This window comes from Fibrobacter sp. UWB5, from assembly GCF_002210295.1.
Taxonomy (GTDB): Bacteria; Fibrobacterota; Fibrobacteria; order Fibrobacterales; family Fibrobacteraceae; genus Fibrobacter.
Genome location: NZ_MWQH01000009.1, coordinates 57,672 through 115,342, shown reverse-complemented (window position 1 = coordinate 115,342; position 57,671 = coordinate 57,672). Strand labels below are relative to the sequence as shown.

Annotated in this window: 46 protein-coding genes and 1 tRNA gene (2 of these 47 cut by a window edge); 33 read left to right on the top strand and 14 right to left on the bottom strand. The window is 51.2% G+C overall.

The window, feature by feature from the left end; all coding sequences use genetic code 11:
* The 5 genes from B7989_RS12050 to B7989_RS12030 form a co-directional block, all read left to right on the top strand.
* Positions 1–3,059: the 3' portion of an MFS transporter gene (locus tag B7989_RS12050; protein ID WP_088628729.1), read on the top strand. The gene continues 394 nt to the left of window position 1, outside the view; the window shows 3,059 of its 3,453 coding nt (coding positions 395–3,453); its start codon lies beyond the left edge, outside the window; it ends in the stop codon at positions 3,057–3,059.
* 9 nt (positions 3,060–3,068) lie between these two features.
* Positions 3,069–3,398, top strand: coding sequence for a translation initiation factor (locus B7989_RS12045; protein ID WP_073317374.1), 330 nt, complete (start codon positions 3,069–3,071; stop codon positions 3,396–3,398).
* 101 nt (positions 3,399–3,499) lie between these two features.
* The gene (locus B7989_RS12040; protein WP_088628728.1) at positions 3,500–5,131 is read left to right on the top strand and encodes a FecR domain-containing protein; all 1,632 of its coding nucleotides are present in this window, start codon (positions 3,500–3,502) and stop codon (positions 5,129–5,131) included.
* Positions 5,131–8,244: a right-handed parallel beta-helix repeat-containing protein gene (locus B7989_RS12035; protein ID WP_144265051.1), complete on the top strand. Its 3,114-nt coding sequence runs from the start codon at positions 5,131–5,133 to the stop codon at positions 8,242–8,244. The genes B7989_RS12040 and B7989_RS12035 overlap by 1 nt, the downstream gene beginning before the upstream one ends.
* A gap of 174 nt (positions 8,245–8,418) precedes the next feature.
* Positions 8,419–10,185 carry a glycoside hydrolase family 9 protein gene (locus B7989_RS12030; RefSeq protein WP_088628726.1) on the top strand — a complete coding sequence of 589 codons (1,767 nt, stop codon included), beginning with the start codon at positions 8,419–8,421 and terminating at the stop codon, positions 10,183–10,185.
* Positions 10,186–10,222: 37 nt separating this feature from the next.
* Here the strand turns inward: B7989_RS12030 and B7989_RS12025 are convergent, their stop codons facing one another.
* From B7989_RS12025 to B7989_RS12010, 4 genes are all read right to left on the bottom strand, one after another.
* Entirely contained in the window at positions 10,223–11,206 is a 984-nt protein-coding gene (locus tag B7989_RS12025; RefSeq protein ID WP_088628725.1) for a YdcF family protein, read from the bottom strand.
* Complete coding sequence (gene rimI, locus B7989_RS12020) at positions 11,199–11,642, bottom strand: ribosomal protein S18-alanine N-acetyltransferase (RefSeq protein ID WP_088628724.1); 444 nt, start codon at positions 11,640–11,642, stop codon at positions 11,199–11,201. The genes B7989_RS12025 and rimI overlap by 8 nt, the downstream gene beginning before the upstream one ends.
* 29 nt (positions 11,643–11,671) lie before the next feature.
* The gene (gene tsaB, locus B7989_RS12015) at positions 11,672–12,304 is read right to left on the bottom strand and encodes a tRNA (adenosine(37)-N6)-threonylcarbamoyltransferase complex dimerization subunit type 1 TsaB (protein ID WP_088628723.1); all 633 of its coding nucleotides are present in this window, start codon (positions 12,302–12,304) and stop codon (positions 11,672–11,674) included.
* Between the two features lie 154 nt (positions 12,305–12,458).
* Complete coding sequence (locus tag B7989_RS12010; protein WP_088628722.1) at positions 12,459–13,493, bottom strand: D-alanine--D-alanine ligase; 1,035 nt, start codon at positions 13,491–13,493, stop codon at positions 12,459–12,461.
* Between the two features lie 217 nt (positions 13,494–13,710).
* Here B7989_RS12010 and B7989_RS12005 point away from each other — a divergent pair, with 217 nt between their 5' ends.
* A complete protein-coding gene (locus tag B7989_RS12005; RefSeq protein ID WP_088628721.1) occupies positions 13,711–14,631 on the top strand; it encodes an NAD(P)-dependent oxidoreductase in 921 nt (306 codons plus the stop codon).
* A gap of 54 nt (positions 14,632–14,685) precedes the next feature.
* On the opposite strand, the gene purF is transcribed toward B7989_RS12005, so the two are convergent.
* The 4 genes from purF to B7989_RS11990 all read right to left on the bottom strand — a co-directional run bounded on the left by purF (position 14,686) and on the right by B7989_RS11990 (position 19,191).
* Positions 14,686–16,071 (bottom strand): amidophosphoribosyltransferase, encoded by a 1,386-nt coding sequence (gene purF, locus B7989_RS12000; RefSeq protein ID WP_088628720.1) that lies wholly within the window; start codon positions 16,069–16,071, stop codon positions 14,686–14,688.
* 212 nt (positions 16,072–16,283) lie between these two features.
* Complete coding sequence (locus B7989_RS14030; RefSeq protein WP_158212915.1) at positions 16,284–16,433, bottom strand: hypothetical protein; 150 nt, start codon at positions 16,431–16,433, stop codon at positions 16,284–16,286.
* Positions 16,434–16,443: 10 nt separating this feature from the next.
* Positions 16,444–17,700 carry a hypothetical protein gene (locus tag B7989_RS11995; RefSeq protein WP_144265049.1) on the bottom strand — a complete coding sequence of 419 codons (1,257 nt, stop codon included), beginning with the start codon at positions 17,698–17,700 and terminating at the stop codon, positions 16,444–16,446.
* Positions 17,701–18,297: 597 nt separating this feature from the next.
* Positions 18,298–19,191: a geranylgeranylglycerol-phosphate geranylgeranyltransferase gene (locus B7989_RS11990; protein WP_088628718.1), complete on the bottom strand. Its 894-nt coding sequence runs from the start codon at positions 19,189–19,191 to the stop codon at positions 18,298–18,300.
* Between the two features lie 182 nt (positions 19,192–19,373).
* On the opposite strand from B7989_RS11990, the gene B7989_RS14370 reads away from it, so the two are divergent.
* From B7989_RS14370 to ftsE, 16 genes are all read left to right on the top strand, one after another.
* A complete protein-coding gene (locus tag B7989_RS14370; RefSeq protein WP_088628717.1) occupies positions 19,374–19,601 on the top strand; it encodes a DUF4258 domain-containing protein in 228 nt (75 codons plus the stop codon).
* A 2-nt stretch (positions 19,602–19,603) separates the two neighbouring features.
* Complete coding sequence (locus tag B7989_RS11980; protein WP_088628716.1) at positions 19,604–19,873, top strand: hypothetical protein; 270 nt, start codon at positions 19,604–19,606, stop codon at positions 19,871–19,873.
* A gap of 115 nt (positions 19,874–19,988) precedes the next feature.
* The gene (locus tag B7989_RS11975; RefSeq protein WP_088628715.1) at positions 19,989–21,032 is read left to right on the top strand and encodes an FISUMP domain-containing protein; all 1,044 of its coding nucleotides are present in this window, start codon (positions 19,989–19,991) and stop codon (positions 21,030–21,032) included.
* Positions 21,033–21,361: 329 nt separating this feature from the next.
* Complete coding sequence (locus tag B7989_RS11970) at positions 21,362–21,637, top strand: hypothetical protein (protein ID WP_088628714.1); 276 nt, start codon at positions 21,362–21,364, stop codon at positions 21,635–21,637.
* Positions 21,627–22,787, top strand: coding sequence for a ribosome small subunit-dependent GTPase A (gene rsgA / locus B7989_RS11965; protein ID WP_088628713.1), 1,161 nt, complete (start codon positions 21,627–21,629; stop codon positions 22,785–22,787). Before B7989_RS11970 ends, rsgA begins: the two co-directional genes overlap by 11 nt.
* A 5-nt stretch (positions 22,788–22,792) precedes the next feature.
* Positions 22,793–23,200, top strand: a complete 408-nt coding sequence (locus B7989_RS11960; protein WP_072799492.1) for a hypothetical protein — start codon at positions 22,793–22,795, stop codon at positions 23,198–23,200.
* A 7-nt stretch (positions 23,201–23,207) separates the two neighbouring features.
* Positions 23,208–23,816 carry a hypothetical protein gene (locus B7989_RS11955; protein WP_088628711.1) on the top strand — a complete coding sequence of 203 codons (609 nt, stop codon included), beginning with the start codon at positions 23,208–23,210 and terminating at the stop codon, positions 23,814–23,816.
* Between the two features lie 23 nt (positions 23,817–23,839).
* Entirely contained in the window at positions 23,840–24,475 is a 636-nt protein-coding gene (locus B7989_RS11950; RefSeq protein ID WP_088628710.1) for a nicotinate-nicotinamide nucleotide adenylyltransferase, read from the top strand.
* A 123-nt stretch (positions 24,476–24,598) separates the two neighbouring features.
* Positions 24,599–25,618: an RluA family pseudouridine synthase gene (locus tag B7989_RS11945; protein ID WP_233144409.1), complete on the top strand. Its 1,020-nt coding sequence runs from the start codon at positions 24,599–24,601 to the stop codon at positions 25,616–25,618.
* Positions 25,619–25,759: 141 nt separating this feature from the next.
* Positions 25,760–25,832: transfer RNA gene (locus tag B7989_RS11940), tRNA-Asn, on the top strand.
* 80 nt (positions 25,833–25,912) lie between these two features.
* Positions 25,913–26,968, top strand: a complete 1,056-nt coding sequence (locus B7989_RS11935) for an FISUMP domain-containing protein (RefSeq protein WP_158212914.1) — start codon at positions 25,913–25,915, stop codon at positions 26,966–26,968.
* Positions 26,969–27,005: 37 nt separating this feature from the next.
* Positions 27,006–27,404 carry a hypothetical protein gene (locus B7989_RS11930; protein ID WP_088628707.1) on the top strand — a complete coding sequence of 133 codons (399 nt, stop codon included), beginning with the start codon at positions 27,006–27,008 and terminating at the stop codon, positions 27,402–27,404.
* 3 nt (positions 27,405–27,407) lie between these two features.
* The gene (locus tag B7989_RS11925; protein ID WP_088628706.1) at positions 27,408–28,826 is read left to right on the top strand and encodes an MBOAT family protein; all 1,419 of its coding nucleotides are present in this window, start codon (positions 27,408–27,410) and stop codon (positions 28,824–28,826) included.
* Positions 28,827–28,915: 89 nt separating this feature from the next.
* Positions 28,916–29,740, top strand: a complete 825-nt coding sequence (locus B7989_RS11920; RefSeq protein WP_088628705.1) for a hypothetical protein — start codon at positions 28,916–28,918, stop codon at positions 29,738–29,740.
* Positions 29,740–31,035 carry a peptidylprolyl isomerase gene (locus B7989_RS11915; protein WP_088628704.1) on the top strand — a complete coding sequence of 432 codons (1,296 nt, stop codon included), beginning with the start codon at positions 29,740–29,742 and terminating at the stop codon, positions 31,033–31,035. The genes B7989_RS11920 and B7989_RS11915 overlap by 1 nt, the downstream gene beginning before the upstream one ends.
* Before the next feature lie 35 nt (positions 31,036–31,070).
* Entirely contained in the window at positions 31,071–31,760 is a 690-nt protein-coding gene (gene ftsE, locus B7989_RS11910) for a cell division ATP-binding protein FtsE (protein WP_088628703.1), read from the top strand.
* Here the strand turns inward: ftsE and B7989_RS11905 are convergent.
* The 4 genes from B7989_RS11905 to B7989_RS11890 are packed head-to-tail and all read right to left on the bottom strand — an operon-like array spanning position 31,757 to position 35,586.
* Entirely contained in the window at positions 31,757–32,518 is a 762-nt protein-coding gene (locus B7989_RS11905; RefSeq protein ID WP_233144408.1) for a pseudouridine synthase, read from the bottom strand. The two genes, ftsE and B7989_RS11905, sit on opposite strands and share 4 nt — an antisense overlap.
* Before the next feature lie 5 nt (positions 32,519–32,523).
* Complete coding sequence (locus tag B7989_RS11900) at positions 32,524–33,372, bottom strand: arginase family protein (protein ID WP_088628701.1); 849 nt, start codon at positions 33,370–33,372, stop codon at positions 32,524–32,526.
* An 18-nt stretch (positions 33,373–33,390) separates the two neighbouring features.
* Positions 33,391–34,311 carry a radical SAM/SPASM domain-containing protein gene (locus tag B7989_RS11895; RefSeq protein ID WP_088628700.1) on the bottom strand — a complete coding sequence of 307 codons (921 nt, stop codon included), beginning with the start codon at positions 34,309–34,311 and terminating at the stop codon, positions 33,391–33,393.
* 3 nt (positions 34,312–34,314) lie between these two features.
* Entirely contained in the window at positions 34,315–35,586 is a 1,272-nt protein-coding gene (locus B7989_RS11890; protein ID WP_369829066.1) for a chloride channel protein, read from the bottom strand.
* A 170-nt stretch (positions 35,587–35,756) separates the two neighbouring features.
* Between B7989_RS11890 and B7989_RS11885 the strand changes: the two genes are divergently transcribed.
* Genes B7989_RS11885 through B7989_RS11865 form a run of 5 tightly spaced genes read left to right on the top strand, consistent with a single transcriptional unit; the run spans position 35,757 to position 45,458 of the window.
* Positions 35,757–37,730: a hypothetical protein gene (locus tag B7989_RS11885; RefSeq protein ID WP_088628698.1), complete on the top strand. Its 1,974-nt coding sequence runs from the start codon at positions 35,757–35,759 to the stop codon at positions 37,728–37,730.
* A 5-nt stretch (positions 37,731–37,735) separates the two neighbouring features.
* Complete coding sequence (locus tag B7989_RS11880) at positions 37,736–38,482, top strand: transglutaminase family protein (protein ID WP_233144407.1); 747 nt, start codon at positions 37,736–37,738, stop codon at positions 38,480–38,482.
* 35 nt (positions 38,483–38,517) lie between these two features.
* Positions 38,518–41,277, top strand: a complete 2,760-nt coding sequence (locus B7989_RS11875) for a TIGR02171 family protein (protein WP_088628697.1) — start codon at positions 38,518–38,520, stop codon at positions 41,275–41,277.
* A gap of 3 nt (positions 41,278–41,280) precedes the next feature.
* On the top strand, positions 41,281–44,001 hold the full coding sequence (locus B7989_RS11870; RefSeq protein WP_088628696.1) for a TIGR02171 family protein: 2,721 nt from the start codon (positions 41,281–41,283) through the stop codon (positions 43,999–44,001).
* Entirely contained in the window at positions 43,995–45,458 is a 1,464-nt protein-coding gene (locus B7989_RS11865; protein WP_088628695.1) for a hypothetical protein, read from the top strand. Before B7989_RS11870 ends, B7989_RS11865 begins: the two co-directional genes overlap by 7 nt.
* Before the next feature lie 49 nt (positions 45,459–45,507).
* Here B7989_RS11865 and B7989_RS11860 read toward each other — a convergent pair whose 3' ends face one another.
* Positions 45,508–46,971, bottom strand: a complete 1,464-nt coding sequence (locus B7989_RS11860) for a glycoside hydrolase family 5 protein (RefSeq protein WP_088628694.1) — start codon at positions 46,969–46,971, stop codon at positions 45,508–45,510.
* 208 nt (positions 46,972–47,179) lie between these two features.
* Here B7989_RS11860 and B7989_RS11855 point away from each other — a divergent pair, with 208 nt between their 5' ends.
* Positions 47,180–48,562, top strand: a complete 1,383-nt coding sequence (locus B7989_RS11855; protein ID WP_088628693.1) for a glycosyl hydrolase family 8 — start codon at positions 47,180–47,182, stop codon at positions 48,560–48,562.
* A 79-nt stretch (positions 48,563–48,641) separates the two neighbouring features.
* Entirely contained in the window at positions 48,642–49,847 is a 1,206-nt protein-coding gene (locus B7989_RS11850) for a PD40 domain-containing protein (protein WP_088628692.1), read from the top strand.
* Here the strand turns inward: B7989_RS11850 and B7989_RS11845 are convergent.
* Positions 49,840–50,607 (bottom strand): TrmH family RNA methyltransferase, encoded by a 768-nt coding sequence (locus B7989_RS11845; RefSeq protein WP_233144406.1) that lies wholly within the window; start codon positions 50,605–50,607, stop codon positions 49,840–49,842. The genes B7989_RS11850 and B7989_RS11845 overlap by 8 nt on opposite strands.
* Before the next feature lie 26 nt (positions 50,608–50,633).
* Here B7989_RS11845 and B7989_RS11840 point away from each other — a divergent pair, with 26 nt between their 5' ends.
* From B7989_RS11840 to gyrA, 4 genes are all read left to right on the top strand, one after another.
* A complete protein-coding gene (locus tag B7989_RS11840; protein WP_088628691.1) occupies positions 50,634–53,339 on the top strand; it encodes a TIGR02171 family protein in 2,706 nt (901 codons plus the stop codon).
* Positions 53,336–56,020: a TIGR02171 family protein gene (locus B7989_RS11835; RefSeq protein ID WP_088628690.1), complete on the top strand. Its 2,685-nt coding sequence runs from the start codon at positions 53,336–53,338 to the stop codon at positions 56,018–56,020. The genes B7989_RS11840 and B7989_RS11835 overlap by 4 nt, the downstream gene beginning before the upstream one ends.
* A 114-nt stretch (positions 56,021–56,134) precedes the next feature.
* A complete protein-coding gene (gene surE / locus B7989_RS11830; protein WP_088628689.1) occupies positions 56,135–56,944 on the top strand; it encodes a 5'/3'-nucleotidase SurE in 810 nt (269 codons plus the stop codon).
* Between the two features lie 10 nt (positions 56,945–56,954).
* Positions 56,955–57,671, top strand: partial view of a DNA gyrase subunit A gene (gene gyrA / locus B7989_RS11825; RefSeq protein WP_088628688.1) — the beginning only. It continues 1,986 nt past the right edge of the window; 717 of the gene's 2,703 nt are visible here — the first part of the coding sequence; its start codon is at positions 56,955–56,957; its stop codon lies off the right edge, out of view.

The window sequence follows — 57,671 nt, the reverse complement described above, 5'->3', positions numbered from 1 at the left end:
TGCTTGCAAATGGCGCCGGCCGCTTTACGATCGTTACCTTCGTAAGTTTGCTGTTGTCTGCTGCGGCGACCGCGGTGGCGTTTGAACAGATTGCTCCGCAGACGCTTGACTTTGCCCACTTGATGCAGGGCGTGCTCCCGATTATTGCGGGCATTGCCGTCGTGGAACTCCTTGGTACCGTGTTCGCATTTGCAATCCCCTCTATTGGCGCCTACGACGCCGAAATGAAGTTCCCCTGGAGCCGTTACTACAACTTTGCCTTTACCCGCCGCAAGTTCAAGAAGGCCTGGAAGAACCGTGCGCTCCGCCAGTCGATTATTGGCCTTTCGATGTTCTGGGTCATGATCTTCTTGCTGCTGTTCATTGTGCAAGACATGTTCGGTTCGGGGTCGCTGTTCGATAAGGACTTGATGGCGAACTATGCGATTGTGGGGACGATTGTGGGCCTGGTGCTCGGTTCCTACTACGCCATGCGCATGTCCAGGGCCTTTATCGAAATGGGCCTTATTCCGCTGGGAACGGCCGGTGCTGCCGCCTTGATCTTGATTATTCCGTTTATTCCGCGCCCCTATAATGCGATTGCTTTTGCCTTGCTCGGTTTCTGTGGCGGTTTGTATGCGCTTCCGATGTTTGCGATGCTCCTGTACAATACTAAGCCGCGTTCGGCTGGCCACGTGCTTTCGATTAGCAACGCGGTGCAGAACATTTGCATTATCGCTTTTGACGTGCTTTTGATTGTGGCGCTCAAGTACTTGAAGTTTGAGCGCATGGACCTGTTCTTTATTCTGGGCATTTACTGCTTGGCCGGCACGGTGTGGGCTCTTTGGGCCATGCCGCATACATTGCTCCGCCAGTTGCTGCGTTCCGCGCTTTCGATCCACTACAAGTTCTTGGTGTCGGGCGTGCAGAATATTCCGTGGGAAGGCCCGGTACTGTTGGTGGGTAACCATATCTCGTACATTGACTGGGCGCTGATCCAGATGGCAAGCCCGAGACCCATGCGCTTTGTGATTACGCGCCGACCGTATGAAAAGTGGTACGTGCGTCTGCTGCTTTCGCAGATGAAGACTATCAACCTGGATATTTCGAACCCGGCTCCTGCAATGGAAAAGGCGCGCCATGCCCTTTTGCGTGGCGAAGCGGTGGTGATGTTCCCCGAAAATGCAATGACTTCGACGGGTAACATGAACCGCTTTAGGCTGGATTATTCGGCGGCGATTCGCGATGTGCCCAAGGTAAAACTGCTGCCGTTCTACGTGCAGGGCCTGTGGGGCAGTTCGTATTCCATGGCCGATGCGGGCTTCAAGGATTTGGTGCATTCGGGCGGACGAATTGTGACGGTTGCTTTCGGTAACGAACTCCCGCTCGAAGCAGACCCGGTAACGATCAAGCGTGCTGTACAGGAACTTTCTATTACCGCTTGGGAAACATACATCCGTAAGCTCCGTCCGGTGGCTTCTGCCTGGATCCGTACGGCAAAGAAGGTGGGGAGTGGTCCTTCGGTGTATAGCCCCGACGGCAAGCACTTGTCTGCCCATACGCTTACGACTGCAGTTCTTTCTTTTGCGAAGGTTATTGATAAATTAACTATCGGCGAAAAGCAGGTGGGTGTGTTGATTCCGCCTTCGGGCCCGGGCATTATTGCCAACATGGCATGCCTTGTGCGCGGCAAGACGGTCTACAACCTGAACTACACCAATACGCCTGAAACCATGGACTATTGCTGTGGTGTTGCCGATGTCAAGAGCATTATTACGGCCAAGGTCTTTGTCGAGAAATTGAAGCAGAAGGGCATTAACATGGACATTCTGCTTTCGAAGTACAAAGTGTACTATATGGAAGACCTTAAGGAGATGATTCCGAAGAGAACCATGATTCTCAACTTCTTGAGAGTACTCGTATTGCCGGCCTGGTACCTGGAATTGCGTTTCTTCAAGAAGGTCACGCTTGACGATGTGGCTACGGTAATCTTTAGTTCGGGCTCCGAAGGTAGGCCGAAGGGTGTGGAACTCACGCATTACAACTTGATGGGTAATATCAAACAGTGCGAAAGCGTTTTGAATCCCTGCGCCGATGACGTGTTCCTGGGTTCGCTCCCGCTGTTCCATGCATTCGGTTTTTCGATTACGACGATGCTTTGCCTTGTGGAGGGCGTGCCGGTGGCCACCTGTCCCGATCCGACCGATGCAAAGCTTGTGTCGCGCATTTGTGCTCAGTTCAAGGTGTCGTTCATGGTGGCGACGGGCACGTTCCTTCGCATGTGGGGCGTGAACCGCGCCGTGCATCCGCTGATGTTCTCGAGCGTGCGCCGCATTTACGCCGGTGCCGAAAAGATTCGCGAGGATGTTCGCCAGCTTTACCGCACCAAATTCAAGCTTGAAATCTTTGAAGGCTTCGGCTGTACCGAAACGACTCCTGTGGCAGCCGTGAATACCAAGGACGTGTTGATGGACGACTACAAGACGGTTCTGGTGGGCAACAAGCCGGGTACCGTGGGCGCACCGCTGCCGGGTACGCAGTTCCGCATTGTGGATCCCGATACCATGGAAGAATTGCCCATTGGCGAAGACGGCCTGATTTTGATCGGTGGCGCCCAGATTATGAAGGGTTACCTCAAGAATCCCGAAAAGACGGCGCAGGCAATTGCGATTATCAATGGCCGCCGCTGGTACAAGACGGGCGACAAGGGCCATGTAGACGAAGACGGTTACTTAACCATTGTGGACCGCTATAGCCGTTTTGCAAAACTCGGTGGAGAAATGGTAAGCCTCGGTTCTGTGGACTTCAAGATTTCGGAAACGACGTTCTTCGAAGGCGTGGACCACTTTACGGTGGCCGTGCCCGATGGCTCCAAGGGCGAAAAGATTGCCCTGTTGTTTGCGGGCGATATTTCTGAAGACGAGGCCAAGGACAGGCTCAAGCAAGTGGGACTTCCGCCGCTGATGCAGCCTTCTTACGTGCTCAAGCTCGATGATTTGCCCAAGTTGGGCTCCGGAAAGTGCGATTTCCAGACCGGCAAGAAGATTGCCATGGAAAGATTGGGACTTAAAAACGATTAGAGGTTGGTAATGGGTATTGAGGAACGTTCTACATTGGTTTATTCTACCGCATTGGGGGGCCGTGTCAAGCAGGAAAAGCCCAAGGCGGAGCGTCCGCAGGGCGATGGCGTGGTAAGAATCCAGCTCAAGCGCCTCGGGGGCGGAAAAATGGCCAGTGTAGTGACTGGCGTGCCGCTCGACGAAGCCGAACTCAAGGAATTGGGCCGCGAACTTAAGCAAAAGTGCGGGGTAGGCGGCTCGGTCAAGGATTTTGTGATCGAAATCCAGGGCGACAAGCGAAATTTGCTTAAAACCGAGCTTGAAAAGCGCGGTTATACGGTGAAACTCGCCGGTGGCTAAAAAAAGCCTGTTTAGGGCTTGATTTATATCACCTCGTAAAAAAAAGTAATGCTTTTTGCGTAAAAAAAGAATATCTTTTTACTTGATATAGAAAGGGGCTAATGATGGTCAGAGTTTCCATTTCAAGTAAGACATTTTTACGCTCGATGATGATTCTTGCCGTAATGCCGGCAATGGTATTTTCTGCGACAGCGGTCGGTAAAGTCCGTATGGCCTTGGGTGAAGTGGACCGCTGGAAAGCTAAACAGAACGAATGGATTCACATTAAGACTGGTGCCAAGGTGTATCAGTCCGACAAGGTGCGTACGGGTGTCGAATCCGAAGTCGTGTTCGGACTCCCTGACGGCAGCTCCATTATGATTGGCGAAAACACCATCGTCGAAATGGAAAAACTCTTTGAACCCAACGACGAAGGTGGCTTTGAAACTAAGATCGATGTCGAAAAAGGTTTCTTGAACTTTGCCGTCCATAAACTCAAAAACAAAAAATCCAAGTTTATCTTTAAGACCGGAACCGCAACCGCATCGATTCGCGGTACCGAAGGTTACATTGGCGGCGAAGGCGTGTTCTTTGCTGGCCTTAAGACTGGTAAGCTCGAAATTACGCCCGCAGGCTCTGACAAGCCGGTGTTTATCGGCGCTGGCGAAACCACGTTCGGGACGGATTCCCTGGTGGTCGTAAAACTGGCCTCTTCGGGCGAAGCCCGCTTTGCCAAGCGCTTGAGCAAGATCTTGGCAGACAAATCCAAGTCGGTGAAGGACTTGCAGACTGAATTGCAGAAGGCCGACTCTACCTTCCAGCAGGAACTGCGCGAAGAAGCCCAGAAGGCGGCTGCAACGCTTCCGGCAGATGGATTTATTCTGACCACGACCTCTCCGGTAGAAATCTGCGAAGGCGGTCTTTCGGTCGATGGTTCTTACCGTACCTCTGACGAAAATGCATCGCTGATCTTGACGGTGGGCAAGGGTTTTACTTCCGAAAACTTGATCCGCGCCGCTGACGGCAAGGCTCACACCTTCTCTGAAAAGATTGCCATTAGCGACGAAAACGGCCTCTGGACCGCTGACAAGGCAACGCTTGAATTCAAGGGCGCCGGCCTCACGAATTCCAAGACGATCGACTTGCAGATCAATAAGGCTTGCTCCGAAGTCAATACCAAGGCTCCGACCGCCGCCATTTCGTCTTACGACTCCTTGCACTGCGTTGCAAACGTGTCGGTGGGCGACATGCAGAACGATGCTGCCGTGATGGCCATTGAATCGGACGGTAGCCAGATTTCGGAAGAAACGATTACCAAGAATGCCCAGAAGAGAGTTAAACTCCAGAATGGCCGCCACGAATACGTCGTTCGCGTCGAAGACCAGGCCGCCAACAAGGTCGAACTCACAAAGACCATGGGCTGCTATCCGAACAAGCGATTCACGATTGATGTCTTTGGAAAGCCTCGAGAAATCTTGAAGGTTCCGCCTCCGCCGCAAGATATTCCTGATCGCATTTCGCAAACGCTCCAGTTTAGAATCCGGATTCCTGAAAACGATCCTGAATACTTGAGCAAGGTGACAGTCCGGTTTGACGGAAAGATTATCTTGCAGGAATCGTTGACACAGATTCATACTTTGGATTACCAGATTCCGTTAATGGTTTCGCGAACTGCGAAGAACCATGTAGATATCGAAGTCGTCCACAAGAGTGGATACACGGCTAGAGCTAAGAAGGATTACGAGGTGCGTTGATGAAGCTAAGGGTTTGGACTTCAACCGCAATATTTATGGTAGCACTCCATGCGAGTGCTTTTGCCGTTGAAGGGGGCACGCTCGAAAAGAGTGTCATAGGCGGTACACTTACCGGATTTTTAAAGAAAGACAACTCACCGTATCTGGTGAATGAAACCATTGTCGTGCCCGAGGGGAAGGCGCTAGTCGTCGAAGCGGGTACGGCTCTTTATTTTTCCGAAGGGACGGGGCTTGATGTCCGTGGTGGCTCGGTTGCCATTATGGGCGAAAAGGGTAACACGGTGACCATGACTTCTGCCGAAGATGGCAAGTTGTGGAACGGAATTACGGTTACGGGTGTCAAGCGCTCTGAAATTCAGGGAACCCATATCGAAAACGCCATGTTCGGCATTGCGGTCGAAAGCGGTTCGCTCGATGTGCGAGACGGTGTTATTTCGAATGCGGGCCGTGCGGGCGTGTTTGTGCGCAACGGCTCTGTGGCCCTGCAGTGGACTCGAGTCGAAGACTGTATAAATGTCGGTGTGTGGGCAACGCACAGTGCCGAGATCGATATTGACGCGTCTACGCTTTCGGGCAACCATGTGGCCCTCTTTGCAGGCGAGAATTCGACTGTGAACCTAATGCGTACGCAAATCGACATGAATGAAGTCGGTATTGTTGATTTAGGCAACAACGTTCTGACGCAAAGAAATTCTACCGTAGAAAACAACGAAGTCGCTTTTGTGGCCGAAGATATCCCGCCGCAGGATATTCGCCCGGCATTGGAGGACAATTCGAAACTGTTTGCGAGAAACGCTTCCGAATACAAGAATGACCTTGGTGAAGAACCGGTGAATCCGTATGCCGACGCTGCCAAGTATGCGGGCAACATGAAGGAGTCTCAAGATTCATCATGGAGCATTTCGGGTAACGTGGGCATTGAACTGGGTTACCACAAGGTGCTGACCCGCCACAATTCTTCGGCCGAAGATTATATTTCGCAAGACGATACGATCAAACCTGGTGAACGTTATATCAACTACTTCCAGGTTCCTGGATTCTTTACGAACTGGAACGCAAACCTGTTGATGAAATCGCCGACGGGTGCGACATTCGAGGTGGTGACCGATATTTCGAGCGATGCATGGGACCACTTTAAGGTTTACCAGTTCCAGGCCAGTTATACCGATGACATGCAACACTTGGTGTTGGGTGATTTCTATACGAACGCTGGCGAACTTTACTTGGCGGGACTACATGCCTTTGGTGCAAGCTATGATATGAATTTGTTCAAAAATTCAGCCAATGACCCGATGTTCATGGGCTCTGTGTTCATGGGTGAAATGAATGCCCCCAAGACGGTGGGCGAACGCAATTACGACGTTTACCAGGATTACGTGGATGACGGCGAAGCCGAAGCCCAGAGAATGGTGGGTGGCGGAAAGGTCCGCTGGAATATGCACCGTCGCTTTAACGGAACCTTGGGCTTTGTGGCAAGTAAGGATTATCTGGAAGACCCCTTCTTGAGAGACGGCATGGACCCGAACACGAATACCGCAAAACCGGTGGTGTCTTCGAGAAACTTGTTCGCCGATGGAAACTGGCTGTTTTATCCGGGTGATATCAAGCTGAATGGCCAGATTGCAGTGGGTGCTGCAGATACGCTGAATGCGGCCAAGATACGTGCCGTGAACCAGGTGTTCTCGGAAGCTGGGCTTGATCCGTCTAATTTTGCTTTGCTCAACAAGTTGATGAGCAATGTGAACGAAGTGAATTCGCTCAGCAGAAGAAAGCTGGAACAGATCTTCGGTGAAAATTCGATGATGACTCCCGCTGAAATGCGCGAAGAATTGAAGAGGCTTTTGAACAAGGCTCGTGAGGTCGCCAAGACGATCCATACCGATGACATTGCTCCGACGAGCGGTGAATTCTGGGGCCATGAACATTGGGCATTCTCTGGTGCGTACCAGTGGTCGAATCCGCGTACTTTTGTGGAAGGTTTCTTCAGGTATGTGGGGAGCGAATACTACAGCGCCGGTTCCGAAGACTTGCTGCAGAATTCCCGTATGCTCGGCGGTAACTTGAAGCAAAAGATTTACGACTTCTGGAATTTTGGATTCGGTTACTGCTTGAATGTCGAAAACGCTGCTGGCCAGGGTAACGATTACAATTTATTCGGTATGGGCGAAGGTACGCAGTGGGGACTCCCGGGCGCGCACACCAACTGGCTCAAGGAACATGAACAGGATCCTGTAAGAACGCTCTACATTCATGATGGTTACGTGAAGAACGATTTTAAGTTGAACGACAAGATGGGTCTTACGTTCAAGTATGCCTTCAATTACAGAACGCGTAGCACGCCGCAGCGCCTGTACGCCAACTATTCTGCCCTTTCGGGCATTTATAACGATCCGTGGTTCGAAGAAATCAAGGGTCGCCCGTCGATGAAGGTTTTCAACGGCGTTGACACCATCAAGATCGACTCTGCCCGCTGGGCCGATTACTACGCCTTGGCCGATGAACCTTATTTGGCGACCCAGTTCACCGAAAAACTGATGAAGCATACCCTGGAATTGGGCTGGTCTTACAAGATGCCGGAACATGTGCTGAACATCGGCGGTGTGTTGGTGGTGTTTACGGACATGTCTGAATTCGAACAGGACCGCTTGCTTTCTCGTTTCCAGTTCAAGTACCAGACTTACGGCATTCTCGGTTATTACCTGCATGGCAGCGACTACTTGGAACAGCGCTATCCGATTTCTTTGACGACGACGCTCGAAGGAATTCGCAATACGGTTTCCTTGACGCCTAGGTACAAGATCTACAACCGCAACGACATGAGCGAATTCGAATGGACCTTGATGGATAACCTGGAAATGGAACTCAAGCCGGATTTCCTGGACCTTACGCTGTCGGGTAGCCTTCGCCAGAACCTGTTGAGCTACGAAATCATGAACCAGGATTACGACGAAATGGAATTTGACCTTGACGCCTCTGCAAAGCTGCGCATTCATCATTCTCCGGCGTTGTATTCTGACTGGACCATTGGTACGCTCCTGAACTACCGCCCGGATAGCAAGGCCGACCAATATAAAGATTTCTACATAATTGCGGCCTTGAATTACGAGTTCTAGCTAACCCAAACAAAAAATTACGCTTTTTTTAGGGATTTTTTCGAACTATAGCAAAGAATTTGCTATAGTTCGTTATCATTAGGGATGGATTTGGAATATGCGCGGTTGCAGCGGTAAACAGATATGTATACAAGGGAGCTAGAGAATAGTATTATGAATAACTATTCTTGTCATATGAAGATTCCTGTTCGCTACAACCATGTCGGTTATGCTCCCGACGCGGCAAAGATTTTCTTTGTGAATCCGCAGGAGTTTAAATCCGCCAGCGAAGGCCCTGATTCCTATAAATTCCGTGTTGTAAGACGCTTGCATTGCGATGATATGTCGACCATGTGGGAAGGCTCTCTGGTGGAGGGTTCTTTTGAACATCATGGCGTTTGCGAATATACCGGCGAAACCCTTTGGTCTGGTGATTTCTCGGGTGTTTCTCAAACGGGAATCTTTTTTATCCAGATTTTGAAGAAAAATGTTGCCGAAAAAGAGGCTTTGGTTTTTGAAACCGAACCTTTTGAGATTTCGACGGAATGGCTTTACCGCCAATTGCTCGCTAACATCAAGTCTTTTTATTACCAGCGTAGCGGTGTAGACTTGACTCCCGATTTTGCGGGCAAGTGGGCAAGGCCTGCGGCTCACCTGGACGATTGCATTGGGTTCCATCCGAGTATGAATCGCGAAGGAACTTGGAATGCCCACGGTGGTTGGTACGATGCCGGCGATTATGGCAAGTACATTGTGAATGGCGGCGTGTCTGTTGCGACGTTGCTGCTCGCTTGCGAATTGATTGCGGATTCCGCGAGCGACAATCGCGCCTACAAGGCCATCAATTCGGCTGATCCGGTGGTTGGTCCCGATGGTCGCAAGATGTACAGCTTGATGGACGAAGTCCGCTTTGAACTTGAATTCTTCTTGCGCATGCAGGACAACGATGGCGGTGTGTTCTTTAAGGTGACGCCTGAACATTGGGACGGCTTTGTTTCTCCTAAAGATTCCGACATTTTGCAAAAGCGCATGATTCTGGGAAAGTCGACGACCTCAACGCTGAATTTTGCGGGCTCGCTTGCAGCCGCTTCGCGCGTGTATCGCAAACGCGATACGGCGTTCGCAGAACGCTGCCTGCAAGCCGCGGTAAAGGCCTACAATTGGGCGGTGTCGCGCCCGTTTGAAGATTGGCCGCATAATACCGAAGGCAGTGGCGGTTACGGCGACGAACATGCCGAAGACGAATTTTTCTGGGCCCGCGCGATGCTTTACCGCGAATTGCTGGCCCGCGGCGAAGCGGTGGAAGGCCTTACCGCCGAAAGCTTGCGCCCGCTGCTCCTGGAAGACATGACGATAATTCCGCCCAAGTCTTGCCTGGACTGGCGCGATACCCAGAATTTTGGCTGGATTGCGCTCGCCTTGCAAGATAAGGACGAAGAATTCCGCATTTCTGCCCGCACCACTCTTGCCATGACAGCCCGCGAAATCATTGACTTGCAGAGATCCGACGCTTACGGCATTCCCGTGCGCCGGTTCATTTGGGGGAGCAATGGCGATATTGCAAACCACGCGCTGACGCTTGCAATCGTAAAGCGCTGGGCTCCTAGCCTGGGCGGTATGTCGCTCGATTTCTGGTGCCGCGAACTGGTGAATTACATTTACGGACGCAATCCGGTAGACGTCAGTTTTGTGACGGGCTCTGCCTGGAGTTCGCCGAAAGAACCGCACCACCGCTTGAGCCATTCCGATGGCGTGGAAGAACCGATTCCGGGACTTTTGGTGGGTGGCATCAACAGCGACCGCCAGGACATGCACCGTACGCCGAATGTGGTGCCGCATTATCCGGGTGAAGCTTCTGGCTTTTCATATACGGATGAACGCATCTCGTTTGCAAGTAACGAAACGGCCATTAACTGGAATGCGCCGCTTACTGCAGTGCTCGCGTTGCTTTGCACCGAATAATAGTTCTGTCCAATTGAAACAGGTTGCTTAGCCTGTTTTATTTTTTGCTGGAATCTTTTTTAGAGTCAGATTCTTTTTTCTGTTCGGATTTCTGCTCTGACTTGGTAGAATCTTTTTTAGCGGAATCCTTCTTGTCAGAATCCTTTTTGTCGGCTTCTTTCTTGTCAGTTTCTTTTTTGTCGGATTTAGCGGATTCTTTTTTGGTGGTGTCCTTGACGATCGTGTCCTTGGCGAGCGTATCCTTGGGGAGTTCCACCGGTTCTTCCAACTTTTCCTTGACCTTCGGAAGCAGCGATTGCAAATCGACTACGGGATTCTTTTCGGCTTCGTATTCCTTGGCCGAAACAATGGGCTTGTAGTAGAAAGAATCGGCTTCGGTGAGGTTGCCTGCCGGGAGCAAATCGAAATAGGAGGCGGCGAGCGATAGCCAGTTGCGGAGCCATTCCTTGCGGGATTCGCGGCTGGAATACCAGGAATCCGCGTTATACTGGTAGTGGTGAATATCAGTGGTCAGGTAAACCGGAGATTCGCCCGAGAGTACGTTGAAAATGCGCTTGACGCGGTGCGTGGCGGCGGCTCCTGTAATCAGCAAGACGGTGTCGGCATTGTGCTGCTTGAGCCAGGGGATAATGGTGTAGGCTTCGCCGATTGTTGAAGGGTCGTCGTGTCGAGCGATATAGACGGCGTTGCTGTCGAAGCTGCCGAGGCGCATAAAGTCTTCGAGATAGAATTCGGCGTTGCTGCGGTTGCGGAGAATGCGGCGACCGAGTATGAGCACGGAATCGACCTTTCCGCTTGCCATGAGTTCGGCGGCGAGGTCAATGCGTTCCATGTCGGCGGATTGACCGTCTAGAACCACGGCCCACTTTACATGTTCGAATTCATCGTCATCGACAAGCCAGTGACCGCTTCGTGTCATGACCATGTAGAAGACGATTATCAAGAAAACGAAAGCGGCAGCGACTGCGCTTAGGATGATTTTCTTTTTCTGAATCTGTTTTTTGGTGGGTAGCTTAGCCAATTTGAGCTCCTTCGGTGCGGTAAAGCGCCGCATTTTCGCCATCGGCGTAATATTTCTTGCGAATTCCGAACAAATTAAATCCGTGCTTTTCGTAGAAGTTGCGTGCCTTGATGTTGTTCTCGCGGACTTCTAGAAAGCAACAGTCGGACTTGTCTAGATCGAGTTGCGAAAGCCCTGCATGCAATAGCTGCGTGCCGATTCCCTTGCGCTGAGCGCTGTTGCTTACGGCAATCGAGAGCAGTTCGGAATCTGCGCCCAGCAAGTGAAATACGGCGTAGCCTTCAATGGCGCCTTCGCTTTCGTAAACGACGGCGTAGGTGTAGGGCGCCTTGATTTCTTGTTCGTATTGTCGTTCGTTCCAGTCCTGAAACGCAAGTTCGCCCTGAATCCTCAGTACGGCAGGAATGTCGGCGGAATTCATTTTGCGAATGGACATGGCGCAGTTCCTAGAGGTTTTGGGCAAACTCAGTGCAATTTTTCGAAGTACGACGGTTGAATGTAGTTTGCTTCTTGCATCAAGCTCGGGGTGACCGAATCGAACAACTTGGCCCAATCGCTTAGTGGGCGGCCTTTGTCGAGAACCGTCGCGGCTCCGATTTCCTTGAATACGGCAGGCAATGTTTCGTCGGCGAGGACGGCCTCGTCTACGACGACGGTCTTTACCGGATTTGCCTTGAGGGCGTCGACCACTTGGGCGGTCTCGATAAAGCTTTCGTTGTCGGCAAGGCGCAGGTACCAGTAGCCTTTGCGGGCGCGGATGACAACTGCCGCATTTTCGGGCGCGTCGGCAAAGCAGGCGAGGGCTTGCAACGTAGAAACGCCGTAGAGCTTGCGCTTGCCGCTAAAGCTTAAGCCTTCGCAAAAGGCGACTCCCGTGCGCAGTCCGCTGAAAGAACCGGGGCCGAGCGTCACCATGACGCGAGTGACCTGGTCGAGGGCGGCGCCTGCCTTTTCAAGCAAGACGTCGAGCATGGCAGACGCGGTTTCTCCGCGCGCCGCCTCGTCAATGGATTCAAAGTAACGGGGGTCGGCGGCGCCCGATTCCAGAAGCGCCATCGAGATTCCCTTGCGCGAAGTATCTACAAATAAGTCGAACATAGTTAGAATTTAGAACTTAGAGTTTAGAGCTTAGAACTTAGAGCTTACCTTTGGCCACTTAGTGCTTTAGCACTTAGGTGGACATGGCCACCTTTAGGTGGGAACTTAGAAGAGTTTTTCTTATCTAAGCTCTACCAACTAAGTTCTACCAACTTTATCTTTTGATGTAGAGGCTCTTGTCGATAATCAAGTCAATCAGCTGGCTGTAAGTAATGCCATTGCAGGCAGCCTGCTGCGGCAAGAGCGACGTGGGAGTCATGCCCGGGAGCGTGTTCGTTTCGATAGCGAACAACTGCTTGTCCTTGGTGATGCGGACGTCGGTACGGCTGTAGCCGGCACCGCCCAAGGCGTAGTGGGCGTTCTTCACGAGTTCCTGGATGCGGGCCGTGAGATCCGGGTCGAATTCGGCCGGAGTGACTTCCTTGCATTCGCCGTTGTACTTGGCTTCAAAGTCGAAGTATTCGCGGGTGGTCATGCGCATTTCGGTCGGCGGAAGCGGCTTTTCGCCTTCGATGTAACCGCAGCTGGCTTCTTCGCCGGCAATGAACTTTTCGCAGAGCAGGCGGTTAGAATCCTTGAACAGGTCCTGGGCAATCTTGCCGGCTTCGTCCAAGTCCTTGGCGATACCGATACCGATGGAGGAACCTCCCAGCGGGTCCTTGATCACCAGCGGAAATCCGAGCTCGTCGGAAACGGATACGAGCGTGTCGCCGGTGAAGTCATGCTTCCAAATCACGCGGTACGGCGGAGTCGGAATGCCGTTAGCCTTATAGATTTCCTTGGACTTCACCTTGTCCATGGCAAGGGCTGATGCGAGGAGGCCGCAACCGGTGTACGGGATGCCCCAGTTTTCGAGCAAGGCCTGAATGTGGCCGTCTTCGCCCCATTTGCCGTGCAGGGCGAGGAAGGCGATGTCGGCATCGGGGAGTTCAGAAAGGGCGGGGCTCTTCTTGCAGTTTGCGGCAGTGCCTTCGAGTCCGCGGAAGTAGTTCACCGAGAAATTGTCCTTCTGGTAGGGGGAAAGTTCGCGGGAAGACCAGTGCCAGGTGCCGTCTTTGTCGATGAGCACCGGGTGGATGTTGTAACGGTCCGGGTTCATGGCACGAACAACGCCGGTGCCACTGACAACGGAAACATCATGTTCGGTGGACGGGCCACCCATTAAAACGAGTACGCGCAAACGAGCCATTATAAACCTCTTTAGTAAAAATCTTTGTGAATAATGTAGTAAAATAGTAGAAAGAAGGCGGTAGACGATGGTTAATGTGAAATGTGAGATGAGTAATTAATAATGGACAATGGATAGCTCATTTTACATTCCACATCACTCATTCCACATTTTTTAATAAACTAGGTTGCCTGTATTGCAAAAGGTTTGTATTTTGTAGGTATAGAGAGGTATATGTATGCGAGTTTTCGTTACAGGTGGAACTGGATTCATAGGCCACTACGTGGTCAAGGCCCTTCTGGAAAAGGGTCACGAAGTCGTGATTGCGACCAGGCACCCCAATAAGGTCCCGACACTCAAGGCAAATTCCAATGTCTCGTTCGTGGAATGCGCCCTGACCGATTTTGACCTGATGGCCGAAGGACTCCAAGGCTGTGACGCCTGCATCCATATTGCCCTGGGCTGGGGCGATACCCCGAGCACGATGCTTGCTAACGATACCCGCGCAACGGTGATGCTGCTTGAAAATGCGGCAAAGGCCGGTTGCAAGAAGTTTATTTACACCAGCAGTACCGCGGCAATGGGCCGTATGCGCCCCTCGATGCGCGAAGTGACGAGCAACTTGCCGATGGACCTTTACGGTGCTACCAAGGCCGCTGGCGAAGCTTTTGTCTTGGGTTTTACCCATGGCTATGGAACGCAGTTCCCCGAAGTCAAGATGACCCGCAACATTATTCGCCCGGGTTATACGTTTGGTAACCCCGCCTGGCCCGATGGCTGCTCTCAGCCGGACCGCCGATTCTTCTCGATGGCGCAGGCTGTCAAGGAAAACCGCGACATCAATATCATCAAGAATGACGGTACGCAGTTCATTCACGCAAGCCAGCAGGCTCAGCTTTACCTGAGCGTGCTTGAATCCGACAAGAACGAAGAAATCTTCCTCGGTCTTGGCGAAGTTTGGATGAGCTGGAAGGAAATCGCCGAAATGATGGTCTCGATGAAGCCCGGTTGCAAGTCCAAAATCATTGAAACGGACCTCGGTTGGGGCGATGAACCCATGCTCTTTGACGTGAGCAAGATCCAGGAACAGTTCGGGCTCGCCTTTGATGCTCACGAGTTCATGCTCGATCACGTCAAGTGGACATATAACCAGATTTAATTTGGCTTTAGACGAAAATAAAAAAGGCGAGAGCAAATGCTCTCGCTTTTTCTTTTAACCGCAGCGGGTCTTTGTCGTGTCTATTCCGATGTAGTCGGGATAGTCGTTGTCAAAGCAGGCGGCGCAGTAGTTTTCGCCTTCGCCGGTACATTCCTTCATGCCTTCGACGCTTAGGTAGCCAAGGCTTTCAACGCCGAGCATCTTGGCGATTTCGGCAGGCGTCATGGAGCTTGCGGCAAGTTCGCCCTGGCTCGGGAAATCCATGCCGAAGAAGCACGGGTGTGCGACCGGAGGCGATGCAATGCGGATATGCACTTCTAAAGCACCGGCATCGCGCAGCATCTTGGAAAGGATCTTGAGCGTGGTGCCGCGCACGATGGAATCTTCCACGACGCAGACGCGCTTGTTCTTGAGCACGCCTTCGATGGGGTTGAACTTGAGTTTGACCTTCTGTTCGCGCACGTTCTGCGTGGGGTCAATGAAGGTACGGCCCACGTAGTGGTTACGGAGCAGGCCGATTTCAAAGCGGATACCGCTCGCCTGGGCGTAGCCGAGCGCGGCGGTAGTAGCGCTGTCGGGTACCGAGATCACGATGTCTGCATCCACCGGGCATTCCTTGGCGAGCTGCTTGCCCATTTTACGGCGGACCTTGTCGCAGCTCTGTTCGAAAATTTTGGAATCGGGGCGGCTAAAGTAGATGTATTCGAAAATGCAGTGGGCCAAGCGGTCCTTTTGCACGAAGCGTTCGGAGTGCAGCCCGTTCTTGGTGATGGTCAGGAATTCGCCGGCCTGGATGTCGCGAATATAGTGAGCGCCCAGCAAGTCGAAGGCGCAGGTTTCGCTGGCAACGCACCAGGCTTTACCCATGCGTGCAAGCGACAGCGGGCGGAATCCGAATCCGTCGCGGGCCACATACATGGAGTCTTTGCTAATGAAAACAAGGCAGAAACTGCCGGTAAATTTCGTGACGGCCTTCTTGATGGCTTCACCTAGGTCTGCGGCCTCGGTGCGCGCGATTTCGTGCAGAAGAATTTCGGAATCGGATGTCGTCTGAAAAATATGGCCGTCGGCTTCCATTTCGGCACGGAGCTCGGCGGCGTTAGTGATGTTTCCGTTGTGGGCGACTGCAATCTGGCCCCATTTGCAACTCACCAGAATCGGCTGCGCGTTGGCAAGCGTTGAGGCGCCTGTGGTGCTGTAACGCACGTGGCCAATGCCTGCAAAGCCGTCAAATTCATTGATGTCGTGTTCTCGGAGAAGGGTCGATACAAGTCCCATTGACTTGCGGACGCGAATCTTGTCTCCGTCGGTGACCGCGAATCCGGCACTTTCCTGCCCGCGGTGTTGCAGGGCGTAAAGCCCCATGGTAATATTCCTTACGACAGTGTCGCCATTGTAAATGCCGATCACGCCGCATTCTTCGTGCAATTCGTCGAGCATAACGCCTCTTTGAAATGTATGCTTCCCCTACCTCGAAGGTCACAGCCCACCCAGACGGGTGCAAGCAAGGAAGCGGCCGCCCTTGTAAAGCAAAAAATGTGCCATTTTGGCGATTTTGGCTTAAAAACGCCAAAATTCAAATTGCAAAACAAGAAGGTTTTACAACTTGTGTAAAACCTTCTTGTAAAACTTACGTTTTGTGTAAAAGAGTCTTATGCCTTGTCGGACTTGTCCAACGAGGAATCAACCGCTGAAAGCAGGCCTGTGTAGGGTTCGCTGCTTTGTAGCAGGTGGGCCTGGTTCTTGAGCTTGATTTCCTTCATTTCGGGGGCGAAGTAATTCTTTTTCTGTTCGTTGCTCATAGTGTCCTCCTTATTTCACTAAAACTTTCTTGCCGTAGTAGGCACCGCGGGCTTGGTGTGTGCCGTTCAGCTTGCGGCCCTTGAGGTCGTAGTTACGGTTCATCTTGAATTCGCCGGTGCGTGTATCGATGCGCCCGATAACTGTCGTGTGTTCGTTGCCATTGGTACTTTCGACGATGACTACGTCCATGGTGGCGGGGCGTTTCGTTTCCTTGAATTCGGGACCGAAAATGTCTCTGGTAAATATGAATGCGCGGAAGGGTGGTATTGCGGCTCCGGTACCAATTTTGACGAACTGGCCTGCTGTTTTAAAGTTTTCTGTGACTTGATCGTTAAATCCATAAATGTTGTCACCCGCAACATGCTCTGATGTAAATTCTAAGAATTCGTCGTTGCCATTAAAAAACCAAAGACCACTACTGCTTACAGTATAGGAGTTATTTGACTTTATTTCTACTGCACCTTTAATTTTAAGGGTATCGGATTCCATCTGAATGAGATATGGCCTGTAAGCTTGGATTTCTACTTGGCTGATATCTTCGGCTCCATCTTTTAAGTTTTGAACTTGGACTTCCATTTTGCCGTTGACTTCTTCGACACCTCTGAAATAGTAGATATTCTTGACTCCGCTGAGTTGATTCAACTTGGCTGAAAAGGGGAGCATAATCGTGGAGTATCCGTTTGCTGAAAGAGGGAACTTTCTTTCGAAAACGACGGAGTCAACTGTTTTAGCTTCGACTTCGCCGATGGAACCGTAGTAGTCGCCGTCGATGAATGCGATTGTTTTTCCGTCTTCGGTGATGTATCGGATGGCGGGATAATCCTTTTTCAACATGAGCGTGTTGTTATAGGCGTATAATTCGTAACCAGTTGCTGTTCCTGTGACATGTCTGAAGATATTATTGATGGCGTCTTTGGTAACGTATTCCGATTTTGTGGAAAGGGCAATCTTCGGATTTTTGTCAGACAAAGGTTCTGCGATGTTCAGGTTGATGATGGCATCGCTTTTTAATTCGCCTACAATATTGATTTTCTTTCCGTTGGACAGGACGATTGCGTCGGTCTTGTAAAAATGAGGATTGCCGGAAATATCGATGTCTTCGAAAGCTTCTACGGCGTAGTTTACATAGATTGACCCACCGGAAATGGTCACCTTGGAGCCTTTGTTTGCGATGATGCCTCTGTTGTTTGCATCAATTGAACCACCCTTCATGTTGACTTTTGAACCGGCTTGGGCTACAATCCCTATATCACTGGCGTAAATCATTCCTCCGCCTATTTTAAGGTCTCCTTGTACGTTAATGACCGGATCTACATCTTTATTAGATCGGATAAATCCCTTTTGCAGGAACATGGCGCCATTGACTAAAATTGCAGGAGCATTATTTGTATTTGTAACGTAGTCTCCAATTATTCCGCCATTCCGCGACTCATCGTTATTTTCGATTATTAGTGCGCCGTTGACGACGAAAATTTCTCCTTTTTGTTCATTCGAATGGTTTAGCGAATCGCGTGTTAGTCTAAACCCATGAAGGTCTAAGGTGGTAGTGGTTGCTACCGAAATAAGAAGACATTGTGATAATGTCACGTCTTTGTTTAATATGTAGACTGTGCTTTCGTCTTGAGTCCAGCAGCCTTCGTAAGAATATTTATGTTCAAAATCGGATTCGTTAGACACATAAACCGTATCGATCGGTTCTATCGGGGGGTCTAGGGCGAATGCTCCAAGGGGTAAAAACAGTAATGCCAGGATTATCTTTGTGACTTTCATATCTCCTCCTTTAAAGTGGAAAGCAAATGAAAGTTATAAAAAACTTACCGTTTTGGTTCGGGATAAAGTATTTTTTTTTGAGTAAGGAGGCTTTTAGCAGCTTACAACGAGGGCGATAAGGCCCGCGAACATGGCGATTTTCACCAGTTTTTGAGCGTTTCGGTAGTTACGCTTGTTTGCAAAAACGAGAATCGCGATGACGGCGGGGGTAAAGGCGATTCCGGTGATAATCAAGAAAAGCATGGGGTAGTAACCCTGCGCGACAGGCAGCGGTAAAATGGCCCAGGTGAAAAGGCAAATGAGGCCAGCGAGGCGCCTAGCGGTGGGGGCGCCTGCAATCAGCGGGAACGTCATGATGCCAGCCTTGAGGTCGCCGGTTTCGTCTTCCAGGTCCTTGTAGATTTCGCGGGCGGTCGTGAGCAAAAACGCAAACAGCATCGCGGGGTAGAGAAGTCCGATTTTGTTCGAAATTCCAAGCGTCGATTCGATGGATTCCTTGAGGCCTGTGGGGTAGAACAGGCAGAGAATCAGGGGTGTTGCGCAAAGGAAGGCGACTGTCATGTTCTTTAAAAGCGGGATGTGCTTGAGCCACTTGTTGTAGGCGACCAGAAGTGCGCTGAGTAGCACAAAGAAAATGCAAGCCGTGAAGTTCGTCTTGGTCATCAGGCTGTCGGCAAGGCCCGCCGCAACTGTGAGCACAAGAAGAATAATCCACGCCCTCCGCGCCGCCGCCACCGAAACCTCTCCGCTCACCAGCGGACGCTCCGGGCGATTCAGGCGGTCGCTATCCAAGTCCCAAATGTCGTTCTGAATGTTCGCAAAGGCAATTGCAAATGCAAAACCGAACGCCTGCAAAATAAACGGAATCCATTCGATACCGCCCGCCGTCGTGGGCAATGCCGAAAGCAGGTAGTAGCCAATCACAAGCGTGACCATCGCAATCACGATGTTCACCGGCCGGGACATTTTAACGAGCGCTAGGAGCATGGCGTGAATATAGAAATATTTGTAGAAACGAAAGGTTCTTCTTCCGCTGATCGGCTTTGTTGAAAATTTTACAATCGAAAATGGTATTCAAGTGGCCCAAAAAAGCGTGATAGTAAAGAGGGGTGAATCAATTTCACTCTAAAGTGGAATATCTTGACAATATCTAGATAGAAATATATATTATGAACATAATAATTAGCGAACACGCAAAACAGAGAATGGACGAGAGAGGTATTTCCGAAGAACAGGTAAGGTCTTTCTTTGATTCCAATGGTCCCATCGTATCTTGGAGAATATCTGATCTTGACAGCTCTGTGATTTTGGTAGATACTTTGTTTGATGGACGCAAATTTAGGTTGGCCTATAATGCGCTCACGGATACACTGATTACGCTTTTCCCGAGGAGGTAATTATGACGAACAAGGAACTTGCTTTGGCTCTTGAGAAAGAGTACGAAGAAACAGGCGGTAATGCCGGTACCGCTATGCCTCCGGCACCCTCGATGGCAACAGCCATTGCAATTGTTAAAAAACGCAAGACTAAAGTCGGGACGAGTTTTGATCCGGGCGTTTTGGAAGCGTTCAAGGCGAAGGCTGAACGCGTCGGCATTCCGTACCAGACTCTGCTTAATTCTGTGGTCAAACGCTATACCGAAAGCAAACTTGACATAGAAGTTGCATAGTGGTCGGGTTGCAAATCATACGAAGCTCTCGAAGCCGATCCTTGGGGTCGGCTTTTTCAATTCCTGCGACATTTAACTAAATTTGTCAAAAACGATTGAGGTTACTGGAGGTTCTGTGAAGATTTTTAAAAGCGTTCTTGTCTTGTCCGTTCTCCTGACAATGCTTGTTGCATGCGGAGACGATTCTTCCTCTTCTGTTTCCCCAGAACCGGCCGGTGATTATTCGTCTTCGAGTGGTAATCTCCAATCCTCGTCATCTAAGGGTTCGAAAAATTCTAGTTCATCAGTAGAAAAGCAGAAATCCTCTTCTAGTTCTGTAAGCGGTAAGAATAGTAGTTCGTCGGTGGTGGAGTCAAGTAGTAGCGTGTATCTTTTTTGTAACGAAGGTGATCGGGATACGGTTGTAAAAGAATGGGGAATAAAATACTATCGTTGTGAAAATAACGACTGGATTGTAGATACAATTGTCTATGTTGATTTGCCTAAAGTTTATCCCAATATGGATAGCCTTTTTGCTACGGAGTATGATCCTATCTATAGCGAGTTTGAAGATCCTCGCGATCATCAAGTGTATCGGACGACAATTTTGATTGATCGTAACGGCTCTGATAAAACAATAGAGGTCTTTGCCCAAAACTTGAATTACGGGGTGATGATAGATACTAGCGTCCTTGTACGCGATGACAACAAGGTGGAAAAATACTGTGATCTAAACGATGAATGGTTTTGTAATAATGGTTGGGGTGGAAAATATGCTTGGAGTGAGGCAATGGGGTTGCCAGCCAAATATGATTCAGTTCTTTGGAAAGATACCGTTGGTGGCTACACCCGCATACATCAGGGAATTTGTCCAGATGGCTGGCATATCATGAACGGTTATGAGTGGAAAAACTTTGCGTCGTCTGCTGGACAAGATTTGGTTTCAAAAGCGAATTGGGAATTGAATAATCGATATGTTAATTCTTCTGGAATGTCTGTGCTTTTCACGATGAGAGCGTATGAACTGAATTGGGGGCAAGCAAATTTTCTGCTTCCTAATGAGTCTAGTTCTATTGGAACTTATGTGGTTACCATTGTGGAAAATTATGTTTGGCTTGGGAATAATGATCATTTAGGGAAGCATATTCCCTATAGCGTTCGTTGCGTAAAGGATTACTAATCCTTTATTGATGCGGAGCAGGCTGAGCCGGTGCGCTTTCTGATAAACGCTCCTTTCTCGGATAGGAGAGGAGATCCCCGCCTTCGCGGGGAAGACAAATTAGTGGCATGACAGTGAGCCCTAAGGCGGAAGAAGATGAGTCGTTGAGCGAACATTAGAGGCCGAAGGCCGAATCCATGTGAGCGAAACGAGCTCGTCTCTGGAGCCGTGGGCTGCTTTGAGGCCGGGGCGTTGCGGGGCGGCGAGCGCCCGCAGAGAGGGTACTGGAAGACCCGGCGAGACGGGGCTGCAAGTAGGGGGAGGCGTCCCCCTTTTACTATATTTGCGGTATGCCGTTTTTTACCAAAAGCAATCTTGTGGACTTGCGGGCGGAAGCCGAGCAACTTTCGATATGCGTGGAGCATTTTCTGTATGCGTCGGAGCATATCAACGAAGGCGACTACAAAACGAAGGGCTTTTACGACAACTGTATCGAAAAATGTAATGGAAGACTCAAGGCGATTCATTTTTTAATGGAGTCCATTCGTCAGGATAGGCCTGTTTCAGAAGAAGAACTCCAGGAAACGCTTCCGGATTTTTTAAATTGCAAGAAAGATGCTAAATAACGAATTCGATGACGAACCGGAACCGCTCCGTCGCGTAAAGCCGACCCGCCGCGATCACCGCAGCAGGCGTATTGACGTGATGCGTGAATTGGAATCGGGCGTGGTAGACGAGCGCCCGGTCAAGGAGCGTTTCAGTCGCGAATTCAAGAATCCCCGTATCAAGAAAATCAAGGATCCGCTCGAAAAGATCGACGAGAAGGATTGCGTCGAGGGCTTGGTGGTCGAAGTGCATCGCCGCACTTGCGAAGTGCGCTTGCCGGAAGAAGGGACTGTCACGGCCATGTACCGTGCGACGACTTCGAAGGCGCTGGGAGAATTCCCGGCGGTGGGTGACCGCGTGCTTTTGGGGCAGGTGAACGAAGACGAAGATTCTGGCGAAGGCGTTGGCTCGCAGAAGTATTGCGTGGTGCGAGTGCTCCCGCGAAAGAGCGAACTCAAGCGCCCCGGTCCCCGCGATAGCTTTAGGCGTAAGCTCACCCTGGCAGCGAACATTGACCAGGTGGTGATTGTTGCGAGCGTGACGCAGCCGGAATTCAACTACGGATTTATGGACCGCTTCTTGCTGGCGGCTAACCTGAACAACTTGCCGTTTGTGCTGGTGCTGACCAAGATGGACCTGCTGCCGAATGGCGAAACTGACCTGAACGACGATATCCGCGACTTCATGAGTATCGTGGACAAGGTGATTCCTGTGAGCGTGAAGACGGGTGTGGGCCTGGAACGCCTGCGCGAGGAACTCCTGGGCAAGTCGTCTGTGTTCAGCGGACAGAGCGGCGTGGGTAAGTCGACGCTGGTGAATGCCTTGGTACCGGGTGCGGAACTCGAAACGGGTGCCGTGCGAGAACGCGACGGAAAGGGTCGGCATACGACGACTTCTTCGAGCCTGTTCGATTTCCCGGGTGGCGGCTACGTGATCGATACGCCGGGGATCAGGAGCATTGGTCTTGCCGACGGTGATGATGACATGGACGGCGAGACTTTGGCGAAGATTTTCCCGGGATTTTTCGAGGGTGACTTGTTTACTTGCAAGTACAGCAACTGCAAGCATCTGAAGGAACCGGGCTGTTCTGTGCGCGCAGCGGTGGAATCGGGCAAGCTTTCGCGGGCCCGCTATGCGAGTTATTTGAGAATTTTGAATTCTAGGAACTAGGTTTGATGGATATTGCGATAAAAATTACCTTGGTGGCGTCGATTGTGCTGGTGGGCTATAACCTGCACCAGTTGGTGACGAGTTACGAGGCAATTTGCGAAAAGGTCAAGGAATTCAAGGCGATGGCGCTGGAGAACGATTCGGACGAAAGTTCGATCCGTCGTTCGAATTTCTTGCTGACCGGAACGCTTTCGGTGCTGTTTATCTTGCTGACTTACCTTTCGGGCTTGGCCTACTGGGTGGTGGGCGTCGTGTTTGTGAAGCTTGCGGTTTCGATGTACTTGTCGCATTTGGAAATTTCGCAGATTTTCAAGGAAAATTCGATTCGCCCGAAGTTCTTCAAGATTACCAAGGTAGATGCCGCGGTGAATGTCTTGATGGGGCTTGGGGTGGCGGTGATTGCCGTATCGTGAGGTGCCTATGAAAAAGATAATCGCCCTGCTCGTGTTTGCGCTGTTCGCCTGCGTTCCGGCCTGGTCGCAGATGGAAGCGGCCATTGACCCGACTACGGGGGCTGCCACGGGAACTTCTGCCGGACCGTTGCTGAACGGGATCCGTACGCCGCTGATTGTGGGCGGTGCGCTCGGCTTTGGCTCGGGCACGGGCGTGGGTTCTGACCGCGGAATTGGACTCCGCCAGATTGAACCGATGATCGGTATTTGGTACCCGGGACTTGCGCTGTTCCGCGTGGGGTATGGCATGTACGGTTACGAAGAGGATGCCGATGACGGAAAGGACTACCAGGTGGACCATTCGGAAATGGATTTCGAATTGGGGCTCCACTTGCTGGGCGAAGTCTATTTGCTGGGGTCGTATTCTCGCGTGAAGGAACTGAGCGACTTGGGCGACGTGGCCTGGAACGAATGGGGCGCGGGCTTTGGATCGCTGTTGTTTATTTTCTCGAAGACGATGCTGTTTGCCGAAGTCGCTTACCGCTGGGTGCTGACGCATTACGATCCGTTCCTGGACAAGAAGGTGCACGGTGGCCGTATCCAGATGAACTTGGGATTCTCGGTGTACGTGTTCTAGTGGTTTAATTTTAGGGATTTGTTTTGTCTGATTTTAAGAAGAATGTTGCTGTTTTAGGGGGAGCGTTCGATCCGGTTCATTTGGACCATATTAGGGTAGCAAAGACTTGTCTGCAAAAAGGATTTTGTGACGAGGTGTGGTTTATGCCAAGTCCCGACCGCTGGGACAAGAAGCTGAATGCGAGCCCCGAAGACCGCTTTGCCATGCTGGAACTCGCCATGGAAGGCGACCCGCGGCTGATTCTTTCGGACTTGGAAATTGAACAGGGCGACTTTCGCGGTTCGTATGTGTTCTTGTGCGGGCTTAAGGAAAAATTTCCGGACGTCAATTTTCGCCTGCTGACCGGTGCCGATACCTACGACGGCATTCCGCATTGGCGCGACCCGATGAACTTTTTCGGCACGAACTACAATGGACACCTCCTGTTGCGCGACATTGAACTGATTGTGTTTGCCCGTAACGGTTACCCGAAGCCGGATATTGTAGAACACAAGGCGAAGGGTTATGCTGACCTTTTGTGGCTTGGGCCGGAGCAGGGCTTTGAAGGCGTGTATTCGAGTACCGCGATCCGCAAGGCGCTGCTGTGCGGTGAAGAACCCAAGGGCTTGCACCCGAAGGTGTACGAGTATATCAAACAGCATAATCTGTATAGAGAGTAGATGGATGGTGTGGAATGTGTAATGTGAAATGATTAATTACTAATCGCACATCACACATCTCTCATCTCACATCCCACATTTGAATCCTGTAACCCGATTTTTCTTATGCCAGTACCTTCAGATATGTATTTCGAGAGCGTGGTGCAGCCGGAGCATGAAGGCTGGCTGTTGCTCGATTCTCTTTGCAAGCGTTTTACTTACCACAGTCGCGAATTGTGGGGCGAAAAGATTGCGAACGGCTTTGTGGCGGTAAACGGCGAAACTGCGAATCTGGAAACTATTGCGCACCGCGGCGACAAGGTGGTGTACCACGTCACGAACTACACCGAGCCCGAAGTCCCGACAGATTTTAAGGTCGTATTCGAAGACGACGAATTCATGCTGGTGGCAAAGCCTGCGGGCGTGCCGGTGCATCATACGGGCCATATATTCTACAATACCTTTACGTCGATTGTGCGTCGCGGAACGGATTACGAAACCGCGACCCCCATGCATCGCCTGGACCGCGATACGGGCGGACTCATGCTGTTTGCGAAATATGCGGAGTCGGCTGCAAGATTCCAGAAAAATCTGGATCGCATTTTGCTGAAGAAATTTTATATGGCGGTCGTGCGCGGGGACTTCGCGGTTGAAGGAACCCCTGCGGGCGAGCCTGTAGACTGCACGATGCCTTTGCGCGAAGACCCCGCGGACCGCTTGCGGCTTCGCATGCATCACTTTGCCGATGGCAAACCCTGCCACACGCGCTTTAGAAAGGTGGGTGTGGGCGAGTTATCGCAGCCGGTGGCAGGCGAGTCGAAGTACTCGGTGGTGGAGGCGGAACTTTTGACGGGCCGCAAGCACCAGATTCGTGCACACCTCGCAGAACTCGGGTACCCGATTCTGGGCGACCGCCTGTACAGTTTTGATGGCGTTTACTACGAGAAAATGTCTCGCTCCTGGTCCCGCGATCCTTCTGTCGACAATTCCGAAGAAGGCCTTTCCGCCGAAGACCTAAAGGCCCTCGGCGGCAAGTCGCAGATGCTTTATGCGTACAAGGTCGAAATCCAGTTGCCTTACTGGAAGGAATCGCGTGTTTTCGACTGCGAAGAGTACCCGGCAGACATGGCGGTGCTTGTCCAAAACGCCAAAAAGAATGCGTAAGTTGCAAAAAAGCCCTCGAAAATGAATTTTTTCAAAAAAAATCGCAAAAATTCGCACTTACCCCTTGACGAAATATTCTGAATATCTATATTTGGTGCCGTCGATGAGAGCGATCTCAACGACCGAGTCTAACGACTAGATTGCTTCATAGCTCAGTTGGTAGAGCCCGCGACTGTTAATCGCGTTGTCCTTGGTTCGAGTCCAAGTGAAGCAGTGAAAAAGGTTCCGATGCAAGTCGGAACCTTTTTTGTTATACTTGGGAAAGGGAACTCTGTTGCAATGAAGGAGAACGGAATGCGCAAAGTTTTTTTGCGATACACCATGTTGTTGGCGGCGCTTGCCTTGGGGGCTTGTGGCGGTGACGACAAGGTTGTGGAGACTGGTTCTTCGGTTGATTCCCTCGAAGACGATTTTTTTGACGACGACCTGAATGTGGAGACTCTGGGACCGTGTGTCGAGAATCCGAACCCCAAGCAGTCTTTGGTGATGAATGACGGCACGTACTACCAGTGTATAGGTGGCCTGTGGCTCAGGGTGAAACTTTCCAGTTCATCAAAAAAGGCTAAATCTTCTTCTTCAGCGCGGTGGTCCAGTTCGTCTAGTGAAACGAATAAAGAATCCTCGTCGTCTGAAGGCGTGTCTTCCGAAGCGGTGGAGTCTTCTTCTGAAAATTCGGTCGCGAGTTCTTTGGAATCTGTACCGGAATCATCGTCGTCGGTAAAATCTTCGTCTTCGTCGCATGTGGACATAGACTTGACGCTTGAATACGACTGTTCTGAATACGATTGTGTCTATACCGGCAACCTGAATTCCAAGATGCTTGGTTCCGGCATCTATGGTCAGTTCTTGGATACCCGTGACGGTCAGGTTTACCGTACAGTGAATATTGGCTGGCAGACTTGGATGGCTCAAAACTTGAACTATGCCTCCGAAAAAAGCGCGTGCGAATATGATCATGAATATTATTGTACGCAATTAGGTCGCCTTTACTATCAGAGCGAAGCTTTGACGGTTTGCCCCGAAGGTTGGCATTTGCCGAGCTCCAAAGAATGGGACGAACTAGAAGCTTATGCTGCCATTGAGCTTGAGGATAGCACCATAGTGGGAGATGGCTTGAAATCCGTTAAATCCTGGCCTAATGAAGTCGGGTTTGACCTGTTTGGGTTCTCGGGCATTGCCACCAGCTTTTTTGGAAAATCGGACATCTGTAGCGGCGTTCACGGCTCGTTTTGGACTTCTGATGATTACGAATATCGCTGTCTGTTGGATGATTGGGGCAATCTGCGTTCCTTTAAGCAGACCAGTAGCGCCGATTGGGTAATGTCTGTCCGCTGCATTTTGGACGACTAGGCGGCCGAGATTTTCTATATTAGGCCCCGGAGGCATTATGCTGAAAAAATTGATTGCCATTCTGTTTGCCGCTGCGGTTTTTGCCGTGGCTGATCCCATTGCTATTGAAGGCCGCTTGACCGAAATTCCGGGCAAGATGCCGAGTAACGACCTGTACAGCTACGTGTACGTGTTCAAGTACAAGGTGCTGAAGGTGGAATCGGGCAAACTCGATGCCAAAGATGTGTTGGTTGGCGTTTACAACCCGCTGATTGCTCGCGGTAAGGTCAAGGACAAAATGGCCGACAAGTCCAAGGGCAATGTAGGCGAATTCAAGGCCAAGGCCAAGCATAAGCTCAAGCTCGTGCCGCTCGAAGGCAACTGGGACGGCGCTGTCGAAGACGAATACTTTGACGACGAATCTCCGCGTTACCTTGCTATCGAAGTAAACGAGTAGTTCGTGGTCTTTTCTTCCCAGTTATTCTTGTTCTATTTCTTGCCGACGTTCCTGGTCGGCTACTTCGTGTTGTACAAGCTGCACGCGAAGCATTCTCTATTGAATTTCTTTATCACGGTTTTCAGCTACGTTTTTTACGGATGGCTTGAACCGTGGCTCGTGTTCCTGATGTTCGGTTGCACCCTGGTGGTGTACGTGGCCGGCCGCTTTATTTCGGCTCCGGGTGCTTCTAAACTGCAACGGAATCTGGCACTGGGGGCCGCTATTGCGGTGAACCTCGGGGCGCTCGGTTACTTTAAGTATTACATGTTCGGCATGGGCGTCATCAATGACGTCATTACAAAGCTCGGTTGCGAACCGTTCTCTGTCATGACTGTGCTTTTGCCGGTGGGTATTTCGTTCTATTCGTTCCAGTCCATGAGTTACGCCATTGACGTGTGGCGCGGGACTGCTCCTCCGGTAAAGGACTTTGCGACATTTGCTTGCTACGTGGCCTTGTTCCCGCAGCTGGTGGCGGGTCCGATCGTGCGCTACAATACTGTGGCCGAAGAACTGGCGACCCGTACGCATACGCTCGAAAACTTTGTGCGCGGCATTTCGTTTTTCTGTTTTGGCTTTGCCGAAAAGATATTCCTTGCAAACCAGGTGGGCATTATTGCAGACCGAGTGTTTGCGGCTGATGCTCCTGGCGTGCTCAACAGCTGGTGGGGCTCGCTTGCATACATGTTCCAGATTTACTTTGACTTTTCGGCGTATTCGAACATGGCGATTGGTCTTGGACTTATGCTCGGGTTTCATTTCCCGCGCAACTTTAACGGCCCCTACCGTTCCAAGAGTATTACCGAATTCTGGAAGTTCTGGCATATTTCGCTGACGAGCTGGTTCCGTGACTACCTGTACATTCCGCTGGGCGGAAACCGTGTGGGCACGGCACGCCTGTACTTTAACCTGTTCCTGGTCATGTTCGTGAGCGGCGTGTGGCATGGTGCCAACTGGACCTTTGTTTGTTGGGGCTTGTACCATGCCTTCTTTATGATCGTGGAACGCGCGAACAACAAGAACGCTTTCTATTACAAGGCTCCCAAAGTGGTGCAGGTCCTGATTACGCAGGTGATTGTGCTGTTTGGCTGGGTGCTGTTCCGTGCCGACAATATCGGCGAAGCCTGGCGCATGTGGAAGTGCATGCTCGGGTTCAATGCGGTGAGCTCTGCCGATGCGATTCTGTCTGCTGAAATCTTTACGCCGACTTGCCTGTTCTTTATGGCGCTTGCGGCCTTGCTTTCGTTCTGGAAGTTCCGCAGCTTTGACTGGTGCAGCAAGGTTTCGCCGGTTCGTGTGGTTGTGGCGTTAGCCATCTTTATCGTGGCCATTCTCGCTTTGTTTACACAAAGCTACAATCCGTTCCTTTATTTCCAATTCTAGGATTGCGGCTTTAGAAAAAAGCCTGATTGAAAGTAAAAGAATGTTGTTTGAGTGGGCGGCGGGCTCGGTTTTTTCTAAATTTAGCCCCGATGAATAAAATTATCCGTTCTCTGCTGACTGTTTGTGCATGCTCGTTCTTTTGCTTGACGGGCTGCGATGTTCCATTTTCCAAGGAAGACCCGGTTGTGGTTTCGGTGGGCGAAACCAAACTCCGTCAGGCCGAACTTTACCGTCTTGTCCCTGAATGGGATTACATGACGGACCGCGAAAAGCTGACGTTCCTGGAACATTGGATTGATGAAGAAACCATTTACCAGGAAGCCATGGCCAAGGGCTTCTGGAAGGACCCCGCCGTTCAGGAACAGGTAAGACGTACCGAACGCAAGATCACGGTGGACTATTACTTGCAGACGTTTGCCGACACCATGATGCTCGGCGATACCGAAAAGCTGGATTACTACCACGCTCATCCGGAATTGTTTGTGCGCGGCAGGAACTTGCTGACCGGTGCCGTGATTTACTTTAAGGATTGGCAGATGGCTGAAATGTACCATAAGGGACATAAGAAGCTGACATATGAAACTTATCCGGCTGCAAGCTGGATGGTGAAGCGCATTGAACGCTTTGACACGGTTGCCGTTAGCCCCGATAGCTGCATTTTGCCGTCGTTTACCGATGTGGAATTCGGCAAGCTTTCGCAGGTTAAGCTTTGCGGTGGCCAGCTCAAGGCTGTCGTTGTGCTGTCGAGACTCGATTCTGCCGATGTGTTGCCCTATGCCGAAGTCGCCGAAGATGTGGCTGCCCGCGCCTGGGTCGAACACCAGAAGACCGTGTTTGCCCGCCTGAAGAAGGAATGGAAGAAGGCACGCCCGATTTTCTCGCAGATGAATGTGTTTAGCGAAAAGGAAAAGTAATGAAGTTTCCTGTTGCAGTGAAACAATTTGTTATTTCGTTGAGTGCTTTAGCCGCGTTTGCCATGGCTGAACCCGTGTTGATGGAAGGGGTTGCGGCCGTGGTCGATGGCAAGCCGATTATGCGTTCGGAATTCTTGAATAACTTGTACCGTTTTCAGGAAACGCCCGAAGGTTCTGCGATGTCTGAAGCAGACCAGCGCAAGTACGTGCTTGACCAGATGATTGAAGAAAAGGTCTTGCTGAGCCGCATTGACCGCGATTCTATTGTGATTACCGATGCCGAAGTTGACCAGCGCGTGAATGCTCACTTGTCGCAGCTTGCCGCAAGCCAGAATACGGACCTTGCGACGCTCGAAAAGGCGATTCGTGCCCAGCTCGGCATTAGCATGGCGCAGTACCGCGACCAGCTTTCGAAGCAAATCCGCAACCACATCGAAATGGCCCGCGTGCGCCAGCGCCACGTCGGTTCTGTTACGCCGACCAAGAAAGAAGTGGATGCCTTTTTTGCAAACTACAAGGATTCTATTCCGCAGCAGTTCAACTGCGTGCTCCTGAGCCATATCCAGTTGCCGATTGAACCGGATTCCATGATTGTTGATTCCGTGAAGCGTATTGCGGATGCCTTGATCGATACCTTGAACCTGGGTATGAGCTTTGAACTGTTGGCGAAGGCCCATTCGCAGGATACCTCTGCCGCGAAGGGCGGTGACCTCGGCTACTTTAAGCGTGGCCAGTTGGATCCGGCCTTTGAACGTGCCTTGGATTTGCTGAAGAACGGTCAGTATTCTTCTAACCCGGTGAAGACGAAGCTTGGCTGGCATATTGCCCGCGTGCTCGGCCGTAAAGAAGACGGTGTGCGTTCTGCCCAGATTTTGCTCCGCACGATTCCGACGGCGAAGGATTCTGCCGCGGTTCTTGCCCGCGCCGATTCTCTGAGAAATGCAATCAAGACGACAGAAGGCTTTGCCGCTGCCGCCAAGAAGTTTAGTGAAGACAAGTCCAGCAATTTTGCCGGTGGCCGCCTCGGTTGGTTCCAGCGCAACGAAATGGAACCGGCATATGTGGAACCGGTTGCGAACTTGAACGTGGGAGAAATTTCGGAACCTGTTCTGATTGATGGCGCCTACCACCTGTTCCGCCTGGACGATTCCCGCCAGACTCGCGATTTGACTTTGGATGAAGATTATGGCAAGATTGAACAGATGGCTGCAACCCATCTCGAAAATCAGAAACTTGAAGCGCTGGTGAAAAAGTGGCGCGACGAGGTCCATATCGAAATCCGCATGACGGAATAATTTATTTTTCGTTAAAACAATAGATCGCGGGCCTTATGATTCACTTTAACCACGTCACTAAATCTTACGAGGATAATTGGAAGGCTCTTTCCAATGTGACGTTGCGTATTCATAAAGGTGAATTCGTTTTTCTAACAGGGCATTCGGGTGCCGGTAAGTCGACGCTCTTGAAGCTGATTTACATGGACGAACGCCCGGACGAAGAACGTGGCGGCCAGGTGATGGTGAAGTTTACAGGCGACTGCCTGTATGACAGCAAGAATACACCGGATAGCAAGATTCAGTCACTCCGCCGCAAGATGGGAATCATCTTCCAGGACTTTAAGTTGTTGCCGGACCGCAATGTGTTTGAAAATGTGGCGCTTGCACTCCGCATTGTCGGTACGCCGAGTAAGTTGATTAATGCAGCGGTCTTTGACGCTTTAGCCCTCGTGGGTATTAGCCAGAAACGCTTTGCCATGCCGTATACACTTTCGGGTGGTGAACAGCAGCGTGTGGCCATTGCGCGTGCGATGGTGCATAACCCGTATCTTCTTTTGGCTGACGAACCGACGGGTAACCTTGACCCGAAAAACGCCGAAGAAGTTTTTAAGATTTTCAAGGAAATCAATGCCCGCGGTACGACTGTCGTGATGGCAACCCATAATCCGGACTTTTACTTGAATAGTCCTTTCCGCCGCTTGGTGCTTGACCACGGCGAACTCCTGAACAGAGATTTGATTTAAACTTGAATGCGGCGGATTTCGCCGGGTTTTAAATCGCCTAGCGTGTACTTGTCGAATTGAATGCGCATGAGGCGCATGACTTCGTAGCCGAGGTGGGCGAGCATGCGGCGGATTTCACGGTTCTTGCCTTCGGATAAAGTAATTTCAAGCCAGCAGTTCCTGTCGCCTTCGCTGTGAAGAATCGCGCGCTCGGCGTGCATGAATTCTTCGCTTTCGCCGAAGACGCGGGGCGGAACGCTAAAGCCTTTTTCCATTTGCGAAAGTTCGGCGGCGGTGGGTTTGCCCTTGACTTGCACGCGGTAGATTTTGAGGTGGGTGGCGTCGGTGAGGACGCGGTCCGCCCAGGCTGTGTCGTTAGTAAACAGCAGCAAGCCTTCGCTTGCGGCGTCGAGGCGACCTATGGGAGCGATGTGCGGCATAGGCTTGCCGGGGTACATCTTGGCGAACTCTTCGCGGAATAAGTCCATCACGGTCTTGCGGCCCTTTTCGTCGCTTGCGGTGGTGACGATTCCGCGGGGCTTGTTCATGGCGAAGTAGACGAATTCGCTTGCAGTAACGGGGACGCCGTCGACAAGAATCTCGTCGTTTTCGTAGGCGGGCGATTCGGGGTCGTGCACGGGCTTGCCTCTAAGAATCACGTGGCCTTCGCGCACCAGCTTTTCGGCTTGGCTACGGCTGCAATAGCCGCGTTTGGAAATGACGCGGGCAACGCCGTGGGCGCCTTGCTTTGGGGGCTTGTTGCTGCTACGAAACGCCATTAATGTCATTCCGCACTGGGTGCGGAATCTCCTCTTGTTGCTAAAGTCATGAGCATGTTGTATGATTTTTTGTTTAGCGCGTTGTTGAGCGCGTCTGCTGTAGCAGTGTCTTCAAAACCCATGTCGCGGGCTCGTTCGCCGCAAACGTCGATGCCTAGAATTTTTCGGTTCTGGGCGAGCGTTTGGAGCGTGTCGGTGAGCTGTTCAAAAGTGAGCGAACCTTGATCCCAGTTGGTGGCGGCCTCTGCCGTAGAGAGCGCGTCTTTGTCGATGGATATATAGAGATTAGACGAGTGGACGCCCGCGAGTTCGCTACAGACGAGAGACGAGAGGTTCTCCAAATGATTCTTCAGTTCACTTTCGCGGATGAAGGTAACGCGGTTGAGAATTTCGGCAGAGTTTGCTTGGGTGAGGTCTTTGCGGATTTCTTCGACCAAGTGGTCGGCGACTCCAATAACGATGACGTTCTGCACGAACTTGTTGTGGTCCAGAACCTCTTTAATCCAGCCGCCGCAACTCAAGATTCCTTCGAATCTGGGCGGTTGCATATCGGGGTGGTGGTCGAATACCACCAGATCAAAAGGCTCTTGAACGCTGTCCGTCCAGAGCTTGCTCATATAGTGGTAATTGCCGTTGTCAAAGAAATGAATGCCGAAGGAATCGTTGCCTACACTTTCGATTTGCTGGCGGAGAATGGCTTGAGCTTCGTCGTCGCAGTAGCAGTCGGTGCCGTCAACTTGAGTGCAATCAAACCAATGGATATTCTTGTCGGTAGCCGCAGACTCTAGCAACCCTTGCATAAAGGGCTGCTCGGCGTAAACGCCTGTGAAATCTTGAACGGAAACGACTGGCATAATGACTCAAATATAAACTTATTTGCTAAAGCGCTTGCAGAAGGTGCAATTTTGACAAAGCGGGTGGCGCAATTCGTGCTTTTCAAAGCCTTCGCGGAGGCTCTTGGCGGCGGGCGATTCGAGAATTTCGGCGAGGCTTTGTTCTTGGATGCGGCCAAGCGTAATTTGCCCGCTATGGTCGAGACAGCAGGCGACGACGCGCCCGTCGTGTAGAATTGCTACATGCGTGTCAAGGGCGCGGCATGAACCAGCGGTAGATTTGGCGCGGCTTTCGTCTAACTCGGGCCATTCAAAGCGGGAATCTTGATGCAGGTAAATTCTTCCGGCGACAGGGAAACTCTTGTGTCGGCTGCAGAAGTGCTCCAGCGAAATTTGCGCGCTAGGTTCGGCGCTGCCCGAAGAGCGACCGAATGCTTCGTTGACCTTTGAAATCATGGCTCGATTCCATGTGTCGCTGGCATCGTCGCCTACGTTCCAGAGTCTTAAATTGATGTACAGGTCTGGGCGTACGGCGTTTGCCATCTTGCAAAAGTCAAGAACATCTTGGAGATTGCGCTTGGCAATCTCTGGCGAAAGCTCCGCATAGGCATGCGTTGAAAAGTTCACTTGTCGCGCTGCGGGGGAGGCGAGGATTAATTTGCCGGTGCGCGCAATGGTGGTGCCGTTCGTTGTCAAGTTCAGCTTGAGCTTGGTCTGCTCCAATCTTTTAAGGAACATTCCAAATCCTGGGTGCAACGTAGGTTCGCCAAGCACATGAAAGTAGACATTTTCGGCTACAGTCGCCGATTCGGTAATGCATCGCTCAAACAGTTCCGTACTCATGAATTCGCGCGGCTTATTTATCGAATGGGACGTTGCCGACGAATTTGCCTTTCCGCAAGGGCAAAAGCTGCAGTTCAAATTGCAAACATCCGTGATTTCGATATAGACCGCGTTCATGCGTTACTTGAGTCTCAGCTTTTTCTGGGCGTAAATGCTTTGACCGCCATTGCAAACGAAGGCTGCCACGCAAACGATAAAGAAGGCGGGCAAGGTGTCAAATCCAAAAATCTCGGCACCAATGAAGATGGGGGCCAAGAGCGTGTTGGTGGCGCCACCAAAGACAGCGGCATAACCGAGGGCTGCTGCAAGTGGCAGGGGAACGCCTACCATGGTGGCTACCCAAGCGCCGAATGTTGCACCGATGGCGAACAACGGCGTGACTTCGCCGCCCTTGAACCCGACGGCAATCGTCGCAATCGTGAGTGCAAATTTCAGAATCCAGTCGCTGGCAAAAATCGTCGTTCCAACGGCGGCTCCGTTTGCAAAGCAGAAATCAATCAAGTTCGTGCCCAGGCCCGCGTAGCGGCCCTGCCAGAACAATAGCAACAGAAGGCTAATGGCGATGCCGACAAAGGCGATGCGCTTGACCGCATTCGGCAACTTGTTCGCGGCGAGTTTCTTGGCGAGCGAAAGCAATTTGGCAAAACCGCCGCCCACAATGCCGAAAAGCACGCCGAGCAACGCTAGTTTCAGCACAAATTGAATATTCAAACCGGTTTCGTTCCACAGGAGTCCTGCCACCTTCCAATCCGGGAAAAGCGTAGCCAAATCAACGGAGAACTTTTCAAGCCCGAGCATTTCGGAAACCTTGTAGGCGGTAAATGCAGCGACCGTTGCCGGGAGCAATGCCGACAGATTCAAGTAGCCTACCAGCAGAACTTCGAGCGCAAGCGCAATGGCGGCAAGCGGTGTCTGGAAAAGTCCTGCAAAGCCTGCGGCCATGCCGGCGATCAGCAGAATTTTGCCTGCGTTTTCTACAGGAATCTTTTTGCTGATGTTATGTCCGAGTGTCGCGCCAATCTGAATCGCGACGCCTTCGCGGCCGGCACTGCCACCGAACAAATGCGTAAGCCATGTGCTTACTGCGACCATCGGGATCATGCGCAGCGGAATTTCGTTTTCTTTCCCGTGGGCGACCCCGAAAACCATATCCATGCCGCGCTCGGTGCCTTTGCCAAATTTCTTGTAGCCAAGCACAATTGCGATACCAATCAAGGCGAGTCCCGGAATCCAGTAAAGCGGGTTGGCATCGCGCACCGCACTCACTGCCAAGAGCACCTGCCCAAAGAAAGCCGTAAGCGCTCCTACGACTGCGCCCAAGACGACTGCGGCTACAGTCAAAATCGGGAGCGAAAGCCATTTTTGAACAAATGCGCTGATTCTTGCCTTCATCTGTTCCTTCGCCATGCGCATCATTTGCTCCTTCATTTCGGGAGACATGCCGGCGAATTGTTCCTTGAATTGGTTGTATTTGCCAAAATCACTAAAATTCATGGATAATCCTTGATTGCGCAGTAAATTTAGAAATTTAGTCCGAAAAGCAGATTTTGTATATTTGAAATATGAAATTGGAATCCCGCGCTAAAAATTCTTTGACCAAAATTTCTTTGGCGATGCTTTCGTCGTCGCTCTTGGTGGCAGCACTTTCTTCTTGTGCCTCGAATAAACCGGATGCAAATGCACCTGCGACCGAGAGCGTGTCTGCGGAGCGCCCGGCGGCATTGCCGCCCCAGCCTTCGACGTCGGTGACTGTGTTCGAAATGAAATTCATCAGTGCCGATAAGCAGGTGCGCGTGGTTAAAAAGCCCACTCTTGCAGCCCTCGATTTTGCGGCGTATTTCAATAACCCGATTCGCCTGGCGGGCAAAGAAGAAAAGCCTGAAAACTATACGGGCAAAATGGCTTCGACAAAGCTTGCGGAATATCCGTTCCCGATGCTGGATTCCCTTTCGGAATATGAGCCTGCTGCCATTGCGGGCCGCCAGCCTTTGGCTTGGGAACCGCTTGCCAAGATTCTTTACGCACAGACCGGCAACGATTCTTTAGCTCAGATTTTGAATTCCGTTGAAGCGGTCAAGTGGAATGAACCCGATGTGTTCAGGGCCTTCCAGACGGTGACCCGCATGTGGGGCGTTCCCCTGAGCGATGGTTCTGTGGACTGGTGGGTCGAAGTGATGCCTGCGCAGTGGACTGGCCGCACTGTATTTTATGGTAAGCTAAAGCTCTCTTCGAAGGGCGAAACCGCTGAAATTTTGAATTACTACTTGACCGGCGAAATGAATATTGACGATGCCATGAACTGGGCCCGTACCTTGTCGTCTTACTGGTATCCGACTTTGAATACCGACTTGGAACCGCATACGGCTGGAGCCCCGTGGGAAGGCGATGCCAACAGGCCTTTTGCCGTGATGCGCGGAAACCCGATGGGGACGCCGATGTGGATCGCTTTTGAAGTGCCTGCGTTCCGCTTGAGCGACGAAGCCTTGCGTGCCAAGCGTACGGCAGATTCCTTGGCCGAAGCGGGCGAGGTGGTGCCGGTGAACCGCATGCTCGATACGAGTTCTGCATTCAGGCTCGAAACGCTTGCATCGCTCGAGGGAACGTGCCCTGTGAATGCGGACACGAAAAAGTTCCGCGATGCCCTCTCGAAAAAGCTCAAGAAACTCCCGAAGGAACAGAACGCTTGGGCCGGTGGCGACATGCTTTGGTTCAGACGCAATGCCAACTATCTGCTTGCAGATAAAATAACCAAGCAGGATTCCTTGCACAACCCGCTCCCGCGTCTGCTGGAACTCAAGAAGTACCTAGATTCCCTGAACGTGCAACTCTTGGTGGTGCCGGTTCCGGTGAAAGAAGAAATTTATGGCGAACGCCTGGTCGAAGGCACTGCTGCCGACCTTTGCGTGAATCCGGCCGGTCGCGAATTCACTCGCGAAATGCTTGCTGCAGGACTCGACGTGCTTGATCTTTACCCGGCCCTGATGGCTGCCAAATCGGGCGATGAACCTCCGCATTACAGCTACCAGCGTTACGATACGCACTGGTCCTTGCCTGGTATGCTTGCTGCCATGGAACTCTTGGCGAGCCGCGTGACGCAGTATTCTTGGTACGCCGAATCGGGAGCACAGCCCGGTTCGCTTAACCTGCAAGAAACGAAAACGGTACGTGAAGGCGATCTTGTGGCGCATTTGCCCGATGCCGAAAAGTCCAAGTACCCGGCAGATACTTTGCCTGCAATGAAAATCTTCAAGGGCACCGAAGCCTACAAGGGCGGCAAGAATTCGCCGATTCTCTTGATGGGCGATTCCTTTACGGGCGTGTTTGAATCGGTCGACCAGAAATCGGGCGGCCCGGGCTCGCTGTTGGCTTATGCGACAGGGCTCGATGTGCAGGTGCTTACTAGCTGGGGCGGCGGCCCGGGCGTGTACCACCGCATGATGAAAATGAAGAAGGACATGCAGAGCAAGCGTCTCGTGATTTACATGATGACGGCTCGTGACTTCTGGCAGTCTCCCATGGAGTGGGACGGACTTTAATTTCCATGCTCGCTCGCCTTGCCGCACTTGCAAAACGGTTCTTTTGGCCGGTGCTCATCGTCGTTCTGGCGGCGTCGTTAGCGCTGGTACTCTGGAGCGGGCGTGCCGAGACCATGGGCTTTCGCGATGCGGCGTGTTCTTTCGAAGACCGCATGCCGGGTTGCCTCGATTCGATGAAAATCTGGAATGGCGGTCTTGCTTATTTCGACAGCTCGCTTGCGTCGACTGGCGATACATTGTGGAGCCTGAAAAGCCTGCTGTGGACTTATTGGGGGCTAGAATTTGCGGGTGCAGGCGATGCGGCCGTTACCGCCGAAGCGATTCTCCCGCTGCACGTGCTGCAAATGAAAAAGTCCGGCTGCATGGGCCTTTCTTGGCTTGCGATGATGGTAGCGGAGGCTCGCCACTTGCCACTTTCGGTCATCATGCTCCCGGGGCATGTGTTCTTGCGTTACGGCGCGGATTCTTCGTCTGCAATCAATCTGGAACCCAACCGCGAAGGCTATAGCTATACCGACGCCGAGTACCGCGAAAAGTACAAGGCCGGCCCCTGGACGGGGCTTGAATTTAAACCGCTTTCGCCTACGCAGTTCGTGGGACTTGCCGCCTTCAATATGGGAAACCTGTACTTGGACAGCGACTTGCGCCGCGCTTTGACCTGGTACCGCATGGCCGAAGAGTTCTTTGTGGAATATCCGGGCATCAAGGCCAACCAAGAGATTGCTAAAAGCCGTTTACCTGACCACCTGTAATCGTGTTTTTTGCCCCAAATTGCTATTTTTTGCAAATGCGGGTTATTTTACTCTCTTTAATATCGCTCCTGTTTTTTGCTTGCGCCGATGTGAATCCCACATCCGATTATGTTTATCTGGGGTTTTCAAAAGATAAACTGGATGGCATGATTCAAGTGACGGCCTATAATGCGACGGCAATTCTTGGAACGAACGATACCGCAGCAAAGTTGGAAGAATACCCCCAAATGAAAGTCAAGGTGGATTATCCATTTTCGATGGGCAAGCACGAAGTCACTTGTAGCGAATTCAATAAATTGATGAAACCCCAGGGGCTCAAGCTTTCTTGCAAAAGCAAGAATCTCCCTGCGACAGACATGACTTACTACGATGCCGTTTTGTATGCCAACGAAAAAAGCAAGGCGGACGGTTTCGATACGGTGTATTCGTATTCGAGCAAACAGGTCGATAGCGATGGACATTGTACGTTCCTCGAAGGATTCTATTTTCATACCGATGTAGACGGCTATCGCTTGCCGACCGAAGCGGAATGGGTCGTGGTGGCTGGCCGTAAATGGCATCCGAAGGCGAGCTGGAATGCCGAAAATTCGGGAAACCAGTTGCATGAGGTTTGCACCCGAATTGCAGATTCAACTGATTTTTGCGATATGGCGGGTAACGCCATGGAATGGGTCAATGACTGGCTCGGATTCTTCAGGGATACTACCATCTACAATTACACGGGGTCACCAGATGGCGGCAACATGGGTAAGCGAATTGTGAAGGGTGGCAGCTATCGCCAACTCGGAGATGCAATCAATTTGTACAGTCGAACCGACGTGTATACGATTACCTCGTCTACTCGCGCAGACTATGTCGGTTTCCGTTTGGCATTTGGCCAAATTCCCAATCCGGTGTGGATCGATTATGACGGCATTCCCAATTCCAAGCGCGTGATTTCGCTGGTGAACCAGCGCACATTAAAGAACCATTTGGATGCATACAAGGTGGTTCTTGCTTTCCGCAATAACCTGACCGGTAATCTGGCCTATGTGAATTATTCGGACGGAACCATTTATACTGCCGAAATCAAGGACACTTTGGAGGTGTACCATCCGGATGTTTCGCCGAACGGACGTTTTGTCGCCTTCTCTACAGGACTTGAAGGCGTTTCCGGTAAATCCGAAGTGTACGTCAGGACGCTTTCGCTGGGCTATGTTAAAATAATGAAACTGAAAGTCGATAATGCATCGATTCCGCGCTGGAGAGTTCTCCCGAATGGGGATACGGTGATTGTTTACGTGACGGATGCCGGCGACAATCGAAACGACGGCACGTTCAAGCGTACAGAGACTTGGCAGGTAAAGTTCCAGAATGAACGATTCGGTAGACCGCAAAAACTTTTTGATGGCGCTTACCACGATGGGATTAGCGCCGATGAACGCTTGGCCGTGACGGGTGCTAGACTGCTCCGTGCCAAAGTGGCCGAGGGCTCTTCGACGTTGGAATCGAAAGCCCACGATACCTTGTGGTATAATGGCGAGCAGGCTTGCAATGCATCGCTTGCAACCGATGGTTCCAAGAAAACCTTGTTCCTTGACTTTGGTGGCGAAACGGGCCAGAAGTTTGTGGGCGAGTCTTATGGTGTTCATGAACGCGTTCTGGTGGTGGACAGCACGGGCAAATTGATTAGCTCCATCAAGGCTCCTTCGGGCTATTCCTTTGATCATACGGAATGGGTGCGCGGCCGTTCCGACTATGCCGTTGCTACTCTTACCGAAGCAAGCGGTATGCACAAGAAGATCGTGCTTATCAATATGCAAGATAACAGCCTGACGGATTTGGTCGAAGGCGATGACTTATGGCAGCCCAGCCTCTGGATTCCGGATGCCTTGGATAAATCCAAGTTTGAAGTCGATGGCGATAGCGCTGGCGTCTACATGCACGCCGGCGAAAACCTTGAAGGCATTTTGATGCGCTACAATATGGAATTGGTGTGGCGTTATCGCGATACGGCAAACGTCGTGATTGTCGGTTCGTCGCGCCCGTTGCATTCTGTGTCGCCCAAGTACATGGTGCAACCGTTCTATGCGGTCAATCTTGCACAGACGCCTAATTCCATATACATGTCGAAGGATTTCTTGGACTTCTACATTTATCCGCATTTCAAAAAGTTGCAGTACATCGTGATTTCTTTGGATATCGACTTTTGGTACAAAACCGATGAAGGCGAAAATAGTGACAATTTCTTCAAGAAGAATTACAAGAATTATGCCGGGTTTGTGTACGACAAGAATCACAATTACTGGCAAGACGGATATCCGGAAGGCCTGCTGGAATATACCGCGAATTACATGACGGTTGAAGGCGACTATGCCTTCTTGGATGACCGCGGCCGTATGCTGGGAACCGGTTGTAAGCCTTGGAGCAAGAATCCTGATATCGAAATGGATTCCCTGTACTACGATGACCATCCTGACAGACTTGAAAATTCGATGAAGGCCTTCAAGGAAATTCTTGAAAAGGCGGAAGAAAGGGGTGTTGGCGTCGTGGGTGTTATTTTCCCGCAAAATCCGGCCTACAGAAAAACGGGAGCATTTGGCCGTTATGGTTTGCGCAGAAGCCTTGCCAAAGAAGTCATTGATGACCTGAAGGCTTTGGAAAAAACTTATCCGCATTTCAAGTTGCTGGATGAAAATAAGATGGGGAAACACGATTATGACGACCAATCTTCTGCAGATGAAGATCATCTTTGCGCGAGAGGTGCTCCCCAAATCACAAAACGGATTGAATCTGTCTTGAAGGAGTTGAGGTAAGCGATGTATCGAGTTCTTCTGTTGCTGCTGAGTTTTGCCTTTTTTGCTTGTTCCAATTCTGAATATATCTATTCGCAGCAGAATGCCGATTCTGGATTTGAGCCGGATTCGAAAAGCGATATGGTTGTGGTCAAGCACGAAAAAAAGGAAGTCTTGCTAGGTACAAACGAAGGGGCTGCCAGGGCGAATGAACGCCCGCAAATGCGTGTGACCCTGAATTACGATTTTTCGATAGGCAAGTCGGAGGTGACTTGTGCCGAATTCAATTCGCTGATGAAATCTTCGAAGATTTCGGTCCCGTGTGAAAAAGACAATTATCCGGCGACGAACTTGACCTACTACGATGCCGTCCTTTTGGCAAATGCCCGCAGCAAAAATGAAGGTTTCGATACAGCGTATACGTATAGCAATGTTGAACTGAATTCCGAAAACCATTGCGTGAACTTGGAGGGTTTTGCATTCCACCCTGAAGTGGATGCGTATCGCTTGCCGACCGAGGCTGAATGGGCTTTTGTGGCTGGCCGTTTCTGGAATATGAAAAATGCATGGACGGCCGACAATTCGGATTATCACTTGCATGCGGTTTGCTCAAAGTCTGAAAATGCCCAGGTTTGCGACATGGTCGGAAACGCAATGGAATGGGTAAATGATTGGCTCGGCAATTTCCGCGATACGGCTGTTGCAAACTATGTGGGGGCTCCTGATGGCGGGAACCTCGGACAGCGCGTCGTGAAGGGCGGCTGCTACAGGACCCCGGCAGAATCCATTACGCTTTATGGCCGTGGTGACGTGTATACGGTAACGTCTTCAACCCGTGCCGATTATGTGGGCTTCCGCTTGGCCTTTGGTTTAATTCCCGATGCTTTGTGGATGAATTCTGACGGCAAGGCGGCCGGTAGCCGCGTGATTCCGCTTGCCAGTTCCTCGACGCTCAAGAGCCTTTTTGACACGTACAGAGTCAAGCTCGCATTCCGTAATGATTTGTCGGGCAACTTGTCTTTTGTGGATTATTCCAACGGTGCGCTTTCGGTCGTAGAAATCGAGGATACCTTGAATGCATACCACCCGGATATTTCGCCGGATGGAAAAAAGGTTGCCTTTAGCACGGGGCTTGAGGGCGTTTCGGGCAAGTCGACTGTTTATGTGCGTGACTTGAATGCCGAAGGTTCGAGCCTTGTCAAACTGGATGTCAAAACGGCTGCCATTCCGCGTTGGCGCGTGCTCGAAAACGGTGATACGGTCATTGTGTATGTGACGGATGCCGGCAACAATAAGGATGATGCTGCATTCATGTCTACTTCGACTTGGCAAGTGAAATTCTCGAAGGGTAAGTTTGGCGAACCGAAAAAACTTTTCGATGGCGCTTACCATGGTGGCATCAGCGAAGATAATTCCCTTGCCGTCACGGGTGCACGCTTACTGCGAGCCCGTACAGGCTCTGAATCCGAAGTGTGGTACAATGGCGACCAGGCTTGCAATGCTTCGCTTGCCCAAGATAGCAGCAAACGAACCTTGTTCCTTGATTTTGCCGGCAAGACGGGTCGAGAATTTGTCGGCTCCAAGTACGGTACGCACGAACGCATTCTGGTCGTAGACAGTACGGGCAAGTTGATTCAATCGGTAGGAGCACCGAAGGGTTATTCCTTTGACCACAGCGAATGGGTCCCGGGTAACCATAATAAGGCGGTTGCAACGCTTACGAATGCAAACGGTGCCCATACAAAAATCGTTTTGGTGGATCTTTCGGACTCTAGCGTTGTGGAATTGGCCGAAGGCGATGAACTTTGGCACCCCGCACTCTGGGTGAATGCAACCTTTGCGGGCTACGATGAATTGCTGGATTTGGATAGCGCCGGCATTTACTATGGCGAAGGTCTAGACATTGAAACTGAAAAATCCCGTATCAAGATGGAACTCTACTGGAAAAACCTCGATGAAACCGAAGTTCTTTTGGTTGGTAGTTCCCGCATGGAAATGGGGCTTGATCCGGAAGCGTACCCGGAATGGAATATGTTGAATGTGGCTATTTCGGGAATTGACGGAAACCGCGATATGTATTTCGTTGAAAATTATGCGTTGAACCATGCCGACAACTTGAAAGCGATTGTGATGTCCCTAGATTTGGACAATTGGAGCGGAAGGGAAGACCACTTGCGTTTGATTCATATGGGTGTTCCCGGTTACGATTACGATGCCCATCACGACTTCTGGAAATCGGGATTGCCCAATGGTTTTGTCGAGGCGGTTGAAAATGCGTACCCGGCAAGTCAAGGCTGGATTATGCGTTATTCTCCTCGCGGCGGCGTCGATGACGAATGTCGCGGCTGGGATGCCGACGGAACCGACGTGCTGATGGATTCTGTATTCTCGACACAAGAAGAACGCTATCTGGATGCACGATTGAATGAACTTGCCGAAATCGTGGACAGTGCGGCGGCCAAGAATATCTATGTCATCGGAATCATTTTCCCGATGGCCCCGCAGTACAAAAAGACGGGAAGCTTCGGAACTTATGGCCTGCAGCGCAGTGTGTATCCTTCGAAAAAGAAAAAGCTGGATTCGCTTGCCAAGGCAAATCGATATTTCGTCTTGATGGATGAAAATAAGAATGGCGATCATGATTATACGGATCAAATGTCTTTTAATCGCGATCACCTTTGTGTCGCCGGCAAGAAGCAGATGACAGACCGGTTGGTTTCTGTCCTGAAGACCTTGAAATGGTAATAGCCGCATTTGTCATTCTGTTTGCGATTTTTCCGCTGACCGATACTGACATCTGGTGGCATTTGGCTTGTGCACGCGAGTGGGTGACGACATGGACACCTGTCCGCGCGCCCGTTGTGAATGTGCATGAATACTTTCAGCTGGTCGTAGGCTTTGTCTATGGCCTGGGTGGCGCTCCGCTCTTGGTGGCGTTCAAGGCGGTGTTGTGGGGTGCGGTCTTTGCGCTGTTCCTTCGCCGTCGTCCTTGTCACCCTGAATGTCATGCTGAACTCGTTTCAGCATCGGCAATCCCCGCCAGATGGCTGTTCTGCATTGCAATCCTATTCGTATTCCGCTTCCATTTTGAAATGCGTCCGGTGCTGTTTTCGCTGTTATTCCTCGGTGTTTACTGGAATGTGATTCCGTGGCTTGCTAAAGAATTGCGTGAATCCCGGTTCAATCTGAAGCTGGCTGCGTGTGCTGCGCTGATTCTTGCGATTCAGTGGCTTTGGTGTAAAACGCAAGGCTTGTACATTCTTGGTCCGCTTTTTACGGCGCTTGTGCTGGTTGCCGGAATTTGGAATTCGCGCAGGGCGGGCGATAAGTTCTTGTGGAAGGCGCTTGCGTTGCGGGGAGCTTTTGTTGTTGCATTGTTTGCGATGCCGTTCTTGCATCGCGAGGGCCTCGCGTTATTCCTGTACCCGTTTGGACTCTTGGACCGTTTGCTTGGACTTTCGCCCTCGGCGGCAATCTTTGCAAGCGAAATCGCCGAGAACCGTTCGCCCATAACGCTTTTGATGGCGGGGGAGAATACGTTGGAATGCGTGCTGATGATTTTGCTCTGTGTCGCCGGAATGGGCTTTGCCATCTGGCGCTTGTATAAGGCTCGCTGGCCCGATGTCTTGAATGTGACATTCTTGGTAACGGCGGTTTTAGCGCTTGTTGCCGAACGCAACTTTGTGCTGTTCTTGCCGGTGCTTATGGCGGGGCTCCCTGTTCCCTCAATGCAACCGAAGGTTGTGACCTCGATTCGTATTCCACATTATACATTTGCGCTTGCTCTTCTTGCTTTTATTCTGGGCCTTTGGGCTCGTTCGCTTTCGGCTTACGATTATTCCATGGTTGCCTACCAGCGTGTGCCGGTCGATGCTGCGGGCTGGATGCTGAAACATCCGCATGTTGGCAAGCTGTTTAACGATGACCGCGCCGGCGGTTATTTGGCGCTAATGAACCCTGCCGATTCCATTTATATCGACGGAAGATTTATCTTGAAAACGGCGGAGTTCTTTGAACGGTATCTGGATTACGCCAAAGACCCCGCCTTGTTTATGCATGACGCCGATTCCCTTGGCGTTGACCGCGCCTTATTCCCGCTGCAATATTACGCCCGCTGGGATACGCTTATGCATGCTTTGCAACAAGATTCCCGCTGGCACCTGGCCTACCGCGACGAATACTTCGCCGTATTCGATAAATAAAAAGGCCCGACCCGAAGGTCGGACCCCTTTCTCTCTCGTTTGATTGGGTTTACTTAATCTGAATTGCCCGCACCATGTTCGTTCCGTTTCCGCGAACCTTCGCAACGTACATGCCTGCGGGGAGCTTGGCGAGCGAAAGCGTTCCGCTCACATTATCGATAGCCATGAGCTTGTCGCCCTTGGTGCTGAAAATTTCGACTGTCATGGGGGTGCCGGCAATGTGCAAGGCGTTGCCCGAGAACGTTACGTTGAAGTTCAAGTTTGTCTGCATGAAGATGGCGGTGTTGTTGTTGCCCTGATTCTGATTGTTGTTGCCGCCATTATTCTGGTTGTTGTTTCCGTTCTGGTTATTATTGCCGCCGTTCTGATTGTTATTGCCCTGGTTTTCGTTGCCGTTGTTTCCTTCATTATTCCCGCCGTTGGCGGCACACTTGGTGTAGCTGGCGGGGTTGGTAGAAAGGTAACCCTTCACCAGGTTGCCAGAGGTCGTGTACTGGAGTGAAGTCTTGGTAGAGGAACCTTCAAAGGCGGCGGTACCTTCGCTAATCTTGGAAGCAGACCAGTTTGCCCAAGAAAGTTGATACTTGTTCACGTATTCCTGCCAGCTCTGGTTGCGGCCCTGGTCCGGATTTCCGGCACCGCTTGCATCTGCCGTGCCCCATTCCGAAATGAATACGGAAAGACCTGCCTTGATTGCCTTTTCGCCCTTGACGCCTTCGCTTTCGCCGCCCCAGCTGTAAGTGCCTTCCCAGTTGTGGCTGTTGGCGTAGTAGTGCAGGGTGTAGGCGGTGTTTTTCTTGGAGTCGCTGACTTCGTTGCCGATAGCGTCAGACGGGTTCTGGTCCCAAGAGGGGTTGCCCACGAGCACCAGGTTGTCGGAATACTGGCGAATCACTTCGATGACTTGGTTGGCGTAGTTCTTGACATCGCTCCAAGGAATCTGCTGCGGTTCGTTGTAGACTTCGAAAATCACGTTGTCGTACTTGCCATAGGTTTCGGCCATTTCTTTAAAGAAATTCTTGGCGGCATCGGTCTGCTTGTGGGCTTCGTGGGAATGCCAGTCGATAATCACGTAAATGTCGTTCTTGATGGCCGCTTCGACAACGGTCTTGACAAATTGCTTCTGGTGTTCGGAGTCGCTGGCGTAGCCCTTGAGCTGGATTCCGTTCCATTCGCCCTTCCAGTCTTCGTTGCCGGTAGCCATGGCGGCGCGCACGATCTGGATTTTCATGTCGTTCACCATGGTAGAAATTCCTTCTTCGCTCCAGAATTCCACTGCCTGGGGCATCAAGCTCCAGTAAAGGCTCATGCCACGCACCTGAACTTCGGCACCGTCCTTTACACCCTGGCAACTGCCGTAAATGCGGCCCTGACCTTGCGAGTTCTTGCCGGTCATGAGCTGGCCATATTGGCTAACGGGGCCAACGCGGGTGGGGGTAATGTCTTGGGCGGCGGCAAACGTTGCATACAGCGCCAAAGATGCCAAAAGTGTGGATACGGATAAAGATTTCATAGAACATCCCTTTTTTTTACCGAAAATAGGTTTTAAAGGGTGAAAACGAGAAAAAGCGGAACCTTTTTCTGTTTACAGCTGTGTAACAGGCGAAAACGGGCTTTTTTGCGGCTTTAAAGCGTGATTTTAAGCACGTGACGCAAAAATAAAAGTTGTTTTTTTGCAAAAATCCATTATCTTTGAGGTTAGAATAAAAAGGAGTATATATATGGGATGTAAAGTTTGGGCCGCGTCCTTGGCGTTGGCATTTGGTCTTTCGCAGGCGACGGTAAATTTCCCGTTCCCGCAGATGTCCGATTACGGTGGAAACGCAACCTTGTTGAGTGACAAGGCCGCTGCTTCGGAACAGCTGAAAAAGCAGTTCCTGTACTGGAAACAGGCCATGTACAATGAATCGGGCGATATCGCGGGCATTCGTTCGGACCCCGGTTCTGACTCGTATTTTTCGGAAGGTGTCGGCTACGGCATGCTCCTGATGGTGTACTTTAGCGACAACACGACTAGTTATCAGGCTGAATTCGACAAGATCTGGAATTTCTACAAGAAGTTCCAGAATGAAAATGGGCTCATGATTTGGAAAATCGGTAATCTTTCGGAATCCTGGGATGCGGGCAATGGAGCCGCTCTCGATGGCGATATCGATGCCGCCGCGGCCCTGGTGATGGCTTACTACCAGTTTGGCGACGAAAAGTACAAGGAAGATGCCAAGAAACTGATTCAGGCCATGAAAAAGTCCGAGTTCGAAAGCAACGGCTTGCACTTGCCGGGCGACAAGTGGGGAGACGCCGCGTTGAACCGCAAGAATCCGGGTTACTTCGATCCGGCCTACATGCCCTTGTTTGCTGCCATCGATGAAGAAAATGCAGAATTCTGGAGCAAGACTGCCTACGATGCGAACATGAAATTGTACGAATCGAGTTCTGACGAAGTCAAGACGGGCCTGGTGGACGACTGGACTGACAAGAACGGCAAGAGTGAAGACGACTATTACAGCTACGATGCTTCCCGCGCTCCGTGGCGTAACGCGAAGGCCGTGTGCTGGCATGGCGACCAGCGTGCGCTCGCCATCGACAAGAAGATGGCTGAATTCGTGTCGACGGTGAATGCGTCTAGCATGAGCGGCCCTGTGCTTCGTTCTTCGGGCAGCCTTGGCAACGACCACAACAGCACGTTTGTGACCTCCCTGATGACGGCGCTGATTTCGGATTCCAAGTACCAGGCCAAGCTCGATGAATACTGGAAAGAAGCGGTGGCGCTCGGCGACGAGAACTACTTTAACCAGTCGCTCAAGCTCTTGAACGGTCTCCTAGTTTCGGGCAACATGCCGAACCTCATGAACGCAAATTCCGGCATGACCGGCATCGCGAAGTCCAAAGTTGCAAACGCTCCGGCGGTTTCGCTGCAGGGCCGCACGCTCCAAGTCCGCACCGATGGTGCCGCCCGCGTTGACGTGTTCAATGTGGCGGGCCATGCGGTCAAGACGCAGGCGGGGAGTCAGGCAATGGACCTCCAGGGATTACCGGCTGGAGTCTATATGGTTCGCGTACAGTCGAAAAATGCGACCATGATGCAAAAGATTCGCTTGCAATAAAGCGTTCTATTGTATGTTTTAACGAAAAAACGCAGGTGCCCGCTGGGCGCTTGCGTTTATTTTTTCGTATCTTTAGGGCATGAATAGAATTTTGAAGTTTTGTGCCTGTGTCGTTTTTGGTGTGACCTCGGTTTTTGCCCAGCAGGGCGCTCCGACGGGTGCCGCCGTTGACCCTTCTGCCGATGAACAGAAAGCCCTCAACGCCTTGAAAGGCAAACTTGAAGGTGCGATTGTCTGGGCGACGAGCCGCGCCAATTCCCACCACGATATTTGGATTATGAATGCCGATGGCACGAATGCCCGTGCCCTTACTCAGGGCGACAACGTGGACTGGTTCCCGCGCATTTCGCCGGATGGCTCGACGGTGCTCTTTAACCGCAGCAAGGGCGGTTGGGTTCCTGAAAACGACGCCAACTACCCTGAAAAGTGGGATTTGTGGATGGTCAATATTACGGGCGAAAATGCACGCAAGGTTGTAGACAATGCAACGTGGGGCACCTGGAGGCCCGACGGCAAGTCGATCGTCTTTAGCCGTGCCGGTAAGGTGTTTACCATGGATCTCGGCAGCAAGAAAGAGACTCTTGTGCTCGATGGCGAAAAGGCCTTCAACAAGTCCGGCGTGATTCTGCAGGAACCGAACATGAGCCCGGACGGCAAGCACTTGGCCATTACGCTCCGTGGTTCCATGCGCGAAACGGGCGTGTGGGATCTCTCGAAGAATGCTTGGACCAAGTCTGGCGATGGCTGCCAGATTGACTGGAACTTTGATGGCAGCAAGCTTTACCGTGTGAACCCGACGGGTAACGGTGGCACCGCTGCTCCGAGTGAAATTCTGTGGTTCAGCGCCAAGGACGGCAAGCAGGTTGAAAAGGTGGGCTTCTTTGGAATTCCGAAGAACGTGAAGTTGATGGACTTGCCCGGCCGCCGCAGTCACGAATATTTCCCGCGTCTTTCGCCCGATGGCAAGTGGCTTGTCTGGGGTGCAACCGACAAGGGCCATGACCACGACTTGTTCGACTACGAACTCTATATCTGGAAAATTGGCGAACCGGTGGAATCGGCAACGCGTATTACCTACCACAGCGGCAATGACCGCTGGCCGGACATTTGGCTCGGCAAGGTTCCTGTAAAGGAAACGGCTGCTGACAAGGTCGCCTCTCAGGTGAAGGATGCTGTCAATGGTGCCGCAAATGCAATTCAGTCCGGCATCAGCGAAGCCAAGATGGATGAACTCATCAAGGCCATCGATCGCTTGACGGATGCGGTGAAGTCGCTGGCTAAGTAGTCGGTCCGCAGTCGGAACGAATCTTAAAGCACATGATGGCATACGCTCCGGCGACATTCATGCTCGCCTTGCGACCTGCCATCGGGATTGTCACTTTCATTGTCGCCTCCGCCATCAGTTCGGGGGCGATTCCTAATTCTTCGTTGCCGAGAATGATCAGGCCTTTTTCGGGCCACTTGACGTTATTGATGCTCGGGATGTCTTCGCCGGTTTCCAGCGCGATAATCTCGTAGCCGTTTTCCTTGTGCCACTTGACGCAGTCGAAGGGGCTTTCCCAGCGTTTGATCGGAATCCATTCCTGGCACCCGCGGGCGGCGCTTTTAACCGTCACATGGTCGGGCCCGCAACTGTAACCGCTCAGGTGCACGCCTTCGAGCCCAAAGCAGTCGGTGCTGCGGATGATGGAGCCTACGTTGAAGGCGCTGCGCAAGTTGTGCACGAGTACGGCGAACGGGAGCGGGGCTTCGTTTGCAACTTCGCGGTCGCCCGGTTCCTGCTCCAGGTAAACGTCGCGTTCGAACCCGAGGCCAGCCCGAGTGCGGAACGTCTTGTAAAGGTCAATCATTTGCGCCTGGTTTTTTCCGGTAAGGCGCTCGCTTTCGGGGAGTTTCATCCATTCGGCATAGGTCTCGAATTCACGTTTTGCGCGGGGCACGTCGTCGCCCAGCTGTAAAATGATGACGCGCAAAAGTTCGGCCATGCGCTTGGCCTTGGAGGTCTCTTTGGTAGCGAGGAATTTCTTTTCGGAAAACATGGCCATAATGTAGAAAATGTATATTTACGCCTATGATTCGCTCGTTATACTTGCTTGCTTTAGGCCTGTTGATAGCTTTGTTGGGGTGTTCAAATTCTGAATATGCTCCCGGTGCGGGCGAGAACGATTATTTAGGCTCTCTTGAATTAAAAGATTTTGTCGTTATCCGTTCCAAGGGAAAGACTGTAACACTCGGAACAGACGAAGAATCGGCCTCCATCAAAGACCGGCCAAGCATGAAATCGTATTTCGATTACGATTTTATAATCGGCAAACATGAAGTCACTTGCAAAGAAATGAATCTGGATTGTGAAGATTCTTTGCCTGCTACCGATGTGACTTATTTTGATGCCATTCTGTATGCGAACAAAAAGAGCAAGGCCGAAGGCTTTGATACGGCCTATTCTTATACGAATTTGATGTTTGATGCGAACCATTCTTGCATCGGTATCGATGGTCTCATTTTCCGCCCCCTTGTAAATGCGTATCGCTTGCCGACCGAGGCGGAATGGATTTATGTGGCGAACATGGGGTGGAAACCGGAACAGGCTTGGCATAACGGTAATTCTGATTTTAAACTGCATGCGGTTTGCTCGTCGTTTACGGACCGGAATGGCGTTTGCGATATGGCCGGGAATGCCATGGAATGGGTGTACGATTTGTGGGTGCCGTTCCATACCGTCGATGTGGTGGACTATGTGGGGGGCAAGGCTAGCGAAGGCGTAGAAGAGCGCGTGCTGAAGGGCGGTAGCTACAATAACGACCCGGCGTCGCTCCATTTGTATAACCGTGGCGATGTCTACATGGTGGCTTCTTCGACAAAGGCGAATTATGTGGGATTCCGCTTGGCGTTCGGTGCCATTCCAAACCCGCTTTACCTCGATAAACAGGGCAAGGAAGTCCTGCAGAAGTATACCGTGATGGTCAGGACGAATACGGTCAAGCAGTTTATTGACAAGCCGCTTTCCAAAATGGTCTTTAGGGACGATTCCCGTGATGTCTTGGTGTATGTGGATTTCAACGATGCTTCTGCGCCTGTTCTCGAATTGAATACGGGCGTGACGGCGTACCATCCGGATATTTCTCCCGATGGAAAATTTGTCGCCTTCTGCACAGGAGTTGAAGGAATTTCGGGCATGTCGAAGGTCTATGTGTCCCGCTTGGACGAAGGCGATTCCACCTTGATTGAACTTCCGGCTGAATCGGCAGCGATTCCGCGTTGGCGAATTCTGGAAAATGGTGATACGGTGATTGTCTATGTGAACGATGCCGGCAGCAATAAAGAAGAGGATGCCTTTGCCAAACAAGAAACTTGGCAAGTCCGTTTTTCGAAAGGCAAGTTCGGAAAGCCCGAAAAGCTTTTTGACGGCGGGTATCATGGCGGCGTATCCAAGAACGATCGCCTGGCGGTTTCGGGCGCACGCCTTTTGCGTGCCAATGTGAATGGCCAACCGGAAGTCTGGTACAATCAAAATCAGGCCTGTAACGTATCGCTCAGTCAGGGAGGCGAAAACAAGACGCTGTTCCTTGATTTTGGCGGCAAGACTGGTCGCAAGTTCGTGGGAGAATCTTACGGTACGCATGAACGGGCGCTGATTGCCGATAGCACTGGTAAATTGATTGGCTCGGTCGCGGCTCCCGAAGGTTATAGCTTTGACCATACGGAATGGATTCTTGGCTCCGACTCGTTCTTTGTGGCGACGCTCGCCGACATGAATGGAAGCCATAAAAAAGTAGTGCTGGTTAATTCCTATACGGGCGAAATGCTGTCTCTTGTTGAAGGCGAAGAACTTTGGCACCCTGTGCTTTGGGCTCACCATCGTGATAAGAATTCGCGCTGGGATTATGATAGCCTTGGACTTTACTATTCTGAAAATGGCCAGTCGACGCATTACCTGACGCAAAAGATGCCTGTGCTGTGGACATACCGCGATTCGGCCGAGGTCGTGACTTTGGGAAATTCGCACATGCAGGCGGCAGTTGCTCCGGATTTCTTGAGCATGAAGGCTATTAACCTCTCGACAATCCCTTGCGATATGCATTGTATTGATAGTCTTTATGAAACCTACATTTCGACGCATTTCTCGCATTTGAAATATCTTGTGATCGGCATTGATTTTGACTTGTGGGGCGAATACGAACCGGGCGAAAGCATGGCGCTTAATTTTGGTGATGCTCCTGGATTCAAGTATGACCGCAATCATGATTACTGGCGTGGTGAAATCGATAGCGCGTTTGTAGAAAGGGCTGTCGAAGTGGCTGAGGCCTATAAGATGCAGTCCGACATTATCGATCCGCATGGCTGGATGCGTACGGAATGTATTTCTGACTGGGGGAGCGGCGGCAAGGAATTTGCAGACGTGGTTGTCGATAGCACCTGGAGCGACGATAGCCGCCGCTATGAATTGAACTATGCGCAGCTGGATAAAATCCTCAAGATGGCCGAACAGCACGACGTGATGGTTGTCGGCTTGATTACTCCGATTAGTCCATATTACAAAAAGACGGGCAGCTATGGCCGCCATGGAATGCGCCGCTCTGTGGCAGAAAACTTGATTGAACGATTGAGAAAAGTTGAATCGGAAACGAAGAATTTCGTTTTGATGGATGAAAATAAAATGGGTGACCATGATTATTTGGGCGATGTCGCTTATGACTACGATCATTTGTGCTGGACCGGTGCAGAAAAGCTGACAGCACGCCTTGATTCTTTGTTGATTACTCTAGAGTCTAGATGATGAAGTTTTTTTACTGCATAATCGCATTGCTGGCCTTGTTCAGTTTTGAGGGGTGTTCTAATTCGGAATACGTTTCGATTCCGCATGATGACCCTAGTGCCTTGGACTCGTTGGATTTGAAAGATTTTGCGCTCATGCGTGCGAACGGAAAAATCGTGATTCTGGGAACGGACGAATCCTCGGCATCGATTAAGGATGGCCCGGCGATGAAAGTTTCGTTCGATTACGATTTTATGATGGGGCGGCATGAAGTCACCTGCAATGAAATGGGACTCGATTGCGGTGATTTGCCTGTAACCGATGTGACCTTCTTTGATGCGGTGCTTTATGCCAACAAGCGCAGTAAGGAAGAAGGCTTTGATACGGTTTATTCCTATTCAAAAGCCATATTTGACGATGACAGCTCTTGTGTCGGGCTAGAATCGTTTAAGCCCCATTGGGATGTACTCGGGTACCGCTTGCCGACCGAAGCGGAATGGGTGTTTGTGACGACTCGCGGCTGGGAGCCGAAAGAATCGTGGACGAGCGCCAATTCCGACTACGAGTTGCATGATGTCTGCACGTCGTATTATACGCTCGATAGCATTTGCGACATGGCGGGCAATGCCATGGAATGGGTGGGGGATTACCTGGTTACGTTTACAGAAGAGGAATGGGTTGACTTTGTCGGTGGCGCAAGGGATTACGGCCCCGATGAACGAGTCGTGAAGGGTGGCAGTTTCCGTAACGCGCCTGAAACCATTAAACCTTACACTCGCGGCGATATCTATCTGGTGACCGCATCGACGAAGGCGGAATATATCGGTTTCCGTCTTGCCTTGGGCGCGATTCCCCATGCTTCGCAAATCGGAAATGTGGAGCGTGAATCAGATTCTGATGTTTCGGTGTCGGTAAGCAGTAAAAAGTTCAAGTCGCTTGCGGCGACCAATAAGGGAAAACTTGTATTCCGCGAAGATAAAAGCGGTAACTTGTACTATGTGGATTTCAGTAAAAACGATCTGGTCGCGAAGGAATTGAGCGCAGACGTTTCGGCGTATCATCCGGATATATCGCCCGACGGCAAGTGGGTCGCCTTCTGTACGGGTATTGAAGGCGTTGCCGATAATTCTGAACTTTACGTGCGCAAGATAGATGCGTCCGATAAATCTTTAATCAAGCTGAATGTGAAATCGGCGGTGATTCCGCGCTGGCGTGTGCTTGCCAATGGCGACACCGTGATTGTCTATGTGACAAGTGCGGCGAATAACAAGAATGACGAATCTTTTGCGCAGACGTCGACATGGCAGGTCAAGTTCTCGAACGGGAAATTTGGAACGCCCAAGAAATTGTTTGATGGCGCGTACCATGGTGGCGTTTCCGATGACAACCGCCTGGCTGTCACAGGGGCGCGACTCCTTCGGGCCAATCGCGATGGACGTTCCGAAATCTGGTACAATGGGGAGCAGGCTTGCAATGCCTCGCTGAACAGGAACAATAACAAGATGACCCTGTTCCTTGATTTTGGCGGCAAGACGGGTCGCCAGTTTGTCCGTAGCAATTACGAAACGCACAAGAGGATTTTCTTTGCCGATAGCACCGGCAATCTGGTACATTCGCTCGAGGCTCCTGAAGGTTATACGTTTGATCATCCGGAATGGGTTCCTCTCGTGGATTCCTTGATTGTGGCGACACTCGTGAATAGCGAAGGCGCGCATCGCAAACTGATTCTTGCAAATGTGTATACAGAGCGTTGGGTTGAACTGGCTCAGGGTACAGAACTATGGCATCCGGCGTTATGGCTCGATGTCGATGAACGCGTCTTTGTACCGCCGCTTTTGGATATCGATAGCGCAGGCGTTTACTATACCGATCAAATGGAATCGTATGCGCTCGATTTGCGTGTCAAGATGGAATGGTTCTGGAAATCCCACGACACCGTGACTGCGGTGGTTCTCGGCTCTTCGAGAGTGATGTTCGGAATCAATTCTTCGTTTATCCATTCCGAAAGCGTTTTGAATATGGGATTCCCTTCGGGCGATATTCATGCGATTTCATTCTTGACTCTCAACTATGTCTTGACTCATATGCCGAAGTTGAAGTATGCGGTGCTGGAGTTCTCGCCTGATTTCATGTGGGACAAGGAAGCTCTCTTCTGGTCGCCTGTCTATAAAAAATCGCCTGGTTTTAAATATGACAAGACGCATAAGTTCTGGAAGGATTCCATTCCGAAAGGATTTGTAGAACTTGTAGAAGAATCGTACAAGCCGATTGCAGAACAGACTCAACCTTACGATTACGACGAATTCCTGATGCCCTCGAATGGGTGGGGAAAGGCAACGGTTGTGCACGATACGATGAAGTATGAGCTGGATGACGACGATGTGGATTACAACATGGCTTTGTACAAATTTGTCGTCAATTCCTTGGTTGAAAAAGGAGTCCAAGTGATATTGGTTGTGCCCCCTCAAAATCCGGGTTATGCCAAGACGGGGGCGTTCGGCATATATGCCGGAAGACGGTCGCATGCAGAGGAATTATTGAAGCGCGCAGCGAAGCTGAATGCGGTCATGATGGACGAAAATAAGATGGGCAAACACGACTATACTTCGTCGATGGCGTACAATACAGACCATCTGAGTAGGGAGGGTGCAAAACAGTTGTCAGAACGCCTTGATTCGCTGTTTGTAGACCTCCAAAAGTAGATTTTAGAACTTCGTCGGCAGTTGGCTTAATTGATTTGAATGGGCTTGTAAACGCCATAAAATCTAAGTTCTAAGCTCTGAATTCTGCGCACTATTTTCTATCTTTTATCTTACATGCAAGACTACCCGAAGACACGTGTCCTCATCTCGAACGATGATGGAATCCAGAGTGGCTATATGCTCGCTTTGGCGTGTGCGCTTGTCCCTTATGCGGACGTGTGCGTTTTTGCGCCCGAAGTGGAGCAGAGCGGGGTAGGGCACGCCTTTACAGTTCGGCGTGGGCTTTCGGTCAAAAAAGTGGAAATTGCGGAGAATACGGCTATTGAGGCGTATTCCATGTCGGGGACTCCTGCCGATTGTGTGAAGTTTGCGATAGGCCATTTGGCTTCTCACGGGCTTACCACCGAGGGGGTCGGTCCGGGTAATTTTGACGTGTGTTTTTCGGGGGTGAATCTCGGCGAAAATTCCGGCGTGTCGTCGCTCTATTCGGGCACGGTTGCTGGCGCCCGCGAAGCTGCCCTCTGGGGGGTACCGGGGATTGCGCTTTCGCTCCGCGGTACAACCGCGAACATGCTCGAAACCGCAAAAGAATTTGCCGTGAAGGTGGTCAAGGATCGCCTGTTCGAGCGGATTCCCGTAGGTGTATTCTGGAACGTGAATTTTCCAAAGGCTACCGCCGAAACCTTCAAGGGGTTCAAGGCAACCAGGATGGCTCTTGGAATGTTTACGGACCACTATTCCCACGAAAATGGACTGTGGCAACTGGATGGCGATAAACTGTGGGACGAACAGCCCAAGGATAGTGACGACTATCTGCTGAATCAGGGCTACGCGACGATAACGCCTCACCGTATCGACCAGACCGACGAAGAAAGTTTAGAAGTAATAAGTGAAATGCTGGCGGAAACGCCGGTGAATAATTAGAGGAAAACGAATGTCAGAAGAATTGGTACCAGGTTCGCAAATCAGGTCCCTGATTGAAAAGGACATGCAGGATTGCTACTTGCGCTATTCCATGAGCGTGATTGTGGCACGTGCGCTCCCTGATGCGCGTGACGGCTTTAAGCCGGTGCACCGCCGCGTGATGTACAGTATGCACAAGTTGGGCGTGGTGCCCAACAAGCCGACGGTCAAGAGTGCCCGTATCGTGGGTGATGTGATCGGTAAGTACCACCCGCATGGCGACTCCGCCGTGTACGAAACCTTGGTGCGTATGGCGCAGGACTTCTCGCTGCGTTACCCGCTGGTGTTCGGTCAGGGTAACTTCGGTTCTATCGACGGCGATGGTGCTGCTGCAATGCGTTACACCGAAGCCAAGATGAACAACATGGGCGCGCTCATGTTGGAAGACCTTGAAAAAGACACCGTGGACATGGGCCCGAACTTCGACGAATCTTTGGAAGAACCGAAGGTTTTGCCGTCTGCTCTCCCGAACATGCTGGTGAACGGTACCACCGGTATCGCCGTGGGTATGGCAACATCCATGGCTCCGCACAATTTACGCGAAATTGCAAACGCAATCCATGCGGTGGCCGAAAATCCGGATATTGCCGGCGAAGACTTGCTGCAGTACGTGTCTGGTCCGGACTTCCCGACCGGCGGCGTGATTTGTGGCCGCGCTGGCATTCGCGATGCTTATTTGACGGGGCAT

Bases quoted from the DNA above. Each gene is read 5' to 3' on its own strand.
- B7989_RS11835 (WP_088628690.1), top strand. From the start codon at position 53,336: ATGATGAAGTTTTTTTACTGCATAATCGCATTGCTGGCCTTGTTCAGT.
- B7989_RS11980 (WP_088628716.1), top strand. From the start codon at position 19,604: ATGACGAACAAGGAACTTGCTTTGGCTCTTGAGAAAGAGTACGAAGAA.
- B7989_RS11840 (WP_088628691.1), top strand. From the start codon at position 50,634: ATGATTCGCTCGTTATACTTGCTTGCTTTAGGCCTGTTGATAGCTTTG.
- B7989_RS11870 (WP_088628696.1), top strand. From the start codon at position 41,281: ATGTATCGAGTTCTTCTGTTGCTGCTGAGTTTTGCCTTTTTTGCTTGT.
- B7989_RS12035 (WP_144265051.1), top strand. From the start codon at position 5,131: ATGAAGCTAAGGGTTTGGACTTCAACCGCAATATTTATGGTAGCACTC.
- B7989_RS11860 (WP_088628694.1), bottom strand. From the start codon at position 46,971: ATGAAATCTTTATCCGTATCCACACTTTTGGCATCTTTGGCGCTGTAT.
- B7989_RS11865 (WP_088628695.1), top strand. From the start codon at position 43,995: ATGGTAATAGCCGCATTTGTCATTCTGTTTGCGATTTTTCCGCTGACC.
- B7989_RS11935 (WP_158212914.1), top strand. From the start codon at position 25,913: ATGCGCAAAGTTTTTTTGCGATACACCATGTTGTTGGCGGCGCTTGCC.
- ftsE (WP_088628703.1), top strand. From the start codon at position 31,071: ATGATTCACTTTAACCACGTCACTAAATCTTACGAGGATAATTGGAAG.
- B7989_RS11920 (WP_088628705.1), top strand. From the start codon at position 28,916: ATGAATAAAATTATCCGTTCTCTGCTGACTGTTTGTGCATGCTCGTTC.
- tsaB (WP_088628723.1), bottom strand. From the start codon at position 12,304: ATGTTCGACTTATTTGTAGATACTTCGCGCAAGGGAATCTCGATGGCG.
- B7989_RS11970 (WP_088628714.1), top strand. From the start codon at position 21,362: ATGCCGTTTTTTACCAAAAGCAATCTTGTGGACTTGCGGGCGGAAGCC.
- rimI (WP_088628724.1), bottom strand. From the start codon at position 11,642: ATGTCCATTCGCAAAATGAATTCCGCCGACATTCCTGCCGTACTGAGG.
- B7989_RS11995 (WP_144265049.1), bottom strand. From the start codon at position 17,700: ATGATTTACGCCAGTGATATAGGGATTGTAGCCCAAGCCGGTTCAAAA.
- B7989_RS12010 (WP_088628722.1), bottom strand. From the start codon at position 13,493: ATGGCTCGTTTGCGCGTACTCGTTTTAATGGGTGGCCCGTCCACCGAA.
- B7989_RS11955 (WP_088628711.1), top strand. From the start codon at position 23,208: ATGAAAAAGATAATCGCCCTGCTCGTGTTTGCGCTGTTCGCCTGCGTT.
- surE (WP_088628689.1), top strand. From the start codon at position 56,135: ATGCAAGACTACCCGAAGACACGTGTCCTCATCTCGAACGATGATGGA.
- B7989_RS11885 (WP_088628698.1), top strand. From the start codon at position 35,757: ATGAAATTGGAATCCCGCGCTAAAAATTCTTTGACCAAAATTTCTTTG.
- B7989_RS11890 (WP_369829066.1), bottom strand. From the start codon at position 35,586: ATGAAGGCAAGAATCAGCGCATTTGTTCAAAAATGGCTTTCGCTCCCG.
- B7989_RS11900 (WP_088628701.1), bottom strand. From the start codon at position 33,372: ATGCCAGTCGTTTCCGTTCAAGATTTCACAGGCGTTTACGCCGAGCAG.
- B7989_RS11915 (WP_088628704.1), top strand. From the start codon at position 29,740: ATGAAGTTTCCTGTTGCAGTGAAACAATTTGTTATTTCGTTGAGTGCT.
- B7989_RS11905 (WP_233144408.1), bottom strand. From the start codon at position 32,518: ATGGCGTTTCGTAGCAGCAACAAGCCCCCAAAGCAAGGCGCCCACGGC.
- B7989_RS11855 (WP_088628693.1), top strand. From the start codon at position 47,180: ATGGGATGTAAAGTTTGGGCCGCGTCCTTGGCGTTGGCATTTGGTCTT.
- B7989_RS11930 (WP_088628707.1), top strand. From the start codon at position 27,006: ATGCTGAAAAAATTGATTGCCATTCTGTTTGCCGCTGCGGTTTTTGCC.
- B7989_RS12045 (WP_073317374.1), top strand. From the start codon at position 3,069: ATGGGTATTGAGGAACGTTCTACATTGGTTTATTCTACCGCATTGGGG.
- B7989_RS14030 (WP_158212915.1), bottom strand. From the start codon at position 16,433: ATGAGCAACGAACAGAAAAAGAATTACTTCGCCCCCGAAATGAAGGAA.
- B7989_RS12040 (WP_088628728.1), top strand. From the start codon at position 3,500: ATGATGGTCAGAGTTTCCATTTCAAGTAAGACATTTTTACGCTCGATG.
- B7989_RS11850 (WP_088628692.1), top strand. From the start codon at position 48,642: ATGAATAGAATTTTGAAGTTTTGTGCCTGTGTCGTTTTTGGTGTGACC.
- B7989_RS11990 (WP_088628718.1), bottom strand. From the start codon at position 19,191: ATGCTCCTAGCGCTCGTTAAAATGTCCCGGCCGGTGAACATCGTGATT.
- B7989_RS11845 (WP_233144406.1), bottom strand. From the start codon at position 50,607: ATGGCCATGTTTTCCGAAAAGAAATTCCTCGCTACCAAAGAGACCTCC.
- rsgA (WP_088628713.1), top strand. From the start codon at position 21,627: ATGCTAAATAACGAATTCGATGACGAACCGGAACCGCTCCGTCGCGTA.
- B7989_RS11960 (WP_072799492.1), top strand. From the start codon at position 22,793: ATGGATATTGCGATAAAAATTACCTTGGTGGCGTCGATTGTGCTGGTG.
- B7989_RS12005 (WP_088628721.1), top strand. From the start codon at position 13,711: ATGCGAGTTTTCGTTACAGGTGGAACTGGATTCATAGGCCACTACGTG.
- B7989_RS11880 (WP_233144407.1), top strand. From the start codon at position 37,736: ATGCTCGCTCGCCTTGCCGCACTTGCAAAACGGTTCTTTTGGCCGGTG.
- B7989_RS11875 (WP_088628697.1), top strand. From the start codon at position 38,518: ATGCGGGTTATTTTACTCTCTTTAATATCGCTCCTGTTTTTTGCTTGC.
- B7989_RS11945 (WP_233144409.1), top strand. From the start codon at position 24,599: ATGTATTTCGAGAGCGTGGTGCAGCCGGAGCATGAAGGCTGGCTGTTG.
- purF (WP_088628720.1), bottom strand. From the start codon at position 16,071: ATGCTCGACGAATTGCACGAAGAATGCGGCGTGATCGGCATTTACAAT.
- B7989_RS11895 (WP_088628700.1), bottom strand. From the start codon at position 34,311: ATGAACGCGGTCTATATCGAAATCACGGATGTTTGCAATTTGAACTGC.
- B7989_RS14370 (WP_088628717.1), top strand. From the start codon at position 19,374: ATGAACATAATAATTAGCGAACACGCAAAACAGAGAATGGACGAGAGA.
- B7989_RS12030 (WP_088628726.1), top strand. From the start codon at position 8,419: ATGAAGATTCCTGTTCGCTACAACCATGTCGGTTATGCTCCCGACGCG.